Source organism: Pseudomonas frederiksbergensis (assembly GCF_017114915.1).
In the GTDB taxonomy this organism is placed as follows: domain Bacteria; phylum Pseudomonadota; class Gammaproteobacteria; order Pseudomonadales; family Pseudomonadaceae; genus Aquipseudomonas; species Aquipseudomonas frederiksbergensis_I.
In genome coordinates, this window is the sequence record NZ_JAAUOE010000011.1 from 1 (window position 1) to 57,671 (window position 57,671).

48 protein-coding genes and 1 pseudogene (1 of these 49 running past the window's edge) are annotated in these 57,671 nt (G+C 60.7%); 30 read left to right on the plus strand and 19 right to left on the minus strand.

Features of this window, described 5'->3' with window-relative positions:
• Nucleotides 1-162 precede the first annotated feature (162 nt).
• The gene (rhtA, locus tag HCU66_RS10615) at nt 163-1,050 is read left to right on the plus strand and encodes a threonine/homoserine exporter RhtA (RefSeq protein ID WP_205888446.1); all 888 of its coding nucleotides are present in this window, start codon (nt 163-165) and stop codon (nt 1,048-1,050) included.
• A gap of 169 nt (nt 1,051-1,219) precedes the next feature.
• Nucleotides 1,220-1,501 (plus strand): hypothetical protein, encoded by a 282-nt coding sequence (locus HCU66_RS10620; RefSeq protein WP_205888447.1) that lies wholly within the window; start codon nt 1,220-1,222, stop codon nt 1,499-1,501.
• 206 nt (nt 1,502-1,707) lie between these two features.
• On the opposite strand, the gene HCU66_RS10625 is transcribed toward HCU66_RS10620, so the two are convergent.
• From HCU66_RS10625 to HCU66_RS10640, 4 genes are all read right to left on the minus strand, one after another.
• Nucleotides 1,708-3,516: an aminopeptidase P family protein gene (locus tag HCU66_RS10625; protein WP_205888448.1), complete on the minus strand. Its 1,809-nt coding sequence runs from the start codon at nt 3,514-3,516 to the stop codon at nt 1,708-1,710.
• Between the two features lie 56 nt (nt 3,517-3,572).
• Nucleotides 3,573-4,739: a cysteine desulfurase family protein gene (locus tag HCU66_RS10630; protein ID WP_205888449.1), complete on the minus strand. Its 1,167-nt coding sequence runs from the start codon at nt 4,737-4,739 to the stop codon at nt 3,573-3,575.
• 205 nt (nt 4,740-4,944) lie between these two features.
• Nucleotides 4,945-5,559: a LysE family translocator gene (locus HCU66_RS10635; protein WP_205888450.1), complete on the minus strand. Its 615-nt coding sequence runs from the start codon at nt 5,557-5,559 to the stop codon at nt 4,945-4,947.
• A gap of 101 nt (nt 5,560-5,660) precedes the next feature.
• Nucleotides 5,661-5,936 (minus strand): hypothetical protein, encoded by a 276-nt coding sequence (locus HCU66_RS10640; RefSeq protein ID WP_205888451.1) that lies wholly within the window; start codon nt 5,934-5,936, stop codon nt 5,661-5,663.
• Between the two features lie 232 nt (nt 5,937-6,168).
• On the opposite strand from HCU66_RS10640, the gene HCU66_RS10645 reads away from it, so the two are divergent.
• From HCU66_RS10645 to HCU66_RS10685, 9 genes are all read left to right on the plus strand, one after another.
• Nucleotides 6,169-6,627 (plus strand): VOC family protein, encoded by a 459-nt coding sequence (locus tag HCU66_RS10645; RefSeq protein ID WP_205888452.1) that lies wholly within the window; start codon nt 6,169-6,171, stop codon nt 6,625-6,627.
• 284 nt (nt 6,628-6,911) lie between these two features.
• Nucleotides 6,912-8,117, plus strand: coding sequence for a PepSY-associated TM helix domain-containing protein (locus tag HCU66_RS10650; protein WP_205888453.1), 1,206 nt, complete (start codon nt 6,912-6,914; stop codon nt 8,115-8,117).
• Entirely contained in the window at nt 8,114-8,656 is a 543-nt protein-coding gene (locus HCU66_RS10655; protein ID WP_205888454.1) for a thiamine pyrophosphate-binding protein, read from the plus strand. Before HCU66_RS10650 ends, HCU66_RS10655 begins: the two co-directional genes overlap by 4 nt.
• Nucleotides 8,653-8,973 (plus strand): hypothetical protein, encoded by a 321-nt coding sequence (locus tag HCU66_RS10660; protein WP_205888455.1) that lies wholly within the window; start codon nt 8,653-8,655, stop codon nt 8,971-8,973. The genes HCU66_RS10655 and HCU66_RS10660 overlap by 4 nt, the downstream gene beginning before the upstream one ends.
• An 8-nt stretch (nt 8,974-8,981) precedes the next feature.
• Nucleotides 8,982-9,557 carry a DUF6162 family protein gene (locus HCU66_RS10665; protein WP_205888563.1) on the plus strand — a complete coding sequence of 192 codons (576 nt, stop codon included), beginning with the start codon at nt 8,982-8,984 and terminating at the stop codon, nt 9,555-9,557.
• A 35-nt stretch (nt 9,558-9,592) separates the two neighbouring features.
• On the plus strand, nt 9,593-10,519 hold the full coding sequence (locus HCU66_RS10670; protein ID WP_205888456.1) for a metal ABC transporter substrate-binding protein: 927 nt from the start codon (nt 9,593-9,595) through the stop codon (nt 10,517-10,519).
• A complete protein-coding gene (locus HCU66_RS10675; RefSeq protein ID WP_205888457.1) occupies nt 10,516-11,259 on the plus strand; it encodes a metal ABC transporter ATP-binding protein in 744 nt (247 codons plus the stop codon). The genes HCU66_RS10670 and HCU66_RS10675 overlap by 4 nt, the downstream gene beginning before the upstream one ends.
• A complete protein-coding gene (locus tag HCU66_RS10680) occupies nt 11,259-12,158 on the plus strand; it encodes a metal ABC transporter permease (RefSeq protein ID WP_007906536.1) in 900 nt (299 codons plus the stop codon). The genes HCU66_RS10675 and HCU66_RS10680 overlap by 1 nt, the downstream gene beginning before the upstream one ends.
• Nucleotides 12,159-13,073 (plus strand): metal ABC transporter substrate-binding protein, encoded by a 915-nt coding sequence (locus HCU66_RS10685; protein ID WP_205888458.1) that lies wholly within the window; start codon nt 12,159-12,161, stop codon nt 13,071-13,073.
• Between the two features lie 118 nt (nt 13,074-13,191).
• Here the strand turns inward: HCU66_RS10685 and HCU66_RS10690 are convergent, their stop codons facing one another.
• The 5 genes from HCU66_RS10690 to HCU66_RS10710 all read right to left on the minus strand — a co-directional run bounded on the left by HCU66_RS10690 (nt 13,192) and on the right by HCU66_RS10710 (nt 17,640).
• Nucleotides 13,192-13,419 (minus strand): MbtH family protein, encoded by a 228-nt coding sequence (locus HCU66_RS10690; RefSeq protein WP_205888459.1) that lies wholly within the window; start codon nt 13,417-13,419, stop codon nt 13,192-13,194.
• A gap of 81 nt (nt 13,420-13,500) precedes the next feature.
• Nucleotides 13,501-14,913 carry an aspartate aminotransferase family protein gene (locus HCU66_RS10695; protein ID WP_205888460.1) on the minus strand — a complete coding sequence of 471 codons (1,413 nt, stop codon included), beginning with the start codon at nt 14,911-14,913 and terminating at the stop codon, nt 13,501-13,503.
• 134 nt (nt 14,914-15,047) lie between these two features.
• Nucleotides 15,048-15,533: a GNAT family N-acetyltransferase gene (locus HCU66_RS10700; protein WP_205888461.1), complete on the minus strand. Its 486-nt coding sequence runs from the start codon at nt 15,531-15,533 to the stop codon at nt 15,048-15,050.
• Between the two features lie 104 nt (nt 15,534-15,637).
• Nucleotides 15,638-16,963, minus strand: a complete 1,326-nt coding sequence (locus HCU66_RS10705; protein ID WP_205888462.1) for an ATP-binding protein — start codon at nt 16,961-16,963, stop codon at nt 15,638-15,640.
• Nucleotides 16,960-17,640, minus strand: coding sequence for a response regulator (locus HCU66_RS10710; protein ID WP_205888463.1), 681 nt, complete (start codon nt 17,638-17,640; stop codon nt 16,960-16,962). The genes HCU66_RS10705 and HCU66_RS10710 overlap by 4 nt, the downstream gene beginning before the upstream one ends.
• 396 nt (nt 17,641-18,036) lie before the next feature.
• On the opposite strand from HCU66_RS10710, the gene HCU66_RS10715 reads away from it, so the two are divergent.
• The 4 genes from HCU66_RS10715 (at nt 18,037) to dsbG (ending at nt 22,205) form a co-directional block, all read left to right on the plus strand.
• Nucleotides 18,037-18,723 carry a hypothetical protein gene (locus HCU66_RS10715; protein WP_205888464.1) on the plus strand — a complete coding sequence of 229 codons (687 nt, stop codon included), beginning with the start codon at nt 18,037-18,039 and terminating at the stop codon, nt 18,721-18,723.
• A 130-nt stretch (nt 18,724-18,853) separates the two neighbouring features.
• Nucleotides 18,854-20,590: a protein-disulfide reductase DsbD gene (gene dsbD / locus HCU66_RS10720; RefSeq protein ID WP_205888465.1), complete on the plus strand. Its 1,737-nt coding sequence runs from the start codon at nt 18,854-18,856 to the stop codon at nt 20,588-20,590.
• Entirely contained in the window at nt 20,590-21,462 is an 873-nt protein-coding gene (locus HCU66_RS10725; protein ID WP_205888466.1) for a TlpA disulfide reductase family protein, read from the plus strand. The genes dsbD and HCU66_RS10725 overlap by 1 nt, the downstream gene beginning before the upstream one ends.
• Complete coding sequence (gene dsbG, locus HCU66_RS10730) at nt 21,432-22,205, plus strand: thiol:disulfide interchange protein DsbG (RefSeq protein WP_205888467.1); 774 nt, start codon at nt 21,432-21,434, stop codon at nt 22,203-22,205. Before HCU66_RS10725 ends, dsbG begins: the two co-directional genes overlap by 31 nt.
• A 121-nt stretch (nt 22,206-22,326) precedes the next feature.
• Here the strand turns inward: dsbG and HCU66_RS10735 are convergent, their stop codons facing one another.
• Both HCU66_RS10735 and HCU66_RS10740 read right to left on the minus strand, forming a co-directional pair.
• Nucleotides 22,327-23,139: an alpha/beta fold hydrolase gene (locus tag HCU66_RS10735; protein WP_205888468.1), complete on the minus strand. Its 813-nt coding sequence runs from the start codon at nt 23,137-23,139 to the stop codon at nt 22,327-22,329.
• Nucleotides 23,140-23,346: 207 nt separating this feature from the next.
• On the minus strand, nt 23,347-36,330 hold the full coding sequence (locus HCU66_RS10740; protein WP_205888469.1) for a non-ribosomal peptide synthetase: 12,984 nt from the start codon (nt 36,328-36,330) through the stop codon (nt 23,347-23,349).
• A gap of 382 nt (nt 36,331-36,712) precedes the next feature.
• Here HCU66_RS10740 and HCU66_RS10745 point away from each other — a divergent pair, with 382 nt between their 5' ends.
• Nucleotides 36,713-37,261, plus strand: a complete 549-nt coding sequence (locus HCU66_RS10745) for an RNA polymerase factor sigma-70 (RefSeq protein ID WP_007894994.1) — start codon at nt 36,713-36,715, stop codon at nt 37,259-37,261.
• Nucleotides 37,262-37,393: 132 nt separating this feature from the next.
• On the opposite strand, the gene HCU66_RS10750 is transcribed toward HCU66_RS10745, so the two are convergent.
• The 3 genes from HCU66_RS10750 to HCU66_RS10760 form a co-directional block, all read right to left on the minus strand.
• On the minus strand, nt 37,394-38,407 hold the full coding sequence (locus HCU66_RS10750; RefSeq protein WP_205888470.1) for a GNAT family N-acetyltransferase: 1,014 nt from the start codon (nt 38,405-38,407) through the stop codon (nt 37,394-37,396).
• Between the two features lie 99 nt (nt 38,408-38,506).
• Nucleotides 38,507-39,301 (minus strand): substrate-binding periplasmic protein, encoded by a 795-nt coding sequence (locus HCU66_RS10755; protein ID WP_205888471.1) that lies wholly within the window; start codon nt 39,299-39,301, stop codon nt 38,507-38,509.
• A 93-nt stretch (nt 39,302-39,394) separates the two neighbouring features.
• On the minus strand, nt 39,395-40,021 hold the full coding sequence (locus tag HCU66_RS10760; RefSeq protein WP_205888472.1) for a TetR-type transcription factor C-terminal domain-containing protein: 627 nt from the start codon (nt 40,019-40,021) through the stop codon (nt 39,395-39,397).
• 178 nt (nt 40,022-40,199) lie between these two features.
• On the opposite strand from HCU66_RS10760, the gene HCU66_RS10765 reads away from it, so the two are divergent.
• The 8 genes and pseudogenes from HCU66_RS10765 to ppnP all read left to right on the plus strand — a co-directional run bounded on the left by HCU66_RS10765 (nt 40,200) and on the right by ppnP (nt 49,046).
• On the plus strand, nt 40,200-42,002 hold the full coding sequence (locus tag HCU66_RS10765) for an acyclic terpene utilization AtuA family protein (RefSeq protein WP_205888473.1): 1,803 nt from the start codon (nt 40,200-40,202) through the stop codon (nt 42,000-42,002).
• Nucleotides 42,003-42,014: 12 nt separating this feature from the next.
• Nucleotides 42,015-42,149: pseudogene (locus tag HCU66_RS10770) on the plus strand (2,4-dienoyl-CoA reductase); the annotation flags it as partial.
• A 123-nt stretch (nt 42,150-42,272) separates the two neighbouring features.
• Nucleotides 42,273-43,889 (plus strand): geranyl-CoA carboxylase subunit beta, encoded by a 1,617-nt coding sequence (atuC, locus tag HCU66_RS10780; protein WP_205888474.1) that lies wholly within the window; start codon nt 42,273-42,275, stop codon nt 43,887-43,889.
• A gap of 129 nt (nt 43,890-44,018) precedes the next feature.
• Nucleotides 44,019-45,176: a citronellyl-CoA dehydrogenase gene (atuD, locus tag HCU66_RS10785; protein WP_205888475.1), complete on the plus strand. Its 1,158-nt coding sequence runs from the start codon at nt 44,019-44,021 to the stop codon at nt 45,174-45,176.
• On the plus strand, nt 45,173-45,970 hold the full coding sequence (locus HCU66_RS10790; protein WP_205888476.1) for an enoyl-CoA hydratase/isomerase family protein: 798 nt from the start codon (nt 45,173-45,175) through the stop codon (nt 45,968-45,970). The genes atuD and HCU66_RS10790 overlap by 4 nt, the downstream gene beginning before the upstream one ends.
• A gap of 135 nt (nt 45,971-46,105) precedes the next feature.
• Nucleotides 46,106-48,067, plus strand: coding sequence for an acetyl/propionyl/methylcrotonyl-CoA carboxylase subunit alpha (locus HCU66_RS10795; protein ID WP_205888477.1), 1,962 nt, complete (start codon nt 46,106-46,108; stop codon nt 48,065-48,067).
• A 71-nt stretch (nt 48,068-48,138) separates the two neighbouring features.
• On the plus strand, nt 48,139-48,687 hold the full coding sequence (locus tag HCU66_RS10800) for a 3'-5' exonuclease (RefSeq protein WP_205888478.1): 549 nt from the start codon (nt 48,139-48,141) through the stop codon (nt 48,685-48,687).
• 74 nt (nt 48,688-48,761) lie between these two features.
• Nucleotides 48,762-49,046: a pyrimidine/purine nucleoside phosphorylase gene (ppnP, locus tag HCU66_RS10805; RefSeq protein WP_007895072.1), complete on the plus strand. Its 285-nt coding sequence runs from the start codon at nt 48,762-48,764 to the stop codon at nt 49,044-49,046.
• A 69-nt stretch (nt 49,047-49,115) separates the two neighbouring features.
• Here ppnP and HCU66_RS10810 read toward each other — a convergent pair whose 3' ends face one another.
• Nucleotides 49,116-49,919: an MOSC domain-containing protein gene (locus HCU66_RS10810; RefSeq protein WP_205888479.1), complete on the minus strand. Its 804-nt coding sequence runs from the start codon at nt 49,917-49,919 to the stop codon at nt 49,116-49,118.
• A gap of 110 nt (nt 49,920-50,029) precedes the next feature.
• A complete protein-coding gene (locus HCU66_RS10815; RefSeq protein WP_205888480.1) occupies nt 50,030-50,965 on the minus strand; it encodes a chemotaxis protein CheV in 936 nt (311 codons plus the stop codon).
• 462 nt (nt 50,966-51,427) lie between these two features.
• Here HCU66_RS10815 and HCU66_RS10820 point away from each other — a divergent pair, with 462 nt between their 5' ends.
• The 4 genes from HCU66_RS10820 to HCU66_RS10835 all read left to right on the plus strand — a co-directional run bounded on the left by HCU66_RS10820 (nt 51,428) and on the right by HCU66_RS10835 (nt 54,636).
• On the plus strand, nt 51,428-51,901 hold the full coding sequence (locus HCU66_RS10820; protein WP_205888481.1) for a hypothetical protein: 474 nt from the start codon (nt 51,428-51,430) through the stop codon (nt 51,899-51,901).
• Between the two features lie 474 nt (nt 51,902-52,375).
• Entirely contained in the window at nt 52,376-53,269 is an 894-nt protein-coding gene (locus HCU66_RS10825) for a sensor histidine kinase (protein WP_205888564.1), read from the plus strand.
• The gene (locus HCU66_RS10830) at nt 53,266-53,925 is read left to right on the plus strand and encodes a response regulator (RefSeq protein WP_205888482.1); all 660 of its coding nucleotides are present in this window, start codon (nt 53,266-53,268) and stop codon (nt 53,923-53,925) included. The genes HCU66_RS10825 and HCU66_RS10830 overlap by 4 nt, the downstream gene beginning before the upstream one ends.
• 402 nt (nt 53,926-54,327) lie before the next feature.
• Entirely contained in the window at nt 54,328-54,636 is a 309-nt protein-coding gene (locus HCU66_RS10835; RefSeq protein WP_205888483.1) for a hypothetical protein, read from the plus strand.
• Nucleotides 54,637-54,702: 66 nt separating this feature from the next.
• Here HCU66_RS10835 and HCU66_RS10840 read toward each other — a convergent pair whose 3' ends face one another.
• Complete coding sequence (locus tag HCU66_RS10840) at nt 54,703-55,929, minus strand: molybdopterin-binding protein (RefSeq protein WP_205888484.1); 1,227 nt, start codon at nt 55,927-55,929, stop codon at nt 54,703-54,705.
• Nucleotides 55,913-56,452 carry a molybdenum cofactor biosynthesis protein B gene (moaB, locus tag HCU66_RS10845; RefSeq protein WP_205888485.1) on the minus strand — a complete coding sequence of 180 codons (540 nt, stop codon included), beginning with the start codon at nt 56,450-56,452 and terminating at the stop codon, nt 55,913-55,915. The genes HCU66_RS10840 and moaB overlap by 17 nt, the downstream gene beginning before the upstream one ends.
• Nucleotides 56,453-56,533: 81 nt before the next feature.
• Between moaB and mobA the strand changes: the two genes are divergently transcribed.
• Together mobA and HCU66_RS10855 are read left to right on the plus strand one after the other, a co-directional pair.
• Nucleotides 56,534-57,136, plus strand: coding sequence for a molybdenum cofactor guanylyltransferase MobA (gene mobA, locus HCU66_RS10850; protein WP_205888486.1), 603 nt, complete (start codon nt 56,534-56,536; stop codon nt 57,134-57,136).
• Nucleotides 57,137-57,212: 76 nt separating this feature from the next.
• Nucleotides 57,213-57,434, plus strand: a complete 222-nt coding sequence (locus tag HCU66_RS10855) for a YgdI/YgdR family lipoprotein (RefSeq protein ID WP_205888487.1) — start codon at nt 57,213-57,215, stop codon at nt 57,432-57,434.
• A 90-nt stretch (nt 57,435-57,524) separates the two neighbouring features.
• Here the strand turns inward: HCU66_RS10855 and HCU66_RS10860 are convergent, their stop codons facing one another.
• Nucleotides 57,525-57,671, minus strand: the 3' portion of a protein-coding gene (locus HCU66_RS10860) for a pseudouridine synthase (RefSeq protein ID WP_205888488.1). Its footprint extends 744 nt past the window's final position; the window shows 147 of its 891 coding nt (coding positions 745-891); its start codon lies beyond the right edge, outside the window; it ends in the stop codon at nt 57,525-57,527.

Below are 57,671 nucleotides of genomic sequence, written 5' to 3' on the forward strand. Positions count from 1 at the left end.
ATTATAGACGTCCAGAATCTGCCGTCAACCCCTGATTTGGCTTTTCTATCAGGATATTCAAAATCCCTGCTTAATATATAGACGCAACATGAATGAATGCGCAGTATATTGCCCAAGACATAGAACAATCCTCTCGCTTCCTGCCTCGGACGATGCCACGCAATGAATGACCACCCCCGCAGCCTTGCCTCGACTCTGTTCTCGGTTGGCCTGCTCTTGATAGCGATGGCATCGATCCAGTCCGGGGCCTCCCTGGCCAAAAGCATGTTCCCGGTTATCGGCGCTCAAGGGACCACCACCCTGCGGCTGATCTTCGCCAGCGTGATCATGCTGCTGCTATTACGGCCATGGCGAGCGAAGCTCACCACAAAATCCCTGCGCACCGTTATCGTCTACGGGATGGCCCTGGGCGGCATGAATTTCCTCTTCTATATGTCCTTGCGCACTGTCCCCTTGGGTATTGCGGTAGCCCTGGAATTCACCGGCCCATTGGCGGTCGCCATTTATGCCTCACGTCGAGCGATCGACTTTCTGTGGATCGCTCTGGCAGCCGTGGGCTTACTGCTGTTGATTCCGACGGGCGCCACGAGTGCGGGCATTGACCTCGTGGGTGCCGGTTATGCCCTTGGCGCTGGTGTCTGCTGGGCGTTATACATTTTGTTCGGCCAGAAGGCCGGTGCTGACAATGGTGTGCAGACCGCCGCATTGGGCGTGATGATTGCCGCACTGTTCGTAGCCCCCATCGGCATCATCCACGCTGGCGCGGCGCTGCTGACACCCTCGCTGATTCCCGTGGCCATCGGGGTCGCCATTCTGTCCACCGCCCTGCCCTATACCCTGGAGATGGTCGCCCTCACACGGATGCCGGCCCGGACCTTCGGCACTTTAATGAGCATCGAACCTGCAATTGGCGCATTGTCCGGTCTGTTATTCCTCCATGAATTCCTTTCCCTGTCACAGTGGATGGCTATCCTGTGCATCATTCTGGCTTCCGTCGGAGCGACCATGACCATGGGCAGTACCGCCAAGCCCGCGGTTGCGGCGGATTGAAATGAGATTTGACGAAGGTCTGGTATTTGCCGCTCAATTAGGCCATGTTTAGGCCACGTAACTCAGTGTCAGATATGGATTTTTTCAGATAGGGACATCCGAACGCTTCAAGCAAAAGCGAATGCAGGCAGACCCGGGCGCAAGATCCGGGGCCTCAATAAGGACAGCAATGAAACGAATTTTGATACTGATCGCCGTACTTGCAATTGCAGGCTGCGCGGCGACCTCGAAACCCCAGATGAAACATGGCAAGAAAGGACTGCATATCAACTGTTCGGGGTTGTCATCCTCCTGGGACAAGTGCTACGCCAGCGCAGCCAATTCGTGCGCGCCCAAGGGTTACAAGGTCATTGCCAAGTCAGGGGATGCCGTGGAAGAGCCCGGTGATTATCCGTTCGGCCTCAACCCGGCCGGCTATACCAGCCGCAGCATGATCGTCATCTGTAAGTAACCCTCCCCTTCCATCGGGTTTGCGTACCCGATAGGCGCTTCACCCGGATGCTGCTAACGTTCGTCAGTCACTGACCGTTCAGCAAAGGGCGAGCTGATTTACAGACCGATACTGCTGGGCGGTGTCTTCAAAGCGACTGGTAGCCCTACCCGCGCAATAGCCAGACATGAATCAGGCGCTGGAAACAGCGCCTGAACTCAAGCCGATCAAATAGCCGCGGTCCGGGTGTTCAACCACTCCAGGGCTGCGCCATCGAGCAACGGGCTCAAGCGTTCACGCACCTCGGTGTGATAGCCGTTGAACCACTGCTTTTCATCCTCGGTCAGCAGCGACGGTTCCAGGCAACGGGTGTCGATCGGGCACAGGGTCAGGGTTTCGAATTTCAGGAACTCACCAAACTCACTCTTGCCCGCTTCGCGATTCAACACCAGGTTCTCGATCCGCACCCCCCAGCGGCCCGGACGGTAGGTGCCCGGTTCGATGGACGTGATCATGCCTGGCTGCATCGCGGTTTGCGGTGCCGCCGCAGCCTGATAGGCGATGACTTGCGGGCCTTCGTGAACGTTGAGGAAGTAGCCAACGCCGTGGCCGGTGCCGTGACCGTAATCGACGCTTTCGGCCCAGATCGGCGCGCGGGCAATGGCGTCCAGCAATGGCGACAGAATGCCTCGAGGGAACTGGGCACGGGAGAGTGCAATCACGCCTTTGAGCACTCGGGTGCAATCGCGCTTCTGTTCGTCAGTCGGCGTACCCACCGCAACCATACGAGTAATGTCAGTGGTACCGCCCAGGTATTGACCACCGGAGTCGATCAGCAACAAACCGTCACCTTCGATCACCGCGTGTTCTTCTTCGGTGGCATGGTAATGCGGCATCGCACCGTTGGCGTTAAACGCGGCAATGGTGTTGAAGCTCAACGACACATAATCCGGGCGCCGGGTACGGGCCGCGGTCAGGTGTTCGTCGATGGTCAGTTCGGTGATGCGCTCGCGCCCCCACGCTGCTTCCAACCAGGCGAAAAATTCGCACAGCGCCGCGCCATCCTGCTCCATGGCCCGACGAATGTGCTCGGCATCGGCCAGGCTTTTCTGCGACTTGGCCAGGGTGGTCGGGTTCAGGCCTTCAAGCAGTTTCACGCCGCTGTTCAGGTTATCCAGCAGCCCCACGGTGACCCGTGCCGGATCGACTTGCAGGCTTGCGCCGCTTGGTACGGCGCGCAAGGCGGCGGCCACTTCGCTGTAGTCGCGCAGGGTCACGCCGTCCTCTTCCAGAATGGCGCGCAATTCGGTGCTCACTTTGCTCAGGGCCACAAACAGGGTGGCCTGCTGCTGGCTGATCAGGGCGAAGGACACAAACACCGGGTTGAACGACACATCACCGCCGCGCAGGTTGAACAGCCAGGCGATGTCGTCGAGGGTGGCAATGAAATGCCAGTCGGCACCGCGCTCTTTCAACACGTCACGTAGCCGGGTGAGTTTTTCGCCACGGCTGACGGTCGCCTGAGGTGGCGAGTGTTGATAGATCGGCTCGTTCGGCAGGCTCGGACGATCACTCCAGACTTCGCTCAGCAAATCGATGTCGGTGCGCAGACGGGCGCCGCGCTCTTGGAGTTTGCTGCTCAAGGTACGCGCCGAAGCCACAGCCATTACCGCGCCATCGACGGCGACGACACCGCCCTCAGGGGTTTGCTCGGCCAGCCAATCGAGCGGGCCGGGTTGGCCCGGTTGCAGCTTGACCAGCTCGATGCCGCTGCCCTTGAGTTCTTTGCTCGCTTGTTCCCAATAGCGGCTGTCGGCCCAGACGCCAGCGAAATCCGGCGTGACGATCAACGTGCCGACCGAGCCATGGAAACCCGACAGCCACTGCCGTCCCTGCCAATAGCCCGGCAGGTATTCCGACAGGTGCGGGTCGGCCGACGGCACCAGCAGCGCGTGAATACCCTCGCGGCTCATCAGCTCGCGGGTTTGCGCCAGGCGCCGGGGTACCAATCCATTGATCGAAGGCTGCGTACTCATCGTGTCTCCTGCTAACCACTTCATCATTATTGTTCGGTGCCGATCGGAGTCGGCGTTTAAGGACCTGTCGCCCAGAATGCCGGAGCACTGGCGACGGCCGCTTTGATCAGCTCTACCGCCTGGTCGATATCTTGCTCGGTGGTGAAACGCCCCAGGCTCAAGCGAATGGTCCGGCTCGCCGAGCGGGCGTCATGCCCCAGGGCCAGCAGCACATGGGACGGTGCATTGCTGGCGGAGTTGCAAGCCGAAGTCGCGGAAAACGCGATCGAGGTGCTCAACGCCGTGGAATTGAACTCGCCTTCGTTGAAGGTCAGGCTCAAGGTGTGAGGAATGCGCTGGGTCGAGCTGCCATTGAGGCGCACGCCAGGGATGCTCAGCAGTGACTCAAGCAAGCGTTCACGCAAACGCACGATAGTGGCTTTTTCTTCGTCGAACGACGCGGCTGCCAACGCGAACGCTACGCCCATGGCTGCAATCTGGTGCGTCGCCAGAGTGCCGGAGCGCAACCCGCCCTCGTGACCGCCGCCGTGAATCTGCGCCTGCAAGCGCTGTTGCGCACGAGGCCCGACATACAGCGCGCCAATGCCTTTGGGGCCGTAGACCTTGTGCGCCGAAAATGACATCAAATCCACCGGCCACCGGGCCAGATCGATCGCCACTTTGCCTGCACCCTGAGCCGCGTCAACGTGGAACAGCGCATTGCGATCACGCACCACTTGGCCGATGGCCGGGATGTCGTTGACGGTGCCCAGTTCGTTGTTGACTAGCATCAGCGACACCAGGAAGGTGTCTTCACGCATTGCCTCGCTGACCGCCTGCGGGGTAATCAGGCCTTCGGCATCCGGCACCAGATACGTCACGGCAACGCTGGCGTCCTGCAATTGTTTTGCCGCGTCGAGAATCGCCTTGTGCTCAATCTGGCTGGTGATGATGTGGCCACCGGACACACCGCGGGCCTGGGCCACACCCTTGAGGGCAAGGTTGTTGGATTCAGTGGCGCCGGAGGTCCAGACGATCTGCTCGGCCTGGGCGCCCACCAGTTCGGCGACCTGGCACCGTGCTTGTTCGACCGATTGCCGGGCCTGCTGGCCGAAGGCATGGGAGCTGGAAGCCGGGTTGCCGAAGTTACCGTTAAAACCCAGACACTCGACCATCACCTTGATGACCCGCTCATCCACCGGCGTGGTGGCAGCGTAGTCGAAATACAACGGACGTTTATTCATAAAAGACTCGCAGAGCGTGTTCCGGGATCAGGACGCTCGTCACTGGAAATGTCAAAGCGTCGCCTCGTGAGCGACGCCGAACTTTCAGAACGACAGCAATACCTGATCGGAGGCCGTTAAAGAAGTACAACTTCATTTAAAAGTGCGTAGGAACGCTCCTGAAGTCGAGCTTAACAGGCATCGGGCAACCGGTTGAAGCAATGCGTCAGCTAAAACTTTCGAGCAACAACGGATACAGCGAAGCCACCAGCAACAAGGCCATGCCCCAGTTGAACAGCCGCAACCAGCGGCGATCGCGCAGCACATTACGCAGCAGCGTGCCACAGCCGGCCCACACCCCGACGCTCGGCAGGTTGATCAAAGCGAAGACCGCGGCAATCACGATCACATTGGTGAAATAACCCTGCATCGGCGTGTAGGTGCTGATGGCACCGATGGCCATGATCCAGGCCTTGGGGTTGACCCATTGAAACGCCGCCGCGCCCAAATAGCTGATCGGCTTGCCCTCGCCCTGCTCACCGTCGGCTACCGGCCCGGAATGGGCAATCTTCCACGCCAGGTACAGCAAATAGGCCGCACCGACATAGCGCAACACGGTGTAAAGCAGTGGATAGGTTTGAAACACCGCGCCCAGGCCGAAACCCACGGCGACCACCAACACGAAGAAACCGCAGGTAATGCCCAGCATGTGGGGGATGGTGCGGTTGAAACCGAAATTCACGCCCGAGGCCAGCAACATGGTGTTGTTCGGACCGGGAGTGATCGAGGTGACAAGGGCAAACAGGGCAAAGCCCAGCAACAGGTCGAGAGAGAGTGTCATGGGTGGCAGTCCATCGGGGTCAGTCAGGTGTTGACCCTATCGCACGCCTTGAGGGAAACCCATGGACAGTTGCGTGAAAGTTCGAGCGGTACAGTTGTCGTTCAGCTTGGGCGACCGTGAAGCTGTACTGTGCGCTCGGCGTTCATCTCGCCTTGTTTATCGAAACTGAACGATTTTGCCGGCTGGGGCTGGCCGAGCAGTTCGGCTTTCTTCGCGTGGTACTCCTCGAAGGACAAGCCGCGACGATTCAGGGCTTCCAGCGCCAGCTCCCGGGTTTCTTCGGCGGTGTAGGGGCGCAGTTCCGGTGAAACATGACTGGCACATCCGGCGAGAACGGAAACGGCGAGCAGCAAGACAGTGGCGAGTAGAGATTTCATATCGAGCGTCCGGGTATCTGGGTTCGGGGCAATGAACACAGGCTACCCGCGCCTCTCGAAGGGCAGAAATCAACGCTCTCGATAGTGGGTATCGGATTGACAAGGATATGCGTGGCTCAGGGCCGCGGCGGCTCGTCGGACTCTCGGTTGCGGCGAAGAGGTTGACCTATAGTTATCCGACCGGTAATCGGCGAAGGAACACCTTGCTCCCACAACAAAAAGGAGAACCGTCATGAGCGTTAAACCCATTCCAGAGGGTTATCACAGCATCACCCCTTATCTGGGCATTCAGAAAGCTGCCGAAGCCATCGACTTCTACAAAAAAGCCTTTGGCGCCACCGAAGTCATGCGCCTGGCCATGCCCGATGGCGGTATCGGGCACGCAGAACTGCGCATCGGCGACAGTTCGATCATGCTCGGCACGCCGTGCGACCAGGGCCCGTTGAGCAATCCGGACAACTCGGCGTCCGTGGGCCTGCACTTGTATGTGAACGACGTGGACAAATCCTACAAACAGGCCATCGATGCCGGTGCCACGGTGGTGTCCGAGGTCAAGGATCAGTTCTATGGCGACCGCACGGGAACCTTGAAGGATCCCTATGGGCATTTGTGGTTCCTGGCCACACGTAAAGAGGATCTGACTCAGGAACAGATCGAACAGCGGGCCAAGGAGATGTTCAAGCAGGGTTGAGATCTTCGGTGCCTGATCAGGCCCCATCGCGAGCAGACTCGCGATGGGGCCATCACATTCGCCATCAATGTTGACCGTCAGATCACTTTCGTGAGCAAGCCCGCCCAGGGCCACCGCAACACGAAACATTTACTTTCATATCCCCTTTCGGGATTTCCGATGCTCATACGTCTTATTTAGATGCAGTCGGTCGCGTAGGCAAAAGCCACGGCCGGACTTTTCATGGACCACTACGCTGGGAAGCCCGCAGCAGAGGTCCTCTCATCGAAACAAGACCTTTAATCATGTCGAAGAAATCCCGCTCAAAACTCTGGTTTCTGGTCCATAGCTGGCTGGCACTGCCGATCTGGTTCTTTGTATTGATCGTCTGCGTGACCGGCACGCTGGCGGTGGTCAGCCAGGAAATCGTCTGGCTGGCCAACCCGCAAATGCGTGCCAGCCCGCCTTCGGACGATGCGCCTCGACTCAATTACGACCAGATCGTCGCCGCCATCAAACAGGCCGAACCCCAGACGCGGGTCCAGGGCATCAGCCGCCCCGACGAGTCGCATTTCGCCCTGGACGTGGACGTCAGTTACCCGGATGGTCGCTCGGTGACGGTCTATGTGAATCCTTACAGCGGAGTGATTCAGGGCACGGCCCCGCCATTCAATTTCAAGGCGTTCACGCGCGCACTGCATGGCTGGTGGCTGGTGCCGTTCACCAACGGTTACAGCTGGGGCTGGTATCTGGTGTCGTTCCTCGGGCTGCCGATGCTGGCGTCATTGGTGACCGGGCTAGTGGTTTACAAACGGTTCTGGAAAGGCTTCTTGCGCCCAACCCTGCGCATTCGCCATGGCGCGCGGATTTTCTGGGGTGATTTTCACCGGCTCAGTGGCATCTGGTCGATCTGGTTCATCGCGGTGATCTCGATCACCGGCGTCTGGTTCCTGATCAAGGCGATTCTGTTCGACAACCAGATTTCGATTACCACCGAACCGGTCGTGTCGGTCGTCTCGCGTGAAAGCGTGCCGTTGACCCGCACCGGCACGCCGGCCCCGATGATCAGCCTGGAACAGGCCATCAAGGTCGCCCAGGAGCAAATCCCCGGCCTTGAAGCCAGTTTCGTCACCCTGCCAGGCAACGCCTACAGTCACCTGTCGGTCGGCGGTCGCAGCGGGTACCCGCTGATGTTCCAGACCGCCGAGATCAACCCGTACAACGGCGATGTTGCCAGCACGCGGTTGCTGACCGATCGCACCCGCCTGGAATTCGTGACCGAGTCGATGCGTCCGTTGCACACCGGTGACTTTGGCGGGATCTGGATCAAGCTGATCTGGTTCTTCTTCGGATTGCTGCTGAGCATGATGGTGCTCAGTGGATTGCTGATCTGGACCAAACGCACCGCCCTGGCCACCGCCAACGCGTTAAAACGCAGCAACAAGCCCCCGCGCCCGGTGTCGAGGCCGCAAACGGTCATGAACCAGCAGACGCCGGAGGGCAACCTGTGAGCAAGACGATCCCGGCACCACGGCCTTCGCGCGCAAGCCTGTTCTGGAACAAATGGCGCTTCCACATCAACATTCTTTTGCTGCTGATCCCTTTGGGCTTCATGCCTAAATACCTTGCCGACGCCTCGCTGTTTCGCGGTGACAGCGGATTGGGGGAACGGGAGATCGGCGAAATCCAGGTCGGTCCCTGGAGCCTGAAACTGGCTGAGCTGCGCAACGAAGCGCCGCGGCTGACAGGCCCCGCCGGCTACATGAAAGGCTTCAACGCAGCGCTGTGCGAGCGTTGTCGTGAACAGGTCAAGGCGACTTACCTGCGCATCGGCAAACCCCGCAGCCTGCGCGCCGCCGGGGCGATTTTCTTTGGCACGCCCTACCGCATGGGCGCTTCGCTGCCGATGCCTGAAAAGACCAGAACCGACGCCGAGCTGTGGATCACCATGGAAGGCTGGGACGGCGCCATGCATCAAGCCTCCATCCCCCTGAGCCAGGCATCCCCGGCCACCGTCGCATGGCTGAACAAACAAGGAGGCAAACCATGATCAACGCTTTTCGCCCCGTTTTACTGGTGCTCTGCGCCGCCTTCAGTACCGGTGCCCTGGCCCATAACCCGATGTGCGAATGCAAGGCCATCGACGCCGAGCAGATCCGTTGCACCGGCGGCTTCTCTGACGGCAGTGGTGCACCGGGCGTGACCCTGGACGTGATCGGTTACGACGAAACCATTCTGGTGCCAGGCAAGCTCGGCGCCGATTCGACCCTGACCTTCAAGAAGCCCGGCGCCGAGTTCTATGTGCTGTTCGACGCCGGTCCCGGTCATGTCGTCGAGATCGACCAAGCCGACATCGAGGCGCCCTGAACATGAGCATGACCACGCCAACCACCCAAGTGGTTCGCCCGGCCGGTGCCGGCCACGAAACCCTTTATGTGTTGCTGTTGTGCCTGATGATCCTGGCGGTGGCCGGCTCGGTGGTCGCCTGGCGTGGCGAGTCCTTTGAGGTGAGCAGCGTCGGCAGCCATCAACTGGATGCCCGTCGCGACCTGAGCGCCTCCGAGCAAGGCATCTACGCCGACCTGCGGGTCACACTGGATGAAATCCACCTGTTGCGTCAGGAACAGCAGGCGCTGCCCACACCCGTCACCCTCGCCGATGAAGGTTTCGCGCCGTTTGCCCAGGACGCCAGTTCTGTCAGCCGCGGCGGTCATGCCTGGCAGTTGCTGGGCGCCAAGGCTTACTTTGGCCGGAGCCAGACTCCAACCGTGGCTGGCTCGTTTCTGATGCGTTTGACCGCTGAAGACGACACCGCGCCGGACATCTGGCTCAACCGTGGTAGCGCCCTCATCGCCCCCAACGATCTCACCGACGCTGCGCTCAACGGCACCGGCTGGCAGCAGATCGTCGCGAAATTCGACGCCGGCGTTACCCGCCAGCATCGGCATTGAACCCCCGCCTTCACCCGAGAGAAGACCGCTTCCCCATGCCTAGTTCATCTCAACGTCCTTTCTTGCGCCTGCTGCTGGTCGGCCTGTTTGCCTGTCTGCTGAGCCCTTTGGCCAATGCCGATGAAGCCAAGCGCCTGCGCATCGGCATCACCCTGCACCCTTATTACAGTTATGTGGCCAATATCGTTGGCGACAAGGCCGAAGTGGTGCCGCTGATCCCGGCCGGTTTCAACCCGCATGCCTACGAGCCGCGAGCCGAAGACATCAAACGTATCAGCGGGCTCGACGTGATCGTGCTCAACGGTGTGGGCCATGACGACTTCGCCGACCGCATGATCGCCGCCAGCGAAACCCCGAACGTCAAGGTGATCGAAGCCAACGAAAACGTGCCGCTGCTGGCCGCCACCGGCGTCGCCGCCCGGGGTGCCGGCAAGGTCGTCAATCCGCACACGTTCCTGTCGATCAGCGCCTCTATCGCCCAGGTCAACAACATCGCCCGGGAACTGGGCAAGCTCGACCCGGCCAACGCCAAGACCTACACCCAGAACGCCCGCGCCTACGGCAAACGCCTGCGGCAGATGCGCGCCGATGCCTTGGCCAAATTGACCCAGGCGCCGAACGCCGAGCTGCGCGTGGCCACGGTCCATGCGGCCTACGACTATTTGCTGCGCGAATTCGGCCTGGAAGTGACCGCCGTGGTCGAACCGGCCCACGGCATCGAACCGAGCCCCAGCCAACTGAAAAAGACCATCGATCAACTGCGCGAACTGGACGTGAAGGTGATCTTCTCGGAGATGGATTTCCCGTCCACCTACGTCGATACCATCCAGCGTGAGTCCGGGGTGAAGCTGTATCCGCTGTCACACATTTCCTATGGCGAATACACCGCCGACAAGTACGAAAAAGAAATGACCGGCAACCTCAATACCGTGGTTCGGGCGATTCAGGAGTCCGGCGCATGACCGCTCAAGAAACCTTGACCGTAAAAAGCACCGGCCCGACCCTCGATTTCACCGAAGTCAGCCTGACGCTGGGCCGCACGACCATCCTCGACAAGGTGACTTTTGAGGTCCGGCCCAGCAGCGTGCATGCCCTGGTCGGCCCCAACGGTGGCGGCAAGAGTTCGCTGATCAAGACCCTGCTCGGGCAGATGCCGCATCAGGGTCGCTTGAGCCTGCAATGGCCCGGCGGCGCCGGCACCATTGGCTACGTACCCCAGGCATTGGAGTTCGATCGCGGCTTGCCGATGACCGTCGACGATTTCATGGCCGCCATGTGCCAGCGGCGCCCGGCATTCCTCGGGTTGAGCAAGCACTACGCCGTGGCGATTGGCGAGGCGCTGGAGCGGGTCGGTATGCAGGACAAGCGCCAGCGGCGCATGGGCGCGCTGTCCGGTGGTGAGCGCCAGCGCGTCTTGTTGGCCCAGGGGCTGATTCCAGCACCGCAACTGCTGGTGCTCGACGAACCGATGTCGGCCCTTGATGAGGCTGGTATCCAGGTGTTCGAACGGCTGCTGGGCGACTGGCGCCAGAGCGGCATCACCGTGTTGTGGATCGAGCATGATCTGGAAGCGGTCGGGCGTCTGGCGGACCGGGTCACCGGGCTCAATCGCCGGGTGCTGTTCGATGCCACGCCGAAACAGGCACTGACCCCGGAGCGACTGCTGACCTTGTTCTCGACCCATCCCCGGAGCGTTGCCTGATGAGTTACGAAGCCTTTCGTTTGATGGTCCAGGGGTGGGCCTCGTCGGGTTACCTGCCAGAAGCGCTGGCCTATGGTTTCGTGGTCAACGCCCTGCTCGCCGGGTTGCTGATCGGCCCGGTGCTGGGCGGCTTGGGCACGCTGGTGGTGGTCAAGCGCTTCGCGTTTTTTTCCGAAGCGGTGGGTCACGCGGCGTTGACTGGCGTGGCGATCGGCATTCTGCTCGGTGAACCCTACACCGGTCCCTATGGCAGCCTGTTCGGTTACTGCCTGCTGTTCGGGATTCTGCTGAACTACCTGCGCAACCGCACAGGTCTGGCGCCGGATACGTTGATCGGTGTGTTTCTGTCGGTGTCGTTGGCGCTGGGTGCCAGTCTGTTGTTGATTCTGGCGGGCAAGATCAACGTGCACATTCTGGAAAACGTGCTGTTCGGTTCAGTGCTGACGGTCAACGGCAACGACCTGCTGGTATTGGCCATCGTTGGTTCACTGGTGATGGCGCTGGCCCTGCCGCTGTACAACCGCATCATGCTCGCCAGTTTCAACCCGCAATTGGCGGCGGTGCGCGGTGTGGCGGTGAAGACCCTGGATTACCTGTTCGTGATTCTGGTGACCCTGATCACGGTGGCGGCGGTGAAAGTCATCGGGGCAATTCTGGTCGGCGCGCTGTTGGTGATTCCAGCGGCAGCCGCGCGTTTGCTCAGCCAGTCGCTGAAGGGGTTTTTCTGGTGTTCGGTGCTGATTGCCACGGTGAGCACCCTGTGCGGAATCCTCGCACCGATTGTGTTTGACCTGCCCATCCCGTCCGGTGCCGCGATCATTCTGGTGGCCGGCATCGCCTTCGCCCTGGCCGCGATCGCTCGCGGCATCGTCCCCAGTCTGAAAGGGAACCTCGGATAAATGTCTTTTTCTCTGCGTCAATTGAGCCTGGCTGTAACCCTCTGTGGGCTGGTCAACACACCGCTGCTCGCCGCTGACAGCGCCAAACCGTTGCGCGTGCTCGCCTCCCTGCCGATCACCTATGGCTTGGGCGAAGTTCTGCTCAACGGCACCGATGTCCGTCTTGAGCGCGCCGCCCCGGACAACCTGCCCGGGAGCCGGCAGACTGCTTACTTCACCGGCCGTGGCGCTCCCGCGCTGAATAAGCTGGCGATCGATGCCGATGCAGTGATCGGCCTGCGCTCGCTGTGGCCTGACGATCCGCTGTACCCGAACGCCCGGCGCAGCAACATCCGTATCGTCGAAGTCGACGCCGCCCGCCCGGTGGACGGCGCCCTGCCCGGCATCGCCGTGCAGCCTGACAACAAGGTCGACGGTTTGAACAGTCAGCCGTGGCTTTCCAGCAACAACATGGGGCGCATGGCGGACGTCATGGCGGCAGACCTGGTACGCCTGACGCCAGCGTCCAAACCGAAGATCGACGCTAACCTGGCAGCGCTCAAACAGCGCCTGCTCAAGCTCAGCGCCGACAGCGAGTCACGGCTGGCCAGTGCCAACAACCTGAGTGTGATGAGCCTGAGCGATCATTTCGGTTACCTGATTGGCAGCCTCAACCTGGAACTGATCGGCCTGGATGCACGGCCAGATGCTGAGTGGACGCCCGAAGCTCTCAAGCAGTTGAGCGTGATGCTCAAGGACCATGACGTGGCGGTGGTGTTGCATCATCGACAGCCGTCGGACGCGGTGAAAGCGGTGATTGCCGAGGCTGGCAGTCGGTTGGTGGTGTTGAGTGTCGATGGGGCGGATCCGGTGGCCGAATTGGAAGGGGATGTGGATTTGGTCATCAAGGGGTTGAGCGGTAAGCCTGCTGCCTAAGATCTTTTGATGTTAAAAAAACAATGAAGCCCGCTGACCTTACCGGTTCAGCGGGCTTTTCGTTCCCACGCTCTGCGTGGGAATGCAGCCAGAGACGCTTCGCGTCTCACTTGACAACTCAGTGAGCCACGGCCGCCTGCTCTTGCATTTTCTGGCGCAGGCTCAGTGGACGCATGTCGGTCCAGACTTCTTCGATATAGGCCAGGCATTCCTTTTTCAGGCCGCTCTTGCCCACGGTGCGCCAGCCTTGTGGCACGGCTTTGTAGTCGGGCCAGATCGAGTATTGCTCTTCGTGGTTGACCACGACCTGAAAGAGGATGTCCTCGCGGTCGAATACTGACGTCATGCTGTGTCTCCATCGCTGTAGGGTGGGCTGCACGCCGTGCGCAGCCGTTATGTAAAAAGAACGTTCGAGGCGCCGAAAAATTTAGAGGCTGGTAGTGGCAGCAGCCATGGCCCTGCCGAAAATCTCGGCCACCCGATCGATTTCCGCGGCGGTGATCACCAGCGGCGGCAGGAAACGCACGACACCGCCGTGGCGCCCGCCCAGTTCGAGGATCAACCCGCGCTTGAGGCATTCGCGCTGCACCAGTGGCGCCAGACGCCCGAAAATCGGCGGATGGCCTTGAGCGTCCGGGGCGCCAGTCGGATCGACCAATTCGACGCCCAGCATCAAGCCGCGTCCGCGAATATCACCCAGTTGCGGGAAGTCCCGCTGCAGGATGCGCAAGTGTTCACTCAGGCGTCCGCCCATGGCGGCAGCGTGCTCGCAAACCTTGTGCTCAGTCAGGTAGCGCATCACCGCAGAGCCCGCGGCCATGGCCATCTGATTACCGCGGAAGGTTCCGGCATGGGCGCCCGGCAGCCAGGTGTCGAGCCAGTCGCGATAGACCACCACCGCCAGCGGCAGGCTGCCGCCGATGGCCTTGGACATCACCACCACGTCCGGAATGATCCCGGCGTGTTCGAAGGCGAACATCTTGCCGGTGCGGGCAAAACCGCTCTGGATTTCATCGACGATCAGCGCCACGCCAGCCTTCTCGGTGATGCGCCGCACACCGCGCAGCCAGTCAAGATCGGCCGGAATCACCCCGCCCTCGCCCTGCACCACTTCGACGATCACGGCAGCGGGCAATTGCACGCCGGCTTCCGGATCATTGAGCAGGTTCTCCAGGTAATTCAGGTTGACCTGCACCCCTTGCGCGCCGCCGAGCCCGAACGGGCAACGATAGTCGTAGGGGTATGGCATGAACTGCACGCCACTGCCGAGCAAGGCACCCAACGGCTTTTTCGGCCCCAGACTGCCCATCAGGCTCAGCGAGCCCTGGCTCATGCCGTGGTAACCGCCCTGGAACGACAAAACCGTGCTGCGCCCGGTGGCGGTGCGCACCAGTTTCAGCGCGGCTTCCACGGCGTCGGTGCCGGTGGGGCCGCAGAACTGGATCTTCGCTTGCGCGGCCAACGCCGGAGGCAACAGACCGAACAGGTCCTGGACAAACTGATCCTTGACCGGCGTAGTCAGGTCGAGGGTGTGCAGCGGCAGTTCATCGCTCAGTACTTGCTGAATCGCTTCGATCACCACCGGATGGTTGTGCCCCAGGGCCAGGGTTCCGGCTCCGGCCAGGCAATCGATGAAACGGCGGCCTTCGACGTCCTCGACATAAATGCCCTTGGCACGCTTGAGTGCCAGGGGAATGCGCCGCGGGTAGCTGCGGGCATTCGATTCCTGCTGGCTTTGACGGGCCAGCAGCGGCGATTCGTTGAACTGATAAAGCGTCTCGGCAGGTATCGGGATGATCCGGGCCGGCTGATCTTCGATAAGGCTGGTAGCGACTGACATCTCTCGACCCCTGTTGATAGTGACCAAAACTGCACACCGGACAGGTGCGCATTCCAGTCACGGAGCGCACTTGCAGGTTTTCCTGTTCTGGAAACGCATCAGGACCTCAAGGATTTAGACCCTCGATCAGCTTTCTATGAAGGTGGCGACAGCGACTTGAGCATGGGGATGGCGCGGAGTCCCGCCACGGTGAAGGTTTCAGCGCAAGTCCGATAACCCAGGCGATGGTAAAACGCCTCGCTGGTACGCGTGCTGTTGAGTCGCGCCTGAGGCAAACCCCGAGCGATCAACCACGCCTCGAGGTCGTGCACCAGCGCCTGTCCGGCGCCGCGCCGAAACCATTCCGGCTGCACGTAACAGAACGCGACCTTGCCGCTGATCGCCGCCATGGCAACGCCGATCGGTTTGTCCTGCAACAGCGCAATGTTCAGGTACAACCGTGGGTCGGACAGCCAGGGCTGCACGTGGTCGATGGTCTTGGTGTGGGTCCAGGTGGCGACGGTTTGCGGATCGTTGCGATGGTCGAGCGCGCACCCGACGCGAATGGAGCGCTCGACGATCCGGCAGATGATGCCGGCATCGGCGGGCGTGGCCTTGCAGATGTGTATCGATGCATCCATGGCGCTGTTACCTCAATCCATTGAGTCAAAGCTGCCGGGGACGATAGCGCTGTGGGGGCCGGGTGGCTAATGGAGAGACGTTACATTTGGTGTGCGCTAAAGCGTCAGACCGGTTGCAACGGCATCGTCAATTCAACCCGCAACCCATCCGGCCGGCTATCGAAATGCAAAGTGCAACCGCAACGCTGGACAATGGCCTGGACAATCGCCAGGCCGAGGCCGCAACCGGTGCTTTGGCTGTTGCGCCAGAAGCGTTGGGTCAGGTGTTGCAAGTCGTCTTTGGCAATCCCCGGGCCATGGTCGCGGACCAGAAAGCGCACGCGATCGCCACTGGTTTCCAGGCTCAGCTCCACCGCGCCATCGCCCGGGGTATGGCGCAGGGCGTTGTCGAGCAAGTTGCGCAACGCGGCAATCGACAGCACCGCAGGCATTTGCACCGGCGCATCGGAGAGTCTGGCGGGCAATTGAAACCTGATCCGCTGACGGTCACTGCTGGCCGCATCCTGAATCGCCAGTTTCGCCACCTGCTCGGCACTGCATTGCACACCATCATCGAACGACAGACTGCCCTCGACACGCGCCAGCAATAACAATTGTTCTAGGGTACGGTGCAGACGGTCGGCGCCCTCTTCAGCCCGAGCCAGAGACTGATCCCGGGCCGCACCATCAGTCATGCGCGCCACCTGCAGATGGGTCTTGATGGCGGTCAGCGGGCTGCGCAACTCGTGCGCGGCATCACCGGTCAGGCGCCGCTCGCGCTCGATGGTCTTGCCGATGCGCTGGAACAGCTGATTCTGGGTGTCCAGCAGCGGTTGCAGCTCGCTGGGCAGCGGCTGGATCTGTAACGGTTCCAGAGAATCGGCGCTGCGCCGCATCAAGGCATCGCGCATACGATTGAGCGGTGCCAGCCCCTGACCGATGCCAAGCCACAACAGGCACAGGCAGCCGAGCAGCGCCACGCCGACCGGCACCGAGGCCGCCAGCAGAATGGACATGTTCAAGGCTTCGCGCTCGATCTGCCGGTCGGCGGTGGTAATGCGCACATCCCCCCGCGCCAGGGTGAAACTGCGCCATGGCGCGCCGTCGATGATCTGATCGTGGAAGCCCATTTTCTCGGCTTCCAGCGCTTGCTCGGGATTGCTGTGGCTGCGGGCCAGAATCTCGCCGCGCAACGAGCTGACCTGACAAGCCATGCCACCCGGGATATTCAGTTGCTCGGCACTGAAATGGGTGCCCTCGCCCTTGCTCGGCAACGTCGGCAATTGCTCCAGCAGCCCGGCGACCATCCGCGCCGACGCCACCAGCCGCTGGTCGAGGGAAAACATCATTTGGTTGCGCAGATCACTGAGCATCCAGGCGGCGGCCAGGGCCCAGATCAATGCAAACGCGGCACCGAGGGTCAGGCTCAGGCGCAAACGCAGGCTCATCACTTCGATTGCTCTCCGCCATCGGCCGGCCCCAGGCGATAGCCCAGGCCGCGCACGGTTTCGACGATGCCGTTACCGAGTTTGCGCCGCAGGTGATGGATGTGGACGTTAAGGGCGTTGCTTTCCAGTTCGTCGTTGAAACCGTACACGCTGTCCTTGAGTTGCTCGGTGGACAGCACCCGGCCACGGTTATGCAGCAAGGCTTGCAGCAGCGATTGCTCACGGCGCGACAAATCCACCGGTTGGCCGCCGAGCTGGGTTTCGCGGCTGCTGGGATCGTAGGTCAAACGACCGTGTTCAATCAGATTGACGCTGCGCCCCGCCACTCGTCGCAACAGGGTGTGTAGCCGCGCGGCAAGTTCGCGCAGATCGAATGGTTTGAGCAGGTAATCGTCGGCGCCGGCTTGCAAGCCGTCGACCCGATCAGTGACCGAATCGCGGGCCGTGAGGATCAGCACTGGAATCTCCAGGCCATGGTGGCGCAACTGCTGCAACAGCTTGAGGCCATCTTCATCGGGCAGGCCGAGGTCCAGCACCATGACGTCGAACTCCGCGACCTTGAGCATCGCCCGGGCCTTTGATGCGGTGGCGACGTGCTCGACGGTCAGGCCTTGAGCGGTCAGGCCGGCAACGATGCCGCTGGCGATCAACTCATCGTCTTCACAAACCAGTACGTGCATGGGAGCTCCATGAGCAAAAAACATGAGTCAAGCAGGTGAGGATTAAGCCGCAATTATGGCAAGCGTCACCCGCCAGGAGAAGCACAGCCTTGAGTTACGCCATTGTTGCAGTGTCAGACGGATACAGAAAGCGCTCTTTGCTTTATCAACTTCATCATCCATCTCCGTTTTAAATAGATACAACCCTCTTATCAAAGCCCATATCAAAGAGCGATTTAACGCGATAATCTAAGTTCATTACCAAGCCCTCACAAACTTGATAATTCAATAAAACAAACCGACACACACTAGAAAACCAAAATGCGCTCACCCGCTAGAGCGAGCGCAAACAAACTCAAACCGAAACAGCTCTACTTACCAGCAAGAGCCTTTTCACAAACTGAAAGGATTCAGAAAATGCCAACATTAAAAAACTTTGTCGCCATCGACTGGCGCGCGGGCCCTGATCGTATTTATTTCTTCTTCAAGGATACCGACACCTATACTCGCTTTGACATTGGCGACAAAACGGTTCCGCCGGAATACCCCACCTCTGTCGAAGGAAACTGGGGGGGCTTCGAGCAACATGTTAAAAATCTACGCTTTGGATTCACCACCACCTCGTTAGGCCTGTTTGATGACCAGGATACTTCATGGCTATTCTATTACGACGGCAATACGCCAATGGTCTGTGAATACGACCAGGATCTTGACGCGGTGGCTGGCAAATACAAAGTTGTCAATTCGATGTGGGCTCCGATACTGCCTTACTTTGACCAGATCGTCGCTGGAACATGGTGGCAAATCTCCGGCTACCCCTCCCTGTTTAGATTCCTCTTGAATGACGGGCATTATCTGTCGTTCAACTACGCAACTAAAAAGCTGACCCGCAGCGCCATCACCTACAATTCGATGCGGGGGCTGGAGCCTTATAAAGACCGAATCATCACCGCCGCACAAAACGATCGAACGTTTGCAGACAGCTATTGGTACATTTTCCTGACCAACAACCAGTTCTTGATTTACAACATTCAGAGCGGCGGTGTGGTAGGCGGTCTGCGCAACGTCAACGACGCCACTTGGCCCGGGTTGTTACGCGGCTGAGGCCCTGAATAAGGTCCGATGCAGGTAAATTGGAGTTCTTCCTCTCCACATTGACGCAGGGCGCGGTTAATCATCGGTTAATCGCCGCCCTCCACTGTGCACCTCACTTGCACAGGGATAAGGCTTACCCATGCGTCGATTGTTTCTATTCTTCGTTCTGTTGATCTCGGGCATCGCCCAGGCAGGAACGAATCCGTTCGAAACCAAACCCGAATTTCTCCCGGTGGAAAAAGCATTCATCTTCACCTCCGAACGCCTTGAATCCGGCGAAACCCAGCTCTATTGGCAGATCGCCGACCATTATTACCTGTATCAGAAACGCCTGAAACTCGACGGTCTGGCCCCGGAGCAGATGCCGGTGCTGCCCGAAGGCGAGTCCCACAGCGATGAGTTCTTCGGCGAACAGCAGGTGTACCGCCAGGGTCTGGAGCTGAAGATCCCGGCCGGTGCCGCCGGTCAGATCAAGGTAGGCTTCCAGGGCTGCGCCGATGCCGGTTTGTGTTATCCGCCGCAGACTCAAGTGGTCGACCTTGGCGCCAGTAACGTCCTTGCCGCGTTCAATGAAGAAGCGCCCGACCAGGCCCTGGCCAGTGGCCTGCAACAGCGGGCGCTGGGCTGGAGCCTGCTGGTGTTCTTCGGTCTGGGGCTGCTGCTGGCATTCACCCCTTGCTCGTTGCCGATGCTGCCGATTTTGGCGGGGTTGATCGTCGGCAGTGGCGCCACGCCTAAACGCGGTTTTGCCTTGGCCGGCAGCTACGTGATCAGCATGGCGCTGGTGTATGCGGCGATGGGCGTTCTGGCGGCGGCGCTCGGGGCAAACCTTCAAGCGCTGCTGCAGAATCCATGGCTGCTCGGCAGCTTTGCGGCGGTGTTCGTGCTGCTGGCCTTGCCGATGTTCGGCTTTTTCGAACTGCAATTGCCGGTGGCCGTGCGAGATCGCCTGGAACATGTTTCGCGCAACCAGCGCGGTGGCAACCTGATCGGCGCCGGTGTGCTGGGAGCGTTGTCCGGCCTGTTAGTCGGCCCGTGCATGACCGCTCCATTGGCCGGCGCCCTGCTCTATATCGCCCAGAGCGGCAATGCGCTGCACGGCGGGTTGATTCTGTTCGCCCTGGGCATCGGCATCGGTGTACCGCTGTTGTTGCTGGTGACCGTCGGCAATCGTTTCCTGCCCAAACCCGGCGCCTGGATGAACCTGCTCAAAGGCGTGTTCGGCTTCCTGTTCCTCGCCACCGCGCTGCTGATGCTGCGCCCGGTGCTGGATGAATCGCTATGGCTCGGCTTGTGCGGCGCGTTGTTGCTGATCGCCGCCTACAGTGCCTGGAAGCAGTCGCAAGGTTTTGGCCGGGTTGCCCACTTGTTCGGCGTCAGTTCGCTGTTGTTGGGTCTTTGGGGCAGCCTGCTGGTGATCGGTGCCGCGGGCGGTAGTGACGATCCGTATCAGCCGTTGCAGGTGTACAGCACCGGCCGTACCGACGCTGCCGCGCCAAGCGCCCATGATGCCTTCACCACGATCAAGGACCCGATCGCACTGCAACGGGAGCTGGACGCCGCACGGGACCAGGGCCAATGGGTGCTGCTCGATTACTACGCCGACTGGTGTGTCTCGTGCAAAGTCATGGAAAAACAGGTTTTCGGCAAACCCCAGGTGCTGGATGCGCTCCGCGATGTGCGCTTGCTACGGCTGGACGTCACCGCCGACAATGCCGCCAGCCGCGAACTGCTCGGCCGTTACAAAGTGCCGGGGCCGCCCAGCCTGTTGTGGATAGGCACCGACGGCATTGAGCGCCGCAGCCAGCGCATCACCGGTGAGGTCGATGCCGGCACTTTCCTGCAACACTGGACCACCACCCGAGACACTCGTTAATGCTGACCTTTACCCTCGGCACCTTTGCCATCGCGCTTAATCACCTGCTGCTGATCAGTGCCCTGGCGCTGGCGACCTTGGTCGGCTGGCGGGTGGCCAAGCGCGGCGGCGAGAACCCGGAGTCGGTGCTGTTCAGCCTGTTCCTGCTGGGCATGCTGGCGGCCCGGGTCGGCTTCGTGATTGCCTACTGGGCGCACTATCGCAACGATCCGTGGCAGATCATCGACCTGCGCGACGGTGGTTTTCTCGCCTGGCCGGGGGTGGTCGTGTTGTTGCTGGCTGCGTTGTATCGAGGCTGGCGTCGCCCGGGCATGCGTCGGCCCTTGGGCTTTGGCGTGGTCAGTGGCCTGGCGTTCTGGCTGCTGGCGAGTTTCTCCCTGAGTATGTACGAACAAGGCACGCGCCTGCCGCAGATCACCCTGCGCAATGCCGCCGGCCAGGCCATACCGCTCAGCGACTACCAGGGCGGTCCGCTGATCATCAACCTTTGGGCCACCTGGTGCCCACCGTGCCGCCGGGAAATGCCGGTGCTGGAAAACGCCCAGCAGCAACGCCCGGACCTGACGTTCCTGTTCGTCAACCAGTCCGAGAGCATGCAGAGCGTCGCCACCTTCCTCGAAACCCAGGGCCTGAGCCTGACCAACGTGCTGTTCGATGGCAGCGGTCGATTGAGTCAGGCGGTGGGTTCCATGGCATTGCCGACTACGCTGTTCTATAGCCCTGACGGGCACCTGCTGGGCAGCCATCTGGGCGAACTCTCTGAAGCCAGCCTGGCCCGCGCCCTGGAAAACTTCGACACCCCGAACCCGGCCACCTCGGCCACGCCTTCAAGGAACTTGCCATGCTCCGCCTCCGCCTCCGCCACCTGCTGACACTGACCCTGGGTGCCGCCCTGCTGCACCTGCCGTCGGTACAGGCCGAAGAACTGCCTGAAGCGATCAAGAAGATCGAAGCCAAGGGCGCCAAAATCGTCGGCACCTTCGACGCGCCCGACGGCCTGCGCGGTTACGCGGCGCAGTACCAGAACCGCGGCATGACGCTGTACCTGACCCTGGATGGCAAACATGTGCTGCTCGGCAATCTGTATGACGCCGACGGCAATGACCTGAGCAGCGCGCCGTTGCAGAAACTGGTGTACGCGCCGATGGCCAAGGAAATCTGGAGCAAGATGGAAGCCAGCCACTGGATCGCTGACGGCAACAAGGACGCACCGCGGGTCGTCTACCTGTTCAGCGACCCGAATTGCCCATACTGCAACATGTTCTGGGAACAGGCGCGGCCGTGGGTCAAGGCCGGCAAGGTGCAGTTGCGGCACATCATGGTCGGCATCATTCGCGAAGACAGTCCCGGCAAGTCCGCCGCGCTGCTGGCGGCCAAGGACCCGCAGAAAGCCCTGGAAGAACATGAGAAATCCGGCAAGGGCAGTTCGCTCAAGCCGCTGAAAGACGTGCCACCGGCGATTCAAGCGAAACTGGCGGCGAACATGAAGTTGATGGAAGACCTGGAATTGGCCGCCACCCCGGCGATTTTCTACATGGATGACAAGGGCCAGCTGCAACAACAGCAAGGCGCGCCGTCACCGGACAAGTTGGTGAAGATTCTCGGGCCTAAGTAATCCCAGCCGGCCCCTTCGCGGGCAAGCCTCGCTCCTACGGGATTTGGGTGGTTTGCGATTATTGCGAACGACCCAATACTGTAGGAGCGAGGCTTGCCCGCGAAGGCGTCTGCATGATCGACTAAGTTCTCTCAGCCAAAAACTTCATCAGTGCGTCAGTCACGAACTTCGGGTTCTCCAGATTGGAGATATGCCCCGCCTCCGGCACCAGCACATACGGGCAACCGATCAACTCAGCCATCTCTTGGGTTTCCGACGGCGGCCGCGGTTTGTCCTGGTCGCCGCACATCAACAGCGTGGTTTCAGGGTTCAACTGAGCCAGGCGCGGCAACAGATCATCACGCCCAAAGGTAATCCGCCCCATCGGCACGATACTTTCACGCAGACGGTCGGCTGGCAGCGCCGCCAGTTTTGCGCGGAATTCCTGATACAGCGCCGACTGCGGATCGATGCCCGGGCGGAAGAAAATCGGCACCACAATGTCGAGCAGTTGCGGCGAGATCTCACCGCTGTCTTCGATCTGCTTGAACAGCGAGAAATAGTACTGGCGAGTCGGTTCCGGTTCGACGCCGACGTAGGTGTCCATCAGCACCAGACCGTTGAGCCGCTGCGGCGCCGACAGCGCCAGTCGAACGCCCCACATGCCACCCACCGAAAGACCGACCAGCGTGACGCGGTCGATGTCCAGATGATCGAGCAATGCCAGTGCCTGACGCGCCACGTCATTGAGCGAGGTCATGCCCTCGGGCATCCGCCCGGACTCGCCATGGCCCCACAGGTCCAGGGCAATGACCCGATAGTGCTGCGACAGTGCCGCAATCTGCGGTGCCCACATGGCCTGGTCCCACAGGTAACTGCCAGCCAGCAACACCGCCGGGCCTGTGCCTTGATCCATGTAGTGAAGCGCTTGTCCATCAACCGTTACGAAGGGCATCGACTGTCTCCCTGGTGAAATCGGATCCATTAAAAAAGCACAGGAAGACTGAGCCGCATGGGACCGGCAGTCAACCCGCAGCTTTGTGCTGCCTGTTGGGACGCCTTCGCGGGCAAGCCTCGCTCCTACGGTATTGTGTCGATCAATCGACGCGGACCTGTAGGAGCGAGGCTTGCCCGCGAAGAGGCCCTCACTGATGCTAGAGAACTACAACCCCTCCAGCTCCGCCATCAAATCATTCAACCGATCCACCTTCTCCTCGGTAATGTCGCTCGCCGCCAACCCGTCGATGTACTCGGCCAACTCCGCCACCGTGCTGCACTCAAACATCGCCCGCAGCGGCACGTTGCGTTGCAGGGCTTTTTGCACCCGCGAGGCGATCTGTGTGGCCAACAGCGAATGGCCGCCGAGCTCGAAGAAATTGTCACGCACGCCGACCTTCTCGACCTTCAACACCTCGGCCCAGATATCGGCCAGGGTTTGCTCCAGCTCATTGCCCGGCGCCTGATAGTCCTGGCTTTGCAGCTGGCCGATCTCCAGCGCCGGCAAGGCCTTGCGATCGAGTTTGCCGTTGGCGTTGAGCGGCAGCTTGTCGAGCCACAGCCAGTGCAGTGGCACCATGTACTCCGGCAACTCGGCACGCAGGCGCTGCTTGATCCGCTCCAGTGGTTCGTGCGGATTGAGCGCCGAATCTGCTGCCACCAGATAGCCGACCAGATGCTTGCCGTTGATGCCCTCCTGCACCCCGACCGCCGCGTCGCGGACTTCCGGCTGTTCATGCAGACGCGCCTCGATTTCACCCAGTTCGATGCGGTAACCGCGAATCTTCACTTGATGGTCGATGCGTCCGACGTATTCCAGCACACCATCACTGCGACGTCGGGCCAGATCGCCGGTGCGATACAAGCGATCCCCCGGCGCACCGAACGGGTTCGGCACAAACACCTGCGCCGTGCGCAACGGATCGCTCACATAACCGCGCCCCACCCCGGTGCCGGTCACGCACAACTCACCCACCGCCCCCAATGGCACCAGCTCCAGCGCGCCATCGAGCAGGTACAAACGGTTGTTGTCGGTCGGTGTACCAATCGGTAGATAACTGCCACGGGTCGAGGCCATGTCGACCCGGAAGAACGCCACATCGTCCGAGCATTCCGCCGGGCCATAAGCGTTCACCAAGCCGATCTGCGGGTAACACAGCAACCATTGATGCGCCAGTTCCGGCGGCATCGCCTCACCGGTCGGCAGCATCCAGCGCAGGCCATCGAGGCTCATGCGCTCCTGGGCAAGCATGCCCTGGATCAGCGACGGCACGCTTTCCAGTACGGTGATGCCCTGGCGCTGAACGTGAGCCAGCAAGCCTTGCGGATCGTGGGCGATGCTGTTTGGCACGATGTCCACCCGAGCACCGAACAACGGCGCCGCGAGGAACTGCCAGACCGAAATGTCGAAGCTTTGCGAGGCGGTTTGCGCGATCACATCGGCATCGCTCAGTTTCAGGTACGGCACCTTGCTCAACTGGTTATTAAGCATGCCGCGCTGTTCGACCATCACGCCTTTCGGCAGGCCGGTGGAGCCCGAGGTGTAGATCACATACGCGAGATTGTCCGGGCCGCTGTAAATACCCGGATTGGCCACCGACACATCGCTCGCCTGCACGTCTTCCCAGACCAGCAATCGAGGTCGGTTGGCACAACCGAACTCTTCCAGCAGCGCAACGGCTTGTTCACGGCACGCCTGGGTGCAGACCAGCAACGGCGTGCGACTCAGGTCGATGATCCGGCTCAGACGCTGACTCGGCAGGCTCGGGTCCAGCGGCAGGTAACCGGCACCGGCCTTGAAGCTGCCGATGATCATGCCCAGCAGGTCGAGGTTACGTTCGGCGAGCAGCGCCACGGGTTGATCGAGGCCGACGCCGGCTGCAATCAGCGCATGGCCGAGACGGTTGCTGCGCTGGTTCAGCTCAACATAACTGTGTTGCTGATCGAGGCAACTGGCGGCAATCCGCTGCGGATGCTGGGCAACCTGCGCTTCGAACAATGAGACATAGCTCTGCTCCAGCGGGTAATCGTGTTCACTCTGGTTGCAGCCATGGATCAGGAAGTCCTGTTCCTCTGCGCCCAACAGCGGCAAGTCGGCCATGTCGCCATGGAAGCCTTCGACCAGCGCCAGCAACAGGCGCTTGAACTCACCGAGCATGCGCTCGACCGTGGATTCGTCGAAGTAACGCTGGTCGTAGGACAGGTGCAAACCCAGGTCATCCCCCGGATAACACACCGCCGTCAACGGGAAGTTGGTGTGGGTGCGGCCCGAATCCGAGGTGGCATTGAGGCTTTGCGCCCGGTCCAGCACCGAGACTTCCACCGGGGCGTTCTCGAATACGAACAGGCTGTCGAACAGCGGCTGGCCCTTCGGCAACTCGCTGTTTTCCTGGATGCTCACCAGCGGCAGGTACTCGTACTCGCGCAGCTGCATGTTGCTGTCGAGCAAACCGGTCAGCCACTGACGAACGCTGCAGCGCTGATCGTCCTCGGGCATTTTCACCCGCAGGGCGATGCTGTTGATGAACAGCCCGACGGTACGCTGCATCTCTGGCATCTGCACCGGACGCCCGGCCACCGTGACGCCGAACAGCACGTCGCGATCACCGCTCAGGCGACGCAGCACAAGCGCCCACGCCGCCTGGGCGAAGGTGTTGATGGTCAGTTGATGGGCCTGGGCCAGTTCGCGCAGTTGCGCACCCTCCCGGGCATCGAGCCTCGTATAACGGTCGCCGACGATCATGCCGCCGCTGTCGCCGGCATGTTCACGCAGCAATGGCCGGTCGCTCGGAATCGGCGTGGTGCGCTCGAAACCTTGCAGGTTCTGCCGCCACCACTGCCGCGCTTCGGCCAGGCTCTGGCGTTGCAGCCAGCCGATGTAATCGCGATAACGCGGCGGCACGGCCAGTTGCGCTTCCCGACCTTCGCCGAGGGCGGTGTAGATGTCGAAGAAGTCGTTCATCAATAGCGAACGGCACCAGGCATCGATGAGGATGTGGTGGTTGCTCATCATGAACCAGTAGCGCGCCGCGCCCACGCGGATCAAGCGCAGGTGGAACGGTGCCTGGTTGAGCAGATCGAACCCGGCCTCGCGCTCGCTTTTGAGCAGCGCCTGCAACTTCGGCTCTTGCTCGGTTTCGGCAACCGCGCTCCAGTCCAGATACTCGATCGGCGTGCTGCCCGGTTTATGGATCACTTGCAGCATGTCTTCGCCGACGTTCCAGCAGAACGACGCGCGCAAGGCTTCATGTCGAGCGATCACGGCTTGCCAGGCCTGGGCGAAACGTTGCGGGTCGAGCTCGCTGTTGATGCGGTAGCGGTCCTGCATGTAGTAGAGGCCGGTGCCCGGTTCGAGCAAGGTGTGCAGCAGCATGCCTTCCTGCATCGGGGTCAGCGGGTAGACGTCTTCGATCATCGCCGCCGGGACTGGCAGTGCGTCGAGTTGCGGCTGAGTCAGTCTGGCCAACGGGAAGTCCGACGGCGTCAGGCCGCCCGCGTTGTCGCTCAGGCAGTGCTGGATCAGGCTTTGCAATTCGCCCAGATACGCCTCTGCCAGGTCAGTGATGGTTTGCAGATCATGACGTTCGGCGCTGAAGGTCCAGCGCAGCACCAGCTCACCGCCGTACACCTGACTGTCGACGCTCAGCTCGTTAGGCAGCGGCGCCTGCGGATCATGAGCCGCACCCACCGGCTCATCGAGCGGACGGAACAGCGCATCACTGCCGAAGCTCTGGTCGAACTGGCCAAGGTAGTTGAAGGTGATCGGCGCCACCGGCAGCGCGGCCATGGTCTGGCGGCACAGGCCATCGGCCAGGTAACGCAGCACGCCATAACCCAAACCTTTGTGCGGCACCGCGCGCAGTTGTTCCTTGATCGCCTTGATCGATGCACCCTGCTCATTCGCCGGTGTGAGGCGCAGCGGATACGCGCTGGTGAACCAGCCGACGGTGCGGGTCAGGTCGATCTCGTCGAACAGGGTTTCTCGGCCGTGACCTTCGAGTTGAATCAACGCCGACTCATGACCGCTCCAGCGGCACACCACACGGGCCAATGCGGTCAGCAGCAAATCGTTGACCTGGGTGCGATAGGCCGTCGGCGCCTGTTGCAGCAGTTGGCGGGTACGCTCGCTGTCGAGGCGCACGCTGACAGTTTGCGCGTGACGATTCTGTTGACCGCCCCGAGGTCGGTCACACGGCAATTCAGCACTTGGGCCAGCCAGCTGAGCCTGCCACCCGCTCAATTCTTCCCGCAGGGATTCGCTGCCGGCGTAAGCCTGCAACCGTGCGGCCCAGTCCCTGAAGGCACTGGTTTTGGCCGGCAGTTTTATCGGCTGCCGGGATTCGAGTTGACGATAAACCGTTTGCAGATCGTCCAGCAGCACCCGCCACGACACCCCGTCCACCACCAGGTGGTGAATGGCAATGAACAGCCGCTGGTGCCCCTCGGGATCATCGACCAGCAGTGCCCGCAGCAACGGCCCTTGCTTAAGGTCGAGGCTGCGCTGGGCATCGGCGAACAGCGCCGCGCATGTGTCCAGGGTCGGCACTTGCACCTGCCACAGCACGGCGGCGTCGGAAACTGGCTGATGCTCGGCCTGCCACTGGCCGGCGACTTTGGTGAAGCGCAGGCGCAAGGCGTCGTGCTGCTCGATCACCGCCAACAGCGCTTGCTCCAGACGATGGGGTTCCAGCGCCACGGTCGGTTCCAGCAGCAATGCCTGGTTCCAGTGTTGACGCTGCGGAATTTCAGTGTCGAAGAACCAGTGCTGAATCGGCGTCAAACGCGATTCACCCGTGAGCAAACCTTGCTCGGCGGTAACCTGCTCGGTGCGGGTCGCCACGGCGGCGAGGGTTTGCACGGTCTGGTGCTGGAACAGGTCACGCGGGCTGAAGTGAATGCCCTGCTGCCGCGCACGGCTGACCACCTGGATCGACAGAATCGAATCGCCGCCCAGTTCGAAGAAGTTGTCGTTAAGGCCGACCTGCTGGACGTTCAGCACTTCGCACCAGATGCCGGCCAGGGTCTGCTCAAGTTCGTTGCTCGGCGCCACGTACTGCTGACGATTCAGTTCCGGGTCCGGTGCCGGCAGTGCGCGGCGGTCGAGTTTGCCGTTGGCAGTCAGCGGCATGCACGCCAGCAGCATCAGGTGCGTGGGCACCATGTAGTCCGGCAGTTGGGCCTTCAAATGAGCCTTGAGCGCATCGCGCAGGGCGGTTTGTTGCGCTTCGTCCTGCTCGGCCACGTCGGTGACCAGATAGCCGACCAGTTGTTTGCCGCTCGGTGCATCGAGTGCCAGCACGACCACTTCACGGATCGACTCATGTTCCAGCAAACGGGTTTCAATCTCCCCCAGTTCGATGCGGAAACCACGGATCTTCACTTGATGGTCGATGCGGCCGAGGTACTCAACCAGACCATCGGCGCGCTGACGGACAAGGTCGCCGGTGCGGTACAAACGTCCGCCGTTCGCGGCAAAAGGATCAGCGACAAAGCGTTCGGCGGTCATGCCCGGACGCTGGTGATACCCCTGCGCCAGACCGGCGCCACCGACATACAACTCACCCATCGCACCTTGCGGCACCAACGCCAGATCGGCATCGAGGAGGTAAGCCACGCGCGCGCCAATTACGCTGCCGATCGGCACGCTGCCCAGCCCTTCTTCCAATTGCTCGGGCGCCAGGCTGGCCAGCGGCATGACCACGGTTTCGGTCGGGCCGTACGCGTTGAAAAACAGGCTCGGCTTGAACGCTGCGCGAATCCGCTGCAAGTGTTCGCCGGTCAGGGCCTCGCCGCCAGTGATGCACATGCGCACCGGCAGGGTTTCGCCCTGGGTCGCCAGCCATTGCGCCAACTGGCTGCCATAGCTTGGGGTGAAGCCGAGGATGTTGATGTTATGGCGACGAATCAGCCCGCAGATTTCCTGCGCATCCCACTGGCCTTGAGCACGCAGGACCACCTGCGCACCGCTCAATAGCGGCACCAGCAGACGCTCGGTCGCGGCGTCGAAGTTGATCGAATAGAAGTGCAGTTCGCAGTCATCCGGGCGCATGCCGAAGCGTTCTATCACGGCGCGGCAGTGCATGGCGATTTCACCGTGGGACACCACCACGCCTTTCGGTTTGCCGGTGGAGCCCGAGGTGTAAATCAGGTAAGCCTGATGCTGCGGCAGGCTGATAAATGGCAGCTCGCTGGCCGGGTAGTTGGCCAGTGCAGCGGCGTCATCTTCCAGGCACCAGCGGCCGACGCTGGCCGGCAACTCGCCGAGGGCCGCGAACATCGCCGCATCGCTGAGCAGCAGACCGATGCCGCTGTCTTCGATCATGTAGTGCAGGCGATCCAGCGGGTATTCCGGATCCAGCGGCACATAGGCGCCGCCTGCCTTGAGGATCGCCAGCAAACCGATGACCATCTCCAGCGAACGCTCAAGCGCCAGGCCGACCCGCACCTGCGGCCCGACACCGCGTTCGCGCAGCATCCAGGCCAGGCGATTGGCGCGGCTGTCGAGTTCGGCGTAACTCAGGGTTTGCCCGGCGAACGTCAGGGCCGGCGCGTCCTTGCGCACCAGCGCCTGTTCGGCGAACAGCTGATGGATGCATTGATCGAGGCGATGTTCGCCCGATTCGATGCCGAGGCTGTCAAGCAGGTTTTGCTGTTCAGTGGCGTCGAGCAATGGCAGCTCGCTCAAGCGCTGTTGCGGATCGGCCAGCAACGCTTCCAGCAGATTGCGCCAGTGCCCGGCCATGCGCGCGATACGTGGTTCGTCGAACAAATCGGTGCTGTAGGTCAGGCAGCAACCCAGGCGATGGTCGAGGTCGGTGACTTCCAGATTGAGGTCGAACTTGGTCGCTCGCGCATCGTTGGCCAAGTACTCGACGGTCATCCCGGCCAGGGTGCGGCTCTGCTGGAACTCCCAGCGCTGCACGTTGCACATTACCTGGAACAGCGGGTTGTACGCAGCACTGCGGGGCGGCTGCAAGGCTTCCACCAAATGATCGAACGGCAGGTCCTGATGGGACTGGCCTTCGATCACGGTGTGGCGAACCTGCTCGAACAACTCGCCGACGGACATCTGCCCGTCGAGCTGGCAACGCAGCACTTGAGTGTTGAGGAACGCGCCGATCAACCCTTCGCTTTCCGGGCGAATGCGGTTGGCCACCGGCGCGCCGATGCGCAGGTCGGTCTGGCCGCTGTAGCGGTAAAGCAGCACGGCCAGAGCGGCGGTCATGGTCATGAACAGGGTCAGGCCGTTGTCTGCGTTGAAGGCACGAACCCGTGCCGCGAGGTCATCGCTGAGGTCGAAGCGGAACAGTTCGCCCTGATGGCTTTGCACCGGCGGACGCGGACGATCAGCCGGCAATTCCAGCAGCGGGTGTTCGCGGCCCAGTTGCGCGGTCCAGTAATCGAGCTGGCGCTGACGTTCGCCGGACTCCAGCCACTGACGCTGCCACACGCTGTAATCCAGGTACTGCACCGGCAGCGGTGGCAGCGGAGAATCTCGATCATCGACGAACGCTTCGTAGAGCGCGCTCAGTTCTCGGGCGAAGATGTCCATCGCCCAGCCTTCGGTGACGATGTGGTGCAGGGTCAGGACGAAGTAATGCTCCTGCTCGGCGGTCTTGACCAGGCAAGCACGCAGCAGCGGCCCGGTTTCCAGATCGAAAGGCTTATGGGCCTCGTCGTCGGCCAGTTGCTGTACTCGTTGTTCACGGGTGTCGAACGCCAGCGCGGAAAAATCCTTCCAGTCCATGCGCAGGCCGGTGTCCGGATGCACCTGTTGCCGGGCCACGCCGTCGACACTCGGGAACGTCGTGCGCAGGGTTTCGTGACGCATGATCAGCGCTTGCAGCGCCGCTTCGAAACGCCCGACATCCAGCACGCCGCGCAACCGCGCCATGCCGCCGACGTTGTAGGCCGGGCTGTCCGGTTCCAATTGCCAGAGGAACCACATGCGTTGCTGGGAATAGGACAAGGGCACCGGTTGGCTGCGGTCGACCTTCTCGATCGGTGGCTGCATGTTGGTTATGCCGCTGGCCTGGATCACTCGAACCTGCTCGGCGAATGCGCCCAGCTCGGAGTTTTCGAACAGCGCCCTTAGCGGCAACTCGACGTCGCAGGCCTGGCGGGTGCGGGAGATGATTTGCGTGGCCAACAGCGAGTGGCCGCCGAGGGCGAAGAAATCATCGCGCAGGCCGATCTGTGTTTGGCCCAGCACTTCACGCCAGATGCCGGTGATTTGTTGCTCAAGGACAGTGACAGGTTCGACGTGCTCACGGACTTGCCACTGAGGTTCCGGCAAGGCGCGACGGTCAAGTTTTCCGCTCGGGCTCAGGGGCATTTCGTCCAGTCGCATGAGTTGCACCGGAACCATGTATTCCGGCAGTTCGGCGGCCAGTGCTGCTTTCAGGCGTGCGATTTGAGCGCCGACGTCTTCAGTGGAATCGGTGGCGGTGTAGTAGCCGATCAACTGCTCGCCCGCCGCCGTTTCCCGCACCAGTACCACCGCTTGGGCGACTCCGGGCTGCGCCAACAAACGCGCTTCGATTTCTTCCGGCTCGACACGAAAACCGCGCAGTTTGACTTGCTGATCGAGACGACCGAGGTATTCGATCACGCCGTCGGCGGTCCAGCGGGCACGGTCGCCGGTGCGATACAGACGTGCGCCTTGCTCGCCCAGCGGATCGACCACAAAGCGTTCCGCGGTCAAACCTGGACGACCGAGGTAACCTCGGGCCAAACCGATACCGCTGATGCATAGTTCACCCGGCACACCGGCCGGCACCGGATTGAGGTCACTGTCGAGCACGCGGCACAGCACGTTGCCCAATGGCCGGCCAATCGGCGAGCGCTCGCCATCAGCCGTTGTGCAACGCCAGTGAGTGACGTTGATCGCGGTTTCGGTCGGGCCGTAGCGGTTGTGCAGTTGCACCGCCGGCAGTTGCGCCAGCACGCGGTTGCGCAGTTCGGCGGGCAAGGCTTCGCCGCCGGAAAACAGCCGGCGCAGGCTGGTGCATTCGGCGCTGAGCGGTTCGTCGATGAACAATGAAAGCAGCGGCGGCACGAAGTGCAGCGTAGTCACGCTGTACTGTTGAACCAGTCGCGCGATGCGGTGCGGATCGCGATGTTCACCGGGGCCGGCGATCAGCAGGCGGCACCCGGTGATCAACGGCCAGAAGCATTCCCATACCGACACGTCGAAACTGATCGGCGCTTTTTGCATCAGTACATCGGTTTCATTCAGGCGATAAGTGTTCTGCATCCATTGCAGACGTTCGGCCAATGCGGCATGGGTGTTGCCAACGCCTTTGGGCTGGCCAGTGGAACCGGAGGTGTAAATCACGTAGGCGAGGTTGTCGCCGTGCAGGTGCAAACCCGGGGCATGGCTTGGCCAGTTCTCCAGATGCAGGGCGTCCATGGCAATCACGCTGACGCCGTCGGTAACCGGCAAGCGGTCGAGCAATTCGGTTTGGGTCAGCAGCAACTCGACGCCACTGTCGCTGAGCATGTAGGCCAGGCGCTCGGCCGGGTAATCCGGGTCCAGCGGCACATAAGCGCCGCCGGCCTTGATGATCGCCAGCAAGCCGATCAGCAACTGTGGCGAACGTTCGGCAGCAATCGCCACGCACACGTCCGGGCCGACGCCTTTGTCACGCAGGTAATGCGCCAGACGGTTGGCCTGGGCGTGCAGTTCGGCGAAGTCCACGCTGCCGCCGTCCCACAGCAGCGCGGTGCGCTCCGGGGTCTGGCGTGCTTGTTCGTTGAGCAGCTCCGGCAGCCACTGTTGCGCCGGGTTGCACGGAGCAACACTCCAGCCATTTAGCTGAGCGTGTTCGGCGGCGGTCAGCAGTTGCAGGTCGCCGATCGCTTGTTGCGGGCGCTCACAGACGGCTCGCAGCAGGTTGCTGAAATGCTCGGCCAGACGCTCGATGGTCGGCGCATCGAACAGTTCGCTGGCGTAGTCAAACGACAGGCTCAAGCGTCCGTTGCGGTCTTCTTCGCTGTGCAGTTGCAGGTCGAACTTGGCTTCACGGCTGTGCCACGGCAGCTCTTCGGCGAGCAGCCCCGGCAGACGACGCAGGGCGCTGAGATCCCGTTGCTGATGGTTGAACATGACCTGGAACAAGCCTTGTTCGCGGGCCTGCGGGAAAGCTTCGAGCAGTTGTTCGAACGGCAGGTCCTGATGCGCTTGCGCGCCCAATGCGGCTTGCCGGGTTTGCGCCAACAACTCAATGAACGGCAGTCGCGAATCCACCTCGGCGCGCAGCACCTGAGTGTTGATAAAGAAGCCGATCAACCCCTGGGTTTCCAAGCGTGGACGGTTGGCATTCGGCACGCCGATGCGAATGTCGCGCTGGCCGCTGTAGCGATGCAACAGGCTCTGGAAGGCAGCGAGCAACAGCATGAACGGCGTCGACTCATGGGCCTGGGCGGTCTGGCGAATGGCGTTGCTCAGGCTCGCGTCCAAACGCCGCGTGTGGCGGGCGGCGCTATGAATGTGTTGTGCCGAACGCGGATGGTCGGTGGCCAGGCTCAGGATCGGATGCTCATCACCCAACTGCTCTTTCCAGTACGCGAGTTGACGCTCGCCCTCCCCTTGCGCCAGCCATTGGCGCTGCCAGCTGCCGTAGTCGGCGTATTGGGTCGGCAAGGCCGGGAGGCTGGCGGTCTGGCCCTGAGAAGCGGCCGCGTACAGCCGTGAGAACTCGTCGATCAATACGTTCAGCGACCAGCCGTCAGCGATGATGTGGTGCATCGTCACCAGCAGTTGATGGTCCTCGTCGTCGAGGCGCACCAGGGTCACCCACAGCAACGGGCCTTTTTGCAGATCGAACAATGTGCGGGCTTCGTCCTCACGGATTTGCTGCGCGCGAGCTTCACGCTCGGCGGCTGGCATGTCGCTGATGTCGATCACTTGCAGGTTGAACTCACCGGCAGCCATGACCTGTTGCAGGGCCACACCGTCGCGCTCGAAAAACCGTGTGCGCAGGGATTCGTGACGCTCGATCAATTGCAGGAAACTGGCGCGCAAGGCGTCTTCGTCCAGTTCGCCACGCAGGCGCAAGGCACCGGGAATGTTGTAGGCGCTGCTCTGCGGGTCGAGTTGCCAGGTGATCCACAAACGGTTTTGCGCCAGGGTTTGCGGCATGGCTTCACTGCGCGACAGCGTGGTGATCGCACCTTGGGCCAGGCCACCGTCCTGTTGTTGTCGGGCGACTGCGGCGGCGAACGCGCCGAGGGTTGGCGCTTCGAACAACAGGCGCAGATTCAGTTCCAGCCCCAACGCTTCACGCAGGCGTGCGACCACTTGAGTGGCGGCGATGGAGTTGCCGCCGAGCAGGAAGAAGTGATCGTCGGCGTTGACCTGCTTGACCTGCAATTGCTCACACCAGATCTGGCCGATCAGGGTTTGCAGCTCTGAGCCCGACTCGGTGCTGCCTTCACTTTCGCTCGCTGCCGATGGGAAAACCGCGTAGCTGTCGAGGCTGCCATCGGCCAGGCGATTACGGCACGCCGAGCGTTGCAACTTGCCGCTGGAGGTCTTGGGCAGCGCCCCCGGATTGAGCAGCACCACCACGCTCGGCGCCTCCTGATAGGCCTCGGCCACCGCCTGGCGGATGGCTTTGATCAGCGCCTCGGGCGGCAGGATTTTCTGCACGCTGCGGCTGATTTCCGCGGCGATACCGATGCCTTCCTGACCCTCGAGGTTGACCGCGAACGCGGCCACGCGACCTTTACGCACTACCTCCACTTCCCGCTCGATGGTCTGCTCGATGTCCTGCGGATAGAGGTTGTGCCCGCGCACGATCAGCATGTCTTTCAGGCGTCCGGTGATGAACAGCTCACCGTCACGCATAAAGCCCAGGTCACCGGTGCGCAGCCAGGTACGGCCAGCGTGCTGGACGAACGTCTTGGCCGTGGCCTCGGGGTTGCGCCAGTAACCATGGGCGATGCTCGGCCCGGCGGCCCAGACTTCACCGACTGCGTTGTCGGCGAGTTCTTCGAGCGATACCGAATCGACAATCAGCACCGCATGATCCGGCTGGTTGATGCCGCAACTCATGATTGGGCTGCCATCGCCCGGCTCGGCACGGTGTTGCGCCAGAGCCTGATCATCCACGCGCAATGCCGGGATGCCTTGACCGCGCGGGCTGCCGGCCACGAACAGCGTGGCTTCCGCCAGGCCGTAAGAAGCCATGAAGCTGTCCGAGGTAAAACCACAGGCCGCGAACTTCTCGGCGAAACGCTCCAGTGTGTCGAGGCGAATCGGTTCGGAACCGGAATACGCCACGCGCCAGCCACTCAGGTCGAGGCGCTCCAGCGCCGATTCGCTGACCCGTTCGCTGCACAATCGATAGGCAAAGTCCGGCCCGCCGCTGATGGTGCCGCCGTATTCGTTGATCGCTTCCAGCCAGCGTAAGGGCCGGCCGAGAAAGTACGCCGGCGACATCAACACACACGGCACACCACTGAAAATCGGCTGCAGCAGGCCGCCGATCAGGCCCATGTCGTGGTACAGCGGCAGCCAGCTGACGATCACGTCGTCAGGATTGAGGTCGATGCCAAAGCCACGACGAATCAACAGTTCATTGGCCACCAGGTTGCCGTGGCTGACTTGCACGCCTTTAGGCAACGCGGTGGAACCGGAGGTGTATTGCAAGAAGGCGATGTGTTCGCCGTGCAGGTGCGGCGCGACCCAGCGTTCGGCCAGTGCGCTGTCGAGGGTGTCGACACACAACAGCGGCGGCGCCTCATTGATTTGCAGCAACGCGTCGCGCAGGTCGGCGCTGGTCAACAGCAAGCGTGGCTCGGCATCGCCAATGATCGACAACAGGCGTTCCTGGTGATGACGACGGTTCGACTCCGGCGGATAGGCCGGCACCGCGATCACGCCTGCGTACAGGCAACCAAAGAACGCCGCGACGTAATCCGGGCCGCTGGGAAACAGCAGCACTGCGCGATCGCCGAACGACGCCTGGGCCTGCAATGCGCCGGCAATGGTTCGCGCCCGCTGGTCCAGCTCACGATAACTGAGCACCACAGCCTGATCCTGGGTTTCGGCGAGAAAACGCAAGGCCACCCGATCCGGCATCAGGGCCGCACGGCGCTGGAGGGCTTGGACCAGTGTGCTGGGGAGTTCGAACGCGTCGGTCATGAGGTTTCCTGCCTGAATTCGGCTTGCAAGTGGAATCGGTTTTCGTACGTCACGCCCGTTTACAGGCATGCAGGGCGCGGTCTTCGCCGACCGCGCAAGGCATTGGGGATGCGGTTTAGGCCGGGGCGAGCGCCCGCAGCCATTCACCAATGAGAACGGATGGGGTCTTCAAATAATTAGTCGCCAGGCTTGAGCGCCAGCAGGTTTGCGGTCGGTAAGTGAGTCAGCATGTCGCGGCTCTCACTCTGCACTTCATTGAGTGCACTAATTCTCTTTCTCAATTGACAATCATTATCATTCAAACTAATTTGTCGCTCGATATGTAGGACGGCTCCGATGTTCATGTCGCCCCACGCCCCTATTTGCAGCAAGGTGATTTCCAATGACGGAACAAGTATCCACAAGCAGGTGCGATTCACCGCTACTTCAGGCCTTCGTCGACAACCGACTGATTCTGGTCAAGATTGCCGCCCGCATCACCGGCTGCCGATCCCGCGCCGAAGATGTGGTGCAAGATGCGTTCTTCCGGCTGCAATCGGCACCGCAGATCACCTCGTCAATCAAGGCGCAGCTCAGCTACCTGTTCCAGATCGTGCGCAACCTGGCGATCGATCACTACCGCAAGCAGGCGCTGGAGCAGAAGTATTCGGGCCCGGAAGAGGAAGGTCTGAACGTGGTGATTCAGGGCGCTTCGCCGGAAACCTCGCATATGAATTTCTCGACCCTGGAAAACATTGCCGACGCACTGACGGAGCTGCCCAGCCGCACCCGTTACGCCTTCGAGATGTACCGTCTGCACGGGGTGCCGCAAAAAGACATCGCCAAGGAACTCGGCGTCTCGCCAACCCTGGTGAACTTCATGATTCGTGATGCGCTGGTGCATTGCCGCAAGGTGTCGGGTAATCGTGCGGATACGTTCGCACGCCGTTAAAAGCTTCGCGGGCAAGCCTCGCTCCTACAGGATTGTGTCGTTCACAAATAATGTAATCGACACAATCCTGTAGGAGCGAGGCTTGCCCGCGAAGACTGACTCAAGACCGCCACAGCCCTTGAGCCTTACGCATCAAGCCAACGAACACCGATCAAAAAACCGCTCACGCCCCAGCACCATCAGCGCCGCGCGCTTGTGCGGGAAGTCGAACTCTTTTTCGCAGTGAAAACACTGATTGTGCAGATGCCCGATCATCTTTGCGTTGTCGGCGCGAGGCTCGGCGACCACCCGTTGAGTGCGCGGATCATCGAGAAACAGGTAATGCACCAACGCCGATAACCAACTGGCCACCTTGTGCGGGCCGCGGTGATCTTCTTCACCCACCAACATGTGAATGCCCCGGTCGTAATCCCCGGCGCCATAGAACGGCGCAATGCGATCTTCCTTGGCCCAGTAGGCTTCGAAGTAGGCAAACGGCTGATCATCGAAGCAACCGATCAGCGTCAAGGTGTGCGGGTCGGCTTCGAGCTTGCTCAGGTACTCGCGATGCTTCTGGAGACTGCCCTCCTCCTGCCAGAAACTCGCCACCCGCGGACTGTTCTGCCAGCGGTTGAAACGCGCCAGGTCGTGCCCGATTTCTACCGTGCGCAGGGACACCCACGCCCCCAGCCGCGCATCGAAGCGTCGATAGACCTCACCACGGGGTTTCACCGGACGTAATGGATGGCGCTTGCCATCGCTGATGACCATTTGCTGCGGATAACTGCCGGTCAGTGATTCACCCAGCCAGGGCTGAGGCAATTGCCAGAACAGCGTGCGTTCACAGCGATACTGACCGCTGATGTCGGTCGCGATCAGCAACCCGCTGAACAAGGCTTCGGTGGGCTCATCATCGAGGTGCCAGGTTAGCCGCTGACAAGCCGCATCACGGGCAAACAGCCAATAACAAGCCGCCCAGAACGCTTGACCGTCAGGACGGCCGAAACGCTCCTCCAGCCGCAGATGCAACTCGGGCTCGCGGGTTATCCGCAGTTCGATCAGCGGCTGCCTTTCCAGGCTCAGGCTCAGGCGGCCTGCGGTTTCATCGGCTACAAGATGGTTGCCTGATGGCAAGGCCAGGGCGGTCAGGTCATTCAGAATGGACATGGGTCGGGCTCACGGTAATCGTCGACAGTTCAACGATGTGACGTGAGCCGGGGCAGAAAATTTAAGCGCCGTCGCCCAATGCGTGACCCATGGCACGCTTCAGTCTTTACCCACGGGCACCAGGGCAATCTTGTAGGGATCGAAAATCTTCAGCATCTGGCCGTTGTTTCGCAGGCCTTGCAGCAACTTGCCGAATGCTTCGCCCGTAATTGACGCTTGCGGGCGAATCAGCGCGTAATGGTGATAGACCTGATCGATGCGTTGGGACACCAACAACTGCTCGCCGACCTTCTCGTTGCGCAGCAGGTAATCGCTCAGGTAGGAACGTGTCACCAAGGCAATGTCCGCTCGTCCACGCAGTACCATCAACAGGTTGCTGTCGTGGGAATAGGTCAACGTGGCCTTGTAGGTGTCGGCCAGATACTTGGGATCGGCATTGAAATTGGCAAACTCGTAGTGATAGCCGCTGTACAGGGCCAGGCGCTTGCCCGTCAGGTCCTTGAAGTAACTCTCGTCGCGATCGGGTTTCTTCTGCGCGACAAAGATTTCTGCATCTTCCAGGCCCATGTCGACGAGGCTATGCGGGATGTCCTTCCAGCCCCAGTCCGGGTTCTCGAAAATCGCCATATCGACCCGGCCTTCCTTGAAGTCGTTGAAACGCCTGGGAATCGAGGTGGGCACCAGTACAAACTGATAATCGGTTTGCAACTGATTCAGCGCTTCCACCAGCTGCGGCAGCAGACCGGTGTCGGCACCGGATTCCGGGCGTACGGTATAGGGAGGAAAATGCGCAGCACCGACCCGCACCATTTGTGCAGCCTGAGACGGCAATACCCAGCACACTGCAAGCGCCGCCAGCAAAAGCCGCGACGCCATTCGAATTGGCGAAGACATCAACACAGCCACTCCCCCGAAAAAAAATACTCATCAATGCATTCAAGCTAGGCGGTTTCGCCGACTTAGCCAGTTTTTGCCGAGATAGACGGCTCACTGCCGTTCCTCAAGTACCAGAATCAGCGCTTGCTCGGCCAATTGATCAAGGCTCATGCTGCCATCGGCACGAAACCAGGTGGTGGTCCAGGACAACGCACCCGTCAGGAAACGGCGGGTGATGAACAGATCGCCACGAATAAAACCGGCGTCCTTGGCTTCACCCAGCACCTGCAGCCAGATGTCTTCATAGATATCGCGCAGCGCCAGCACCTGCGCCTGGCCTTCTTCAGACAGCGAACGCCACTCATACACCAGCACCGCCATGGCCTCGCCGCTGCCGCCCATGATCGACTGCAACTCGCAGCGAATCAGCGCCAGCACCCGCTCGCGCACGCTGCCAGCCTCGGCCAGCGCTGCGCGCATCAACGCGGTGTTGTAGCGAATGGTCTCCTCCATCACGGCCCGCAGGATCTCGTCCTTGCTTTTGAAGTGATGAAAGATGCTGCCTGACTGAATACCCACCGCACTGGCCAGATCGCGCACGGTGGTCCGTTCATAACCTTTATTACGAAACAGGTGAGCAGCCACTTGCAGCAGTTTGCCGCGGGCGCTGTCCGGGTCGGTCAATTGGCCGCTGTCGACCAATTCGCGCATTACCCTCAGGGCTTTTTGCTCGTCCACCCGTTATCTCCTACAGTCGATCAATCAGTTGCGCCGCTGCCCGCTAAAACAGCGGGGTTGCGCGGGCAATTTAAGCTGGCGGGAGCGACCAAGCAAGCGCTTGGGCAGAAGATAGTTTAGGCGTTTACAAACCAAGCGCTTGCTTGGTAGTCTCGAAGCACTTCTGTCGGAGGTGGTTATGGAATTGGCGGCGCCCAAAACAATCCGCATCGGTTGCGCCAGCGCATTCTGGGGCGACACCTCGACCGCCGCCGCGCAACTGGTGGAAGGCGGGCGGCTGGATTATCTGGTGTTCGATTATCTAGCCGAAATCACGATGTCGATCATGGCCGGGGCGCGGATGAATGATCCCGCCACCGGCTACGCCAGCGACTTCATCGAAATCCTCAGCCCCCTTCTCAACCAGCTCGCGCAACAACAGATCCGGGTGATCAGCAATGCCGGCGGGGTCAATCCACAGGCGTGCGCCGCTGCCTTGCAAGCGGCCTGCGACAAGGCCGGAGTGGCGCTGAAGATCGCCGTGCTGTCGGGCGACGACCTGCAACCCCGGTTCGAACACCTGAGCAGCCTTGGCCTGCATGAGATGTTCAGTGGCGCGCCCCTGCCGCCGATGTGCGTGTCGACCAACGCCTACCTCGGCGCACCGGGCATCGTCGAAGCCCTGCGCCTGGGCGCCGACATCGTCATTACCGGGCGCGTGGTCGACAGCGCCGTGGTCAGCGCCGCGCTGGTGCATGAGTTCGGCTGGTCGTGGCACGACTACGACAAACTCGCCCAGGCCGCGTTGGCCGGGCACCTGATCGAATGCGGCGCCCAGTGCACCGGCGGCAATTTCACCGATTGGCAGGACGTGCCCGACTACGAACACATCGGTTTTCCGATCGTCGAAGTCAGCGCCGACAGCCAGTTCATCGTCAGCAAACCCGACGGCTCCGGCGGTCTGGTCACACCACTGACGGTTGGCGAGCAGATGCTCTATGAGATCGGCGACCCGCAGGCCTATTTGCTGCCCGACGTGGTGTGCGATTTCAGTCAGGTCAAACTCGTGCAACAAGGCAAAAACGCGGTTCAGGTGCATGGCGCAAAAGGCTTGCCGCCGACCGCTCAGTACAAGGTCAGCGCCACGTATCCGGACGGTTTCCGCTGCACCGCCAGTTGCCTGATCGCCGGGGTCGATGCCGTGGCCAAGGCCCAACGGGTCAGCCAGGCGATCATCAACAAGACCTCGGAAATGTTCAGCCTGCGCGGTTGGGCGCCTTATAGCGAAGTAAACATCGAACTGCTCGGCAGCGAGGCCACTTATGGCCCCCATGGCCAGCGCCAGGACAGTCGCGAGGTGGTGATCAAACTCGCCGTGCGCCACCCGAGCAAACAAGCCTTGATCCTGTTCTCCCGGGAAATCGCCCAGGCCGCCACCGGCATGGCGCCGGGGTTGACCGGCATCGTCGGTGGGCGGCCGACGGTGTACCCGGTGATCCGGCTGTTTTCGTTCCTGATCGACAAAACCGCCTGCCACCTGGCAATCGACCTCGCCGGTGAGCACCACCCGTGCACCCTGCCTACCCTCGATGCGCTCGACCCGGCTGACTTGCCGCTGCCGTTCGATCCGCCCAAAACCACGGAACGTGCCGACGCCAGCGTGGCCCTGATCAAACTCGCCGTGGCGCGCTCCGGCGACAAGGGGAATCACAGCAACATCGGCGTCATGGCCCGCCACCCCGATTATTTGCCATGGATCGCCGAAGCGCTGACGCCCGAGGTGATGGTCGACTGGATGAGCCATGTCCTCGACCCGATCCACGGACGTGTCGAACGCTGGTATTTACCCGGCACTCAGAGCTTTAATTTTCTTTTGGAAAACGCACTCGGCGGCGGTGGCGTGGCCAGCCTGCGGATCGATCCGCAAGGCAAGGCATTCGCCCAACAACTGCTGGACATCCAGATCCCGGTGCCCCAGCGCATCGCCGATCAGGTCACCTAGAGGACCGTCGCCATGGCTTATGACTCGATTTACAAACCCGACCTGTTCGCTGGCCAAACCATCATCGTCACCGGCGGCGGCAGCGGCATCGGTCGTTGCACCGCTCACGAGCTCGCGGCCCTCGGCGCGCTGGTCCTGCTGGGGCGGGCCTGGCCGATGCACAAGGCGCAGAACCGTCACTCGTACAACGGCTTTCATCGCGCCTATTTACCCGAGGTACTTCGACCCGAAGCCTCTAAACCAGACGAGCTCAAGGACAAGGAATAACCCATGCCGGTCATCCAGTCCCAAGTCGACCCGTTCAGCGAACCGTTCGCCCGCAACCGCGCGGCCATGCTGGTCGGCATCGAGCAAATCCGCCAGCTCGAACAGAACCTGTTGAGCAAAGCCACCCAAGCCAAACCCAGGTTCGACAAGCGTGGGCAACTGTTGCCCCGGGAGCGTCTCAACTTGCTGCTCGACCCCGGCGCGCCGTTCCTCGAACTGGCGAGCCTGGCCGGCTACAAGCTGCACGACGACAAGGACGGCAGCGCGGCCGGTGGCGGTTTGATCGCCGGGATCGGTTATGTGTCTGGCGTACGGGTATTGGTGGTGGCGAACAACAGCGCGATCAAGGGCGGGACCATTTCCCCCAGCGGCCTGAAAAAATCCCTGCGCCTGCAACAGATCGCCATGGAAAACAAACTGCCGGTGATCACCCTCGCCGAAAGCGGTGGCGCCAACCTCAATTATGCGGCGCAGATTTTCGTCGAAGGCGCGCGCAGTTTTGCCAATCAGGCGCGGATGTCGGCCATGGGTCTGCCGCAAATCACCGTGGTCCATGGCTCGGCCACGGCGGGCGGCGCGTATCAGCCGGGGTTGTCGGATTACGTGGTGGTGGTGCGCGGCAAGGCCAAGTTGTTTCTGGCCGGTCCCCCACTGCTCAAGGCCGCCACCGGCGAAGTCGCTACCGATGAAGAATTGGGCGGCGCCCAGATGCACGCGCAAACCGCCGGCACCGCTGAATACCTGGCCGAAAACGACGCCGATGGCGTGCGCCAGGTGCGCGAGATCATGAGCCTGTTGCCGTGGAACGATCAGCTGCCATGGTTACCGGAGCGCCGGTGGGAAGAACCGCTCTACCCCATCGACGAACTGCTGGGGCTGATCCCGGAGGACCCGAAAAAGCCTTACGACGTGCGTGAAATCATCGCGCGGATTGCCGACGCATCAAACTTCCTCGAATTCAAGGGCGAGTTCGATCAGCAGACGGTGTGCGGGCATTTACAGATTCAGGGTCGAACCTGCGGGTTTATCGGCAACAACGGCCCGATCACGCCCAAAGGTGCGAGCAAAGCCGCGCAATTCATTCAGCTCTGCGACCAGAGCCAGACGCCCCTGCTGTTTTTCCACAACACCACCGGTTTCATGGTCGGCACCGAGTCGGAACAGCAAGGTGTGATCAAGCACGGCGCGAAAATGATTCAGGCGGTGGCCAATGCCCGAGTGCCCAAACTGACGATCGTCGTCGGCGGTTCCTACGGCGCCGGCAACTACGCAATGTGCGGTCGCGGCCTCGACCCGCGTTTCATCTTCGCCTGGCCCAACAGCCGCACCGCCGTAATGGGCGGCGCCCAGGCCGGCAAAGTGCTGCGGATCGTCACCGAAGCCAAACAGCTCAAGGATGGGGTAGTGCCCGATCCGAACATGCTCGACACGCTGGAGCAGGTCACCGCACAGAAACTCGACAGCCAGTCCACCGCGCTGTACGGCAGCGCCAACCTGTGGGACGACGGGCTGATCGATCCACGGGATACCCGCACCTTGCTCGGCTACCTGCTGGATATCTGTCATGAGGCACAAGTGCGGCCGCTGCAAGCCAACAGTTTTGGTATCGCGAGGTTTTGATCGTTCCCACGCTCCGCGTGGGAATGCAGCCCGGGACGCTCCGCGTCCCAACGGCGGACGCAGAGCGTCCATTGAGGCGTTCCCACGCAGAGCGTGGGAACGATCGAGGATGAAAGGAGAACAATAAAAATGATCTTCACCCAGGAACACGAAGCACTGCGCCGCACCGTCCGCCAGTTCGTCGATCACGAGATCAATCCTCACGTCGAGGAATGGGAAAAGGCCGGGCGTTTTCCGATCCATGACATCTTCCGCAAGGCCGGCGAGCTCGGTCTGCTGGGGATTTCCAAGCCGGAAAAATTCGGCGGCATGGGCCTCGATTACAGCTATTCGATTGTGGCGGCCGAAGAGTTCGGCACCATTCATTGCGGCGGCATTCCGATGTCCATCGGCGTGCAGACCGACATGTGCACCCCGGCCCTGGCGCGATTCGGCTCCGATGAACTGCGCGAAGAATTCCTGCGGCCGGCGATCACCGGCGAACAGGTCGGCTGCATCGGTGTTTCCGAAGTCGGCGCCGGCTCCGACGTCGCCGGGTTGAAAACTACCGCCCGCAAGGACGGCGACGACTACGTGATCAACGGCAGCAAAATGTGGATCACCAACTCGCCGAGCGCCGACTTCATCTGCCTGCTGGCCAACACCTCGGACGACAAGCCGCACATCAACAAGTCGCTGATCATGGTGCCGATGAACAGCCCCGGGATCAGCCTCAGCTCGCACCTGGACAAGCTCGGCATGCGCAGTTCGGAAACCGCCCAGGTGTTTTTCGACAACGTGCGCGTGCCGCAACGCAACCGCATCGGCCACGAAGGCGCCGGGTTCATGATGCAGATGCTGCAGTTCCAGGAAGAACGGCTATTCGGCGCGGCGAACATGATCAAAGGCCTGGAGTACTGCGTCGACAGCACCATCGAATACTGCAAGGAGCGTAAAACCTTCGGCAATGCGCTGATCGACAACCAGGTCATCCACTTTCGCCTGGCCGAACTGCAAACCGAAATCGAATGCCTGCGGGCGCTGGTCTACCAGGCCACCGAGCAATACATCAACGGCCAGGACGTCACCCGCCTGGCGTCCATGGCCAAACTCAAGGCCGGGCGACTGGGCCGGGAAGTCAGCGACAGTTGCCTGCAATATTGGGGCGGCATGGGTTTCATGTGGGACAACCCGGTGGCCAGGGCTTACCGCGATGTGCGCCTGGTGTCGATCGGCGGCGGTGCCGACGAAATCATGCTGGGGATCATCTGCAAACTCATGGGCATCCTGCCGGGGAAAAACAAATGAGCACCCTTCCCGTTTGCCAGACCCTGTTGCTCGAACGGCACAACGGCGTCCTGCACATCACCCTCAATCGCCCCGACAGTCGCAATGCCATGAACTTGCAGATGGTCGCCGAACTGCGGGCGGTGCTGGTGGCGGTGCGCGATGACCGGCAGATTCGCGCGCTGGTGATCGGCGGTGCCGGCGGGCATTTTTGTGCCGGCGCCGACATCAAGGACATGGCCAACGCCCGTGCTCAAGGTGCGACCGCCTACCGCGAATTGAATCGCGCGTTCGGTACCTTGCTGGAAGAAACCCAAAACGCGCCGCAAGTAGTGATCAGCGTGCTGCAAGGCGCGGTGCTTGGCGGGGGTTTCGGCCTGGCGTGCGTGAGTGATATCGCGATGGCCGATCATCAAGCGCAGTTCGGCCTACCGGAAACCAGCCTCGGCCTGCTGCCGGCGCAGATCGCGCCGTTCGTGGTACAGCGCATCGGTCTGACCCAGGCCCGTCGACTGGCCCTGACCGCCGCACGCTTCGATGGCACCCAGGCGCGGCGGATGGGGCTGGTGCATTTTGTCGAGCATGACGCGCAAGCTTTGGCCGAGCGCCTCGATGAGGTGCTGGCCCATGTGCTGTGTTGCGCGCCCGGGGCGAATGCGGCGACCAAAAAACTGTTGCTGGCGAGCGCCGGACAGCCATCGGGAGCGTTGCTGGATCAGGCGGCCGAGTGGTTCAGCGAAGCGGTGATCGGAGCTGAAGGGGTCGAGGGGACGATGGCTTTTGTGCAGAAGCGTAAACCGGGGTGGGCCGTTTAAGAGCTTCGCGGGCAAGCCTCGCTCCTACAGATTCAGCGATGGCCGCGTGATTTGGGCACGACACAAAACCTGTAGGAGCGAGGCTTGCCCGCGAAGAGGCCCTTACATTCACCGCAAAAACCAAGGGAATAACCGATGCCCGCCCTCAAAAAAATCCTGATCGCCAACCGCGGTGAAATCGCCTGCCGCATCCAGCGCACCGCGCAAAACCTGGGCTACCGCACGGTCGCGGTGTTCAGCGATGCCGACGCCGAAGCGCTGCATGTGCAGATGGCCGACGAAGCCGTGAACATCGGCCCGGCCCCGGTGCAGCAGTCTTATCTGAACATCCCGGCCATCATCGACGCCGCCCGGCGCACCGGTGCCGATGCGATCCACCCCGGTTACGGTTTCCTCTCGGAAAACGCCAAATTCGCCCTCGCCTGCCAACAGGCCGGCATCACGTTCATCGGCCCCAGCCCCGAAGCCATCGAGCTGATGGGCAGTAAACGGCTGGCGAAACTCGCCATGATCAAAGCAGGCGTGCCCTGCATTAAAGGCTATCAGGGCAGCGAACAGGACTCTGCCACCCTGAGCCGCGAAGCCGAACGCATCGGCTACCCGCTGATGATCAAGGCCAGCGCCGGCGGTGGTGGTCGTGGGATGCGCCTGGTGCGTAGCGCCGTCGAGTTGCCGGGGCAGATCCGCACCGCTCGCTCTGAAGCGCTGCACGGGTTTGGCAGCAACGAACTGATCCTCGAACAAGCCCTGATCGATCCGCGTCACGTCGAGGTTCAGGTGTTCGGTGACCAGCACGGCAACCTGATCTACCTCGGCGAGCGCGACTGTTCGATTCAGCGCCGCCACCAGAAAATCATCGAAGAAGCGCCCTGCCCGGTGATGACCGCCGAGTTGCGTCAGGCCATGGGTGAAGCGGCGCTCAAGGCGGGGCGCGCGGTGAATTACGTGGGCGCTGGCACCGTGGAGTTCCTGCTGGATGCTCACGGGCAGTTCTACTTCCTGGAGATGAACACTCGGCTGCAAGTGGAACACCCGGTGACCGAATTGATCACCGGCCTCGACCTGGTGGCCTGGCAGTTACACGTCGCCGAAGGACAGCCGCTGCCGCTACGGCAGGAACAGGTGCAGCTCAACGGGCATGCCATGGAAGTGCGCCTGTACGCCGAAGATCCGGCCCAGGAATTTGTGCCGCAAACCGGGCGAATCGCGGCCTGGGAGCCTGCGTTGCAGAACAGCGTGCGGATCGACCATGGCCTGCTCCAGGGTCAGTCTGTCAGCCCGTTCTATGACCCGTTGCTGGGCAAACTCATCGCCCACGGTGCCACCCGCGAAGAAGCCCGGCGCAAGTTGCTGCGGGCGGTGCAAGACAGCGTGCTGCTGGGGGTGCAGAGCAATCAGCGCTTGCTCGCCAACCTGCTGGAGCACCCGCGGTTCGTCAGTGGCGAGTTCAGTACCGGGTTCATCCCCACGTACTTCGCCGACCATCCCTGCCTGCATCCTCATGTGCCGAGCGCCGAAGAACTGGCCATCGCCGCGGTGCTGTTTTATCAGGCATCCGCTCAGGCTCACCGCGCCCCCCTGGCCGGTTGGCGCAACAATGCCAGCGTGCCGCTGCACTACCGGATTGGCCTGGAGGATCAGGATTGGCCGGTGGAATTGAACGCTGAACCTGGCGAGCCCTTCCAGGTTCAGGTCGGCGCCCGAGCCCTCGAACTGAAGATCATCGGATGCGACGGAGGCTGGGCCACCCTGCAAATCGACGGCATCCGCCAACGCCATGCCTACCGTCTCGAGGCCGGGCAACTCTGGTTGTTCACGCGCCCCGGCAGCCTGCGGCTGGTCGATCGGACCCAGGCGCAGGTCAGCGGCCAAGTCAGTGTCAGTTCCGGCACGCTCAAGGCGCCGATGGACGGGGCGATCGTCGACGTATTGGTCAGTGAAGGCAGCCCGGTCAGCAAAGGTCAGCTTTTGGTAGTGCTCGAAGCGATGAAAATGGAGCACCCGCTCAAATCGGGTATCGACGGGGTGCTCAAACGCTTGCAGGTCAGGGTCGGCGACCAGGTGAAAAATCGTCAGATTTTGTTGGAGGTCGAATAAGCCGCTAGGCGGATCCGTCGGGTTTGGCTACGCTCAAGCCCTATCAGGACGCGGATACCAGGAACCCTGCGATGCCTCACTGGCTGGTCATTGATCTGGAAGCCACCACCGATGAGGGTGGCTGGCCAGTAACGGAAATGGAAATCATCGAAGTCGGCGCCACCCTCGTGGACCGCAAGGGCCGGGAACTGGATCACTTCCAGAGCTTCGTGCGCCCGTTGCGTCGGCCCTTGCTGACGCCGTTTTGCCGGGAACTGACCCATATTACCCAAGCCAATGTCGATGCCGCCCAGCCCCTGAACGACGTCTGGGCCTCGTTCGAGCGCTGGCTCGGCCAGCATCACTCGCGCCTGGAAGGCTGGGCCAGTTGGGGCGATTACGACCGCAAACAGCTGCTTCAGGAATGGCAGCGCCTGCAACTCGACAGTGCCCTGAGCCGGGTGCCGCACATGAACCTCAAGCAACGCTTTGCCAAGGTTTGTCGGCTGGAGCGCCCACTGGGGCTTAATGGCGCCCTGCAACTGGCGGGCCTGCAGTTCAACGGCCAACAGCATCGGGCGCTGGAGGATGCGCGCAATACCGCGCGCCTGCTGCCGCTGGTTTTCCCGGTTAATCCTTGAGTGCAGGAGGTGACGCCTATCGACACCTTGTGCATACTGGCCGGCCCTTTTTAGCCCTTTTCGAGGAACCGCCCATGTTTAAAGTCAACGAGTACTTCGACGGCACCGTCAAGTCGATCGCCTTTGGCACCGCTGAAGGTCCGGCGACCATCGGCGTCATGGCACCGGGCGAATACGAATTCGGCACCAGCCAGCGTGAAATCATGCACGTGGTGTCCGGCGCCCTGACCGTCAAACTGCCTGACAGCGACACCTGGGAAACCTTCGCCGCCGGCAGCCAGTTCAACGTGCCCGCCAACAGCAAGTTCCAGCTGAAAGTGGCCGTCGACACCGCTTACCTGTGCGAATACCGCGGCTAAACCCCTGGGTTTTCACTGCGAAAAAAATGCCCGTGTCCAAGGACACGGGCATTTTTTTATTCAGGGCAGCTATTCGAGGATCGTCACCGGCATGCCGACTTCGAGCCGGCCGTTACCGTCATTGACCAGGTTCTGCCCGAACATCGCGCCGTCTTCCTGGGCCCGGTACTTCTGCAAGGTCGCCAGCGGCTCACGATCTTCGCTGCGCTCGCCGGTCTGCGGGTCGATGGTGGTCAGAATGCAACGTGAGCAGGACTTGACCACGCGGAACTCGACATCACCGATGCGGATGCGCTTCCAGCCATCTTCGGCATAAGCCTCACTGCCCTCGATCACCAGATTGGGCCGAAAACGCAACATCTCCAGCGGCCGCCCGACCCGTTGCGACAAGTCTTCCAGCGACGCCTGACCAATCAGCAACAACGGAAAACCGTCGGCAAAAGCCACCTGATCATCGTCTTTGCCATAACCGGCCTGGGTGGTCCGTGCACGATCAAGCGGCACTTGCACCAGACGCGTCGGCTTGCCGATGAACTCGCTGACCCAGGCACCTGCCGCGTCGCCGGCATCGGGGACGCGCAAGGTGTCGCGCCAGATGGTCACGCCGCGCAGCTCTGCGTCGCCGTCAGGCAATGCAATATCGATCGGTGAATGGCCCGGGGCACTGAGGGTCAAGCCGCCATCGGCATTCCACAAGGCTGACAGCTGACTCATTTTCGCCACCGCACGCTGGGTCAGAAAGCGCCCGCTGGCCTCGTCCACCAGCATCCAGCGTCGGTCGCCGTCCAGCCCCAGCTTGTCCAGGCTGATCTGATTCAGGCTCTCGCCCTTGCCGGATTTCAACGGAAAACGATAAAGCGCGCTCAGACGCATGGCCAGCTCCCTGGTGGCTAAAAAAAGCCACCCTATACGAGCTTGATCGCCGAATCAAAGGCCCAGTGACAAGTCGGATCGCCGCACCGCTGGCTCCTGACGTGTCCGTTTCAGGCAGATACCGTATCGAGCATCAGGCGCTGGCGCACCACGTCGACGAGTTTGTCGGGCTGGAATTTGGAGAGGAAGTTGTCGCACCCGACCTTCTTGACCATCGAGTCGTTGAAGCTACCCGACAGCGAGGTGTGCAGGACCACATAAAGGCCGCGCAAACGGGGGTCGTTGCGGATTTCGGTGGTCAGGCGATAGCCGTCCATCTCCGGCATTTCCGCATCAGTGAAAATCATCAGCAACTTGTCAGTCATGACTTCACCCGTATCGGCCCAGGCCTTGAGCATGTTCAGCGCCTTCAAGCCATCGCTGGCGATGTGCATCTTCACGCCCAACTGCCCCAGAGTGTCGCGCAGTTGCGACAGGGCCACGTTCGAGTCATCCACCAACAGCACTTCACGACCACGGGCGCGCTCCAGAACCGGATCGTCGAGTTTGTCGCGCGAGACCTTGGCGTTGTATGGAACGATTTCGGCCAGGACTTTTTCGACATCGATGATTTCCACCAACTGATCGTCGACCTTGCTGATGGCGGTCAGGTAATGCTGGCGACCGGCGCTGGTCGGCGGTGGCAGAATGGCTTCCCAATTCATATTGACGATGCGGTCCACGCCACCGACCAGGAATGCCTGCACCGAGCGGTTGTATTCGGTGACGATGATGGTACTGGTGGAGCTTGGCACCAGCGGACGCATGCCGATCGCCTGGGACAGGTCGATCACCGGCAGCGTCTGGCCACGCAGGTTGACCACGCCGCAAACAAAGGGATGGCGCTGTGGCATCAGGGTCAGCTTCGGCAGCTGCAGCACTTCCTGGACCTTGAAGACGTTGATCGCGAACAATTGCCGTCCGGCCAGCCGGAACATGAGAATTTCCAGGCGATTCTCACCCACCAGTTGCGTGCGTTGGTCTACCGTGTCGAGAATGCCGGCCATTAATGACTCCTGGGCTTGTTCTGATGAATTCACTAAAGGGAGTTATCGGCTGTTTTTGCCGAATCTTGACCCCCAGACAAAATGCCACGGCCAAGCATTGATGTCACATTAACATCATGCTTTACTGACCCCGTGATTTCATCTGCATCATCCCCTGCGGCGCGACCTCGGTTTGCACGTTAGGTTCCCCTGCGTAAGGGATTCCCCTAGGCACAATCAGGCACAGCCTGATATTCGCAATATCCAATAGCCATTAATGTGACGCCATTCTCATTGCATGAACGGAGTCAGGCTTTTGTGTGCGATCGCAGGTCAGTGGTCATCCACCCTCTCGAGTTCCCCAGCCCGCGCCCATGCCTGCCGGAGCGCGATCTCAGGAAAGCCTGGCAGCGCCGGAACACGTAAGGTTCTCGTCAGCACACACGACATTCCCTCATCTGACATGACGTTGTGGAGATAAGCATGCCGAACTCCCCCAAAGAGTGGTCTCAGCGGTTTCCGGAGTTTCTTGTCGAGGCTGAAATGCTCCTGGCCAAATCCGAAGAGTGCCTGAGTCATTTGCAGCTGATCAGCAATGACAAGGACGCCATCGATTGCATGCTCAGCACCCTTCTCAAGTTGGCGAACAAGGCCGATGCCCTGGCATTGGCAGCCGTTTCGGAGTTCTCATTGCACATTCATGGATTGCTGAGCCATGCCCAGATCCACATGGACCTGCATGATCAGGCGCTGGAAGCGCTCAAGGATTGCTTCACGCTAATGGCCTGGCAACTCGAACTCATCGACCAGACCACCGGCCAACTCAGCCTGGATGACAGTGAACAGACCTCCCTGATCGAAGCGTTTGCATTTCAAGTGGGAAAAAGTCAGTTTCAGCCGCCCAGACTCTCCAGACCGTTCAGGCTCGTTTCGTCGTTCTCGGAACGACAGGCCTGAACTCATCAGCCCCTATGCCAAATTGGGCATTTTTATTGGAATGATGTCGCCCCTGTAACTTGAGCATGCTCATGACGCTATTGAATATTTCATATCTGTCGACGGCGGTTCTAAACAAATAGTAACCCCGCCCTCGACTTCAGCTATTGCAAAACAAAAAGCCTGGCACACTCGATATCTTTCGAAGATAGAATCGAAAGTTTTTCCATTGTAGAACTGCCGTCCAAAAACGTTATTTCCTGACTTGTGCAGACTTATATAGCAGACGCGACCGACGGTATCTTAGGTGGTACTATGCCGCCCATTCGTTGACGTCAATTAATGGCAGAGTGACTACAGGCGAGAACAGGCCGCGTTTCGAGCATTGCACTGCATTCATTAATGGCGACTCATACAACAGAATTTCCACACAGAGACCCGTCAACCCCTTATGGCCGGTCTGCCCGTAGCGAACATCCATTGGCTCCAACCGCTATGTACGCCAGCCTCAAGTCAATCACCCTGTGGCAACCCTCCCGGAAAAGTGCGCGCCGGTTCACGCTTTTACTGTGTGCCTGCTCGGCGCTTGGCAGCCTGCTGGTCTATAGCTTGTCCATGCCTCTGCCTGTGAGTCTGCTGGTGCTCAATAGTGCGGTGCTGATCTGCGTCTGGGTGGGCCATCGTCTCTCGCGCAAATCGATAAAGTTTCAGCCTCAAGAACTGGCCGAGCGTCTGCTGCAAGTTCAGGAAAACGAACGCCACAGGCTCAGTCGGGAATTGCATGATGACATCGGCCAATTGCTGACCGCCGCAAAACTTCAAAGTGAATGGCTCAAACGTCGATTGCCCGAAGAACTGCAGGGTCAATGTTCGGTGCTCTGCGAGACGCTGGACGAAACCCTGACCAAGGTTCGTGATATGTCGGCCATCCTGAACCCACGACAACTGACCAGTCTCGGGCTGGAAGCCAGTCTGCGTGCGCATTTACTCAGAACCCTGGCCAATACGTCCGTGCACTGGAGCCTGGAATGCCATCAACGTTTGACTGGCATACCGGAGGAAATGGCGGTGGCGGCCTTTCGCATCACTCAAGAAGCGGTTACCAATATATTGCGTCATGCCCAAGCCAGGAATCTGCTGATCCGCCTGCAACGCCTGCCCCAGGGCCTGACGCTGTTGATCAGCGACGATGGCCTGGGTTTCGCACCAGCGGCAGACCCAGCTCGCGAGGGGCAACGCGGAATGGCCGGAATGTCGGAACGAATCGATCAGTTTGGCGGCACGCTGACCGTGACCAGCGAGCCGGGCAAAGGTACTCAAATCGAAGCACTCTTCCCCTGGGCGCCTCGCGCGCTGGAACGGGCCAGTACGAATAAGGTTATGCGTTGACTTGTAACTTACTTCTGGTGGACGACCACTCACTTATCAGGGCTGGCGTGCGCGCTCTGGTGCTGGATATTCCCGGTTTTGCGGTCATCGGTGAGGCCAATGATGGCTCGCATTTACTCGAGATGGTCGAGCAGCTGTCCCCGGACATTATCCTGCTGGATATTTCCATGAAAGAAACCGGCGGCCTTGAAGCCTTGCAGCGACTCAAACGAGTACGTGCGCAGTGCAAAGTGCTCATTCTGTCCATGCACACCGACCCGGCGCTCATCATGCAGGCACTGGAGGCCGGGGCTCATGGCTACCTGCTCAAGGACACCACGGCCACCGAGCTCGAACATGCCCTGAATGCCTTGCGCAACAACGAACGTTACCTGAGCCCGGCCATTGCTCACACCGTGATCAACCAGGCGCTGAACCGAACCCAGAAAAACCAGGCGCAAACACAGGATTCGCACAACCTGACGGCTCGTCAGCTGGAAATCCTGCGACTGATCGTTCGCGGAAAATCCACCCGGGAAATTGCCAATGGCCTGGGCCTGAGCATCAAGACAGTCGAAACCCACCGCTCGCAGATCATGAAACGCTTGCAGATCTACGATGTGGCTGGCCTGGTACTGTTCGCCGTGCGCGAGCAAATCATCAGTCTGGACGACTAACCGGACTCAAGACGCTCAACAGCGGCGAGCCTTCGGGCAAATGCACCCACAATGCCGCCGGGCGCCTTGCTCACTCATTGTTGTCACTCCCCAATCCGAAATCCGTATGGGAGATGCTGACCTCGCAGCCCCTCATAAAAGTCGCAAGAATTTCAGTTATTTCCAAGGGAAGGCACTGGAGTCCTACAGAGCGGTATTTTTTCTTACAAAACGTGAGGAATCGGCTCAATTGACCCATCAGGGCAATTGGTACACCGTTGTGTCAGCGGTTATCAGTCATCACCCATCAATTACACAGGGACGTGCAAACAATGAATGGAACCCCCTTGAGGGCCTCAAAAATCGCAAGCAATAACGGTATCGGCCGCTTGAATGGTTTTAACGCAAGGACCCAGTTACTCCATGCAAAGCCATGACCTCAGACTACCGGTAACTCCGGTCGCGCCGTTCGCAGACAATCGCGCCAATCATCAGACTGAATTCAAAAGCAGCGCAAAGCCCACCGGAGAAGTTGATATGGAACCTCGCGTCACTGAACTGGAGACACACCTCAAGTACATCCGAAGAGACATGGATGAAGTCCGCGGTGACGTCAAATCCATCAAGCACCGGCTTGCCTATTCGGCCGGCGGAACAGCTGTGATCCTGGGGCTTTTGGCCTGGATCGCCAACAGTCGCTTCGACCAGGTGGTGACACTTCTGGCAAATTAAGGAACCGTCATGCACGCAAGCCCGACTCTTTCAACCGGGCTTACGTGGCAGAACCAGGGGCCTGTATCAGCCCAAGACTTCACTCAACGGGATGAAGCTCACACAATCACCCTCGATCAGCGTACGGCCCTCCAGTACTTCAACCAGACCATCAGCCCAGGCGGCGCTGCGCAGTACGCCAGAACTCTGATTCCTGTAGATGATTGCCCGGCCATTTTCCAAACGTCCACGCAGGTACTCACGTCGGTTGCCAGCCTTTGGCCAGACAAACCCTGCCGGCACCTGAAACTTCAGGGGCTCGACCTCTTTTACGCCTTGGCGGCGCAAGAGGTAGGGCCTTGCCAACAGAGCAAAAGTCACCAGGGTCGACGCCGGATTGCCGGGCAGACCAATGACAGGTACGCCACGAAAATACCCGAACGTCAGCGGCTTGCCTGGTTTGATGGCAAGCTTCCACAGGGTCAACTCGCCCTCTTCACGCAAGGCAATGCCCAAAAAGTCGGCCTCTCCCACCGATACGCCACCGGTCGAAAGAATCAGGTCGACATCCTTCAACTCACCAAGGCGGGCACGAGTGGTCGGCAAATCATCGGGAAGAATGCCGGCATCGATCACCTCACAACCCAGACGCTGCAACCAGCTGCAGAGCAATACCCGATTACTGTTGTAGATCTGCCCTGGCCCGAGGGCCTGACCCGGTTCAATCAATTCATCACCGGTAGACAAGACCGCAACACGAACTTTGCGAACCACGTCCAGTTCAGCGCATCCCAGCGATGCCGCCAGCCCCTGCTCAATAGCCCCCAGGCGTGTTCCGGCGGGCAAGATCAGTTCACCGACAGTAGTTTCCTGGCCTTGTGGACGGATGTTCTGTCCCGGGGCCATGGTCTGCGTGAAACGTACCCGCTCATCCGCCTGAACCTCGGCGTTCTCCTGCATCTCGACACAATCAGCACCTGCGGGCACAGGTGCTCCGGTGAAGATCCGTGCGCAGGTACCCGGCTGCAAGGGCTCCGGAGCCAGGCCTGCAAAAATCTTCTGACTGACCGGCAACGGCTCTCCCGTCCAGTCGGACAAGCGTAAGGCATAACCGTCCATGGCACTGTTGGACCAGGGCGGTAAATCAAGTGTCGAGACCAGATCGGCGGCTAGCACACGCCCCTGGACCTGCGCCAGCGGCAAGCGTTCGTGCTCACGAATTTTCGAGGTGTCGGCCATTTCCAGTAAACGCGCCAGTGCCACCTCGACAGCCATCAGACTGCCAGTCTTGCCTGGCTTACCCGCGGGATTCACAGGGTGCCGCCTGTTTCAGGTGGGTCACGAAATTGCACGGACGGTGCCGGGAATCCAGTTGCTCGGCGAGAATGCCGTCCCAACCGGTGCGCACCGCATTGGTCGAACCCGGCAAGCAGCAAACCAGCGTGCCATTGGCCAGACCGGCCAGAGCCCGGGACTGAACCGTCGAGGTGCCGATATCCGCCACCGATATCTGCCGGAACAACTCACCAAAACCATCGACCTGCTTATCCAGCAGGCAACTCACGGCTTCGGGCGTGCTGTCGCGACCGGTGAACCCGGTACCGCCAGTGATCAGCACCACTTGCACGACCTCGTCGGCAATCCAGCTGGCGACTTGCGCACGAATTTTGTAGAGGTCATCTTTAAGCAGTACACGGGCAGCCAGGTTATGACCGGCAGCACTCAAACGGTCAACGAAGACCTGACCTGAGGTATCGGTTTCCAGGGTACGGGTATCGCTGACAGTCAGCACCGCGATGTTGAGCGGTGCGAAAGGTACATCGGCCTTGGCTTTCATAGGCTCGTCCAGTTGTAGGAGAAACAGCCCGGTGTTATATCACAGCGCCTCATTTTTTCGCCGCCCCCATGGAGAAGTGCGATGACCTCGAATACACCTCTGGCGCCCTGCTCCATTCTGCTCCTGGCTGGCGGTCGTGGCCAACGCATGGGTGGTCAGGACAAGGGCTTGCTGGAATGGCACGGCGAGCCATTGATTGCGCATCTGCACCGCAAGACCCGTCCGCTGAGTGATGACCTGATCATCTCCTGCAACAGAAATCTGGAAAAATATGCGCCTTATGCGGATCAGTTGGTCCATGACGACGAAGGCGACTTTCCGGGGCCATTGGCAGGTATTCGCGCAGGTTTGAAGGCCGCCCGCCACACGCACCTGCTGGTATTGCCCTGCGATGTGCCACGCATCGATGCCACGCTGCTGCAGAGCATGCGTGAAACCGCCGCGCAGCATCCGGACAAACCGTTAATGCTGCGCCATGGCGAACACTGGGAACCATTGCTGTGCATGATTCCCGTCGCCCTTTCAGCAGCCTTCGAAACTGCCTGGAACGAAGGCGAGCGCAGCCCGGGCCGCCTTATGCGCACATTGGGCGCCACAGCTCTGCAATGCCCCGACAAGGACCCTCGTCTGGCCAACCTCAATACACCGGAACTGTTAAGCACGCATCACACTGTGTCAGACTGACACTCGAAGGAACTTGCGTGCGTTGCATACGTCTCAAGCTCAGCAATCAAAAGATTTTCCATTCGGAGACACACCCATGATCCAACGGACCCTCGCCACTTTCATGCTCGCACTGAGCCTTGCAACCCTCGCCGGTTGCGCGTCGCCTTCAGTGATCACCTTGAATGACGGTCGAGAAATCCAGGCCGTCGACACGCCTAAGTACGATGAAGAATCGGGCTTTTACGAATTCGAACAGCTGGATGGCAAACACACCCGCATCAACAAGGATCAGATCCGTACCGTTAAAGAGTTGTAATCTTTGCGGCGATCCCGGATATAGAAAAGCCCGCTTTTAAAAGCGGGCTTTTTCGTGACCGAAGGAAAGCAGGATCACCGCGCCCTGTGATCACCACTGCAAGGTGATGGTGCTTTCGAATGCTCTTTCCTGCCCCGTTACCGGATCGACAAATCGCAGTCCCTGGGCCAGCAGCTTCAAGGGATTGGCATAGTCGTCTTCTACATCCTTGAGCACCTGCGGATAGAACGGGTCATT

Bases quoted from the DNA above. Each gene is read 5' to 3' on its own strand.
- HCU66_RS10630 (WP_205888449.1), bottom strand. From the start codon at position 4,739: ATGAATAAACGTCCGTTGTATTTCGACTACGCTGCCACCACGCCGGTG.
- moaB (WP_205888485.1), bottom strand. From the start codon at position 56,452: ATGAAAGCCAAGGCCGATGTACCTTTCGCACCGCTCAACATCGCGGTG.
- HCU66_RS10835 (WP_205888483.1), top strand. From the start codon at position 54,328: ATGCAAAGCCATGACCTCAGACTACCGGTAACTCCGGTCGCGCCGTTC.
- HCU66_RS10645 (WP_205888452.1), top strand. From the start codon at position 6,169: ATGAGCGTTAAACCCATTCCAGAGGGTTATCACAGCATCACCCCTTAT.
- rhtA (WP_205888446.1), top strand. From the start codon at position 163: ATGAATGACCACCCCCGCAGCCTTGCCTCGACTCTGTTCTCGGTTGGC.
- HCU66_RS10765 (WP_205888473.1), top strand. From the start codon at position 40,200: ATGGAATTGGCGGCGCCCAAAACAATCCGCATCGGTTGCGCCAGCGCA.
- HCU66_RS10660 (WP_205888455.1), top strand. From the start codon at position 8,653: ATGATCAACGCTTTTCGCCCCGTTTTACTGGTGCTCTGCGCCGCCTTC.
- atuD (WP_205888475.1), top strand. From the start codon at position 44,019: ATGATCTTCACCCAGGAACACGAAGCACTGCGCCGCACCGTCCGCCAG.
- HCU66_RS10855 (WP_205888487.1), top strand. From the start codon at position 57,213: ATGATCCAACGGACCCTCGCCACTTTCATGCTCGCACTGAGCCTTGCA.
- HCU66_RS10790 (WP_205888476.1), top strand. From the start codon at position 45,173: ATGAGCACCCTTCCCGTTTGCCAGACCCTGTTGCTCGAACGGCACAAC.
- HCU66_RS10650 (WP_205888453.1), top strand. From the start codon at position 6,912: ATGTCGAAGAAATCCCGCTCAAAACTCTGGTTTCTGGTCCATAGCTGG.
- HCU66_RS10725 (WP_205888466.1), top strand. From the start codon at position 20,590: ATGCTGACCTTTACCCTCGGCACCTTTGCCATCGCGCTTAATCACCTG.
- HCU66_RS10735 (WP_205888468.1), bottom strand. From the start codon at position 23,139: ATGCCCTTCGTAACGGTTGATGGACAAGCGCTTCACTACATGGATCAA.
- HCU66_RS10755 (WP_205888471.1), bottom strand. From the start codon at position 39,301: ATGTCTTCGCCAATTCGAATGGCGTCGCGGCTTTTGCTGGCGGCGCTT.
- HCU66_RS10665 (WP_205888563.1), top strand. From the start codon at position 8,982: ATGACCACGCCAACCACCCAAGTGGTTCGCCCGGCCGGTGCCGGCCAC.
- HCU66_RS10815 (WP_205888480.1), bottom strand. From the start codon at position 50,965: ATGGCCGGCATTCTCGACACGGTAGACCAACGCACGCAACTGGTGGGT.
- HCU66_RS10710 (WP_205888463.1), bottom strand. From the start codon at position 17,640: ATGCACGTACTGGTTTGTGAAGACGATGAGTTGATCGCCAGCGGCATC.
- HCU66_RS10670 (WP_205888456.1), top strand. From the start codon at position 9,593: ATGCCTAGTTCATCTCAACGTCCTTTCTTGCGCCTGCTGCTGGTCGGC.
- ppnP (WP_007895072.1), top strand. From the start codon at position 48,762: ATGTTTAAAGTCAACGAGTACTTCGACGGCACCGTCAAGTCGATCGCC.
- mobA (WP_205888486.1), top strand. From the start codon at position 56,534: ATGACCTCGAATACACCTCTGGCGCCCTGCTCCATTCTGCTCCTGGCT.
- HCU66_RS10625 (WP_205888448.1), bottom strand. From the start codon at position 3,516: ATGAGTACGCAGCCTTCGATCAATGGATTGGTACCCCGGCGCCTGGCG.
- HCU66_RS10820 (WP_205888481.1), top strand. From the start codon at position 51,428: ATGCCGAACTCCCCCAAAGAGTGGTCTCAGCGGTTTCCGGAGTTTCTT.
- atuC (WP_205888474.1), top strand. From the start codon at position 42,273: ATGCCGGTCATCCAGTCCCAAGTCGACCCGTTCAGCGAACCGTTCGCC.
- HCU66_RS10700 (WP_205888461.1), bottom strand. From the start codon at position 15,533: ATGGATGCATCGATACACATCTGCAAGGCCACGCCCGCCGATGCCGGC.
- HCU66_RS10800 (WP_205888478.1), top strand. From the start codon at position 48,139: ATGCCTCACTGGCTGGTCATTGATCTGGAAGCCACCACCGATGAGGGT.
- HCU66_RS10635 (WP_205888450.1), bottom strand. From the start codon at position 5,559: ATGACACTCTCTCTCGACCTGTTGCTGGGCTTTGCCCTGTTTGCCCTT.
- HCU66_RS10715 (WP_205888464.1), top strand. From the start codon at position 18,037: ATGCCAACATTAAAAAACTTTGTCGCCATCGACTGGCGCGCGGGCCCT.
- HCU66_RS10685 (WP_205888458.1), top strand. From the start codon at position 12,159: ATGTCTTTTTCTCTGCGTCAATTGAGCCTGGCTGTAACCCTCTGTGGG.
- HCU66_RS10695 (WP_205888460.1), bottom strand. From the start codon at position 14,913: ATGTCAGTCGCTACCAGCCTTATCGAAGATCAGCCGGCCCGGATCATC.
- HCU66_RS10825 (WP_205888564.1), top strand. From the start codon at position 52,376: ATGTACGCCAGCCTCAAGTCAATCACCCTGTGGCAACCCTCCCGGAAA.
- HCU66_RS10795 (WP_205888477.1), top strand. From the start codon at position 46,106: ATGCCCGCCCTCAAAAAAATCCTGATCGCCAACCGCGGTGAAATCGCC.
- HCU66_RS10750 (WP_205888470.1), bottom strand. From the start codon at position 38,407: ATGTCCATTCTGAATGACCTGACCGCCCTGGCCTTGCCATCAGGCAAC.
- HCU66_RS10640 (WP_205888451.1), bottom strand. From the start codon at position 5,936: ATGAAATCTCTACTCGCCACTGTCTTGCTGCTCGCCGTTTCCGTTCTC.
- HCU66_RS10680 (WP_007906536.1), top strand. From the start codon at position 11,259: ATGAGTTACGAAGCCTTTCGTTTGATGGTCCAGGGGTGGGCCTCGTCG.
- HCU66_RS10690 (WP_205888459.1), bottom strand. From the start codon at position 13,419: ATGACGTCAGTATTCGACCGCGAGGACATCCTCTTTCAGGTCGTGGTC.
- HCU66_RS10810 (WP_205888479.1), bottom strand. From the start codon at position 49,919: ATGCGTCTGAGCGCGCTTTATCGTTTTCCGTTGAAATCCGGCAAGGGC.
- HCU66_RS10745 (WP_007894994.1), top strand. From the start codon at position 36,713: ATGACGGAACAAGTATCCACAAGCAGGTGCGATTCACCGCTACTTCAG.
- dsbG (WP_205888467.1), top strand. From the start codon at position 21,432: ATGCTCCGCCTCCGCCTCCGCCACCTGCTGACACTGACCCTGGGTGCC.
- HCU66_RS10620 (WP_205888447.1), top strand. From the start codon at position 1,220: ATGAAACGAATTTTGATACTGATCGCCGTACTTGCAATTGCAGGCTGC.
- HCU66_RS10675 (WP_205888457.1), top strand. From the start codon at position 10,516: ATGACCGCTCAAGAAACCTTGACCGTAAAAAGCACCGGCCCGACCCTC.
- dsbD (WP_205888465.1), top strand. From the start codon at position 18,854: ATGCGTCGATTGTTTCTATTCTTCGTTCTGTTGATCTCGGGCATCGCC.
- HCU66_RS10740 (WP_205888469.1), bottom strand. From the start codon at position 36,330: ATGACCGACGCGTTCGAACTCCCCAGCACACTGGTCCAAGCCCTCCAG.